The sequence below is a fragment of the Micromonospora lacuserhaii genome (genome assembly GCF_036902735.1).
Classification (GTDB): Bacteria; Actinomycetota; Actinomycetes; order Mycobacteriales; family Micromonosporaceae; genus Micromonospora.
Genome location: NZ_JBAKHO010000028.1, coordinates 1 through 56,718, shown reverse-complemented (window position 1 = coordinate 56,718; position 56,718 = coordinate 1). Strand labels below are relative to the sequence as shown.

General features: G+C 73.2%; 51 protein-coding genes and 1 tRNA gene (1 of these 52 only partly in view). 22 read left to right on the top strand and 30 right to left on the bottom strand.

Features of this window, described 5'->3' with window-relative positions:
* The 4 genes from atpB to V6U81_RS18245 form a co-directional block, all read right to left on the bottom strand.
* Positions 1-647 carry the 5' portion of a F0F1 ATP synthase subunit A gene (gene atpB / locus V6U81_RS18260; protein ID WP_334490888.1) on the bottom strand. 151 nt of this gene lie to the left of the window's left edge, so the window shows 647 of its 798 coding nt (coding positions 1-647); the start codon lies at positions 645-647; the stop codon falls past the left edge of the window.
* Positions 648-658: 11 nt separating this feature from the next.
* The gene (locus tag V6U81_RS18255; protein ID WP_302746006.1) at positions 659-895 is read right to left on the bottom strand and encodes an AtpZ/AtpI family protein; all 237 of its coding nucleotides are present in this window, start codon (positions 893-895) and stop codon (positions 659-661) included.
* Between the two features lie 173 nt (positions 896-1,068).
* Entirely contained in the window at positions 1,069-1,491 is a 423-nt protein-coding gene (locus V6U81_RS18250; RefSeq protein ID WP_334490887.1) for a hypothetical protein, read from the bottom strand.
* Complete coding sequence (locus tag V6U81_RS18245) at positions 1,484-2,773, bottom strand: serine hydroxymethyltransferase (protein ID WP_334490886.1); 1,290 nt, start codon at positions 2,771-2,773, stop codon at positions 1,484-1,486. Before V6U81_RS18245 ends, V6U81_RS18250 begins: the two co-directional genes overlap by 8 nt.
* Before the next feature lie 35 nt (positions 2,774-2,808).
* Here V6U81_RS18245 and V6U81_RS18240 point away from each other — a divergent pair, with 35 nt between their 5' ends.
* Positions 2,809-4,272 (top strand): SDR family oxidoreductase, encoded by a 1,464-nt coding sequence (locus V6U81_RS18240; RefSeq protein ID WP_334490885.1) that lies wholly within the window; start codon positions 2,809-2,811, stop codon positions 4,270-4,272.
* Positions 4,273-4,277: 5 nt separating this feature from the next.
* Here the strand turns inward: V6U81_RS18240 and V6U81_RS18235 are convergent, their stop codons facing one another.
* From V6U81_RS18235 to prmC, 4 genes are all read right to left on the bottom strand, one after another.
* On the bottom strand, positions 4,278-6,395 hold the full coding sequence (locus tag V6U81_RS18235; protein ID WP_334490884.1) for a transglycosylase domain-containing protein: 2,118 nt from the start codon (positions 6,393-6,395) through the stop codon (positions 4,278-4,280).
* Positions 6,396-6,562: 167 nt separating this feature from the next.
* On the bottom strand, positions 6,563-7,174 hold the full coding sequence (locus V6U81_RS18230) for an arsenate reductase/protein-tyrosine-phosphatase family protein (RefSeq protein WP_334490882.1): 612 nt from the start codon (positions 7,172-7,174) through the stop codon (positions 6,563-6,565).
* Positions 7,175-7,819 (bottom strand): L-threonylcarbamoyladenylate synthase, encoded by a 645-nt coding sequence (locus tag V6U81_RS18225; protein WP_334490916.1) that lies wholly within the window; start codon positions 7,817-7,819, stop codon positions 7,175-7,177.
* Positions 7,819-8,766 carry a peptide chain release factor N(5)-glutamine methyltransferase gene (gene prmC / locus V6U81_RS18220; protein ID WP_334490880.1) on the bottom strand — a complete coding sequence of 316 codons (948 nt, stop codon included), beginning with the start codon at positions 8,764-8,766 and terminating at the stop codon, positions 7,819-7,821. Before prmC ends, V6U81_RS18225 begins: the two co-directional genes overlap by 1 nt.
* A 76-nt stretch (positions 8,767-8,842) precedes the next feature.
* Between prmC and V6U81_RS18215 the strand changes: the two genes are divergently transcribed.
* Entirely contained in the window at positions 8,843-10,393 is a 1,551-nt protein-coding gene (locus V6U81_RS18215; protein WP_334490879.1) for a GGDEF domain-containing protein, read from the top strand.
* A gap of 44 nt (positions 10,394-10,437) precedes the next feature.
* Here V6U81_RS18215 and prfA read toward each other — a convergent pair whose 3' ends face one another.
* On the bottom strand, positions 10,438-11,526 hold the full coding sequence (gene prfA, locus V6U81_RS18210; protein WP_334490878.1) for a peptide chain release factor 1: 1,089 nt from the start codon (positions 11,524-11,526) through the stop codon (positions 10,438-10,440).
* Between the two features lie 99 nt (positions 11,527-11,625).
* Positions 11,626-11,850 (bottom strand): 50S ribosomal protein L31, encoded by a 225-nt coding sequence (rpmE, locus tag V6U81_RS18205; RefSeq protein WP_088642795.1) that lies wholly within the window; start codon positions 11,848-11,850, stop codon positions 11,626-11,628.
* A gap of 276 nt (positions 11,851-12,126) precedes the next feature.
* Here rpmE and V6U81_RS18200 point away from each other — a divergent pair, with 276 nt between their 5' ends.
* Positions 12,127-13,023, top strand: coding sequence for a phosphatase domain-containing protein (locus V6U81_RS18200; protein WP_334490877.1), 897 nt, complete (start codon positions 12,127-12,129; stop codon positions 13,021-13,023).
* A 79-nt stretch (positions 13,024-13,102) separates the two neighbouring features.
* On the opposite strand, the gene rho is transcribed toward V6U81_RS18200, so the two are convergent.
* Both rho and thrB read right to left on the bottom strand, forming a co-directional pair.
* The gene (rho, locus tag V6U81_RS18195; protein WP_334490876.1) at positions 13,103-15,301 is read right to left on the bottom strand and encodes a transcription termination factor Rho; all 2,199 of its coding nucleotides are present in this window, start codon (positions 15,299-15,301) and stop codon (positions 13,103-13,105) included.
* Positions 15,302-15,599: 298 nt separating this feature from the next.
* Entirely contained in the window at positions 15,600-16,544 is a 945-nt protein-coding gene (thrB, locus tag V6U81_RS18190; protein ID WP_334490875.1) for a homoserine kinase, read from the bottom strand.
* A gap of 108 nt (positions 16,545-16,652) precedes the next feature.
* On the opposite strand from thrB, the gene V6U81_RS18185 reads away from it, so the two are divergent.
* Positions 16,653-17,126 (top strand): hypothetical protein, encoded by a 474-nt coding sequence (locus tag V6U81_RS18185; protein ID WP_334490874.1) that lies wholly within the window; start codon positions 16,653-16,655, stop codon positions 17,124-17,126.
* 53 nt (positions 17,127-17,179) lie between these two features.
* Here the strand turns inward: V6U81_RS18185 and V6U81_RS18180 are convergent, their stop codons facing one another.
* From V6U81_RS18180 to argS, 7 genes are all read right to left on the bottom strand, one after another.
* On the bottom strand, positions 17,180-18,424 hold the full coding sequence (locus V6U81_RS18180; RefSeq protein WP_334490873.1) for an MFS transporter: 1,245 nt from the start codon (positions 18,422-18,424) through the stop codon (positions 17,180-17,182).
* A gap of 11 nt (positions 18,425-18,435) precedes the next feature.
* Positions 18,436-19,260 carry a polysaccharide deacetylase family protein gene (locus tag V6U81_RS18175; RefSeq protein ID WP_334490871.1) on the bottom strand — a complete coding sequence of 275 codons (825 nt, stop codon included), beginning with the start codon at positions 19,258-19,260 and terminating at the stop codon, positions 18,436-18,438.
* 123 nt (positions 19,261-19,383) lie between these two features.
* The gene (locus V6U81_RS18170) at positions 19,384-22,653 is read right to left on the bottom strand and encodes an efflux RND transporter permease subunit (RefSeq protein WP_334490870.1); all 3,270 of its coding nucleotides are present in this window, start codon (positions 22,651-22,653) and stop codon (positions 19,384-19,386) included.
* Positions 22,654-22,753: 100 nt separating this feature from the next.
* Positions 22,754-23,803, bottom strand: a complete 1,050-nt coding sequence (gene thrC, locus V6U81_RS18165) for a threonine synthase (RefSeq protein WP_334490868.1) — start codon at positions 23,801-23,803, stop codon at positions 22,754-22,756.
* A 108-nt stretch (positions 23,804-23,911) separates the two neighbouring features.
* Positions 23,912-25,225: a homoserine dehydrogenase gene (locus tag V6U81_RS18160; protein WP_334490915.1), complete on the bottom strand. Its 1,314-nt coding sequence runs from the start codon at positions 25,223-25,225 to the stop codon at positions 23,912-23,914.
* 8 nt (positions 25,226-25,233) lie between these two features.
* Positions 25,234-26,616: a diaminopimelate decarboxylase gene (gene lysA, locus V6U81_RS18155; protein ID WP_334490867.1), complete on the bottom strand. Its 1,383-nt coding sequence runs from the start codon at positions 26,614-26,616 to the stop codon at positions 25,234-25,236.
* A 3-nt stretch (positions 26,617-26,619) separates the two neighbouring features.
* The gene (gene argS, locus V6U81_RS18150; RefSeq protein ID WP_334490866.1) at positions 26,620-28,284 is read right to left on the bottom strand and encodes an arginine--tRNA ligase; all 1,665 of its coding nucleotides are present in this window, start codon (positions 28,282-28,284) and stop codon (positions 26,620-26,622) included.
* Positions 28,285-28,382: 98 nt separating this feature from the next.
* Between argS and V6U81_RS18145 the strand changes: the two genes are divergently transcribed.
* The 8 genes from V6U81_RS18145 to V6U81_RS18110 all read left to right on the top strand — a co-directional run bounded on the left by V6U81_RS18145 (position 28,383) and on the right by V6U81_RS18110 (position 36,732).
* Positions 28,383-29,198, top strand: coding sequence for a DUF3105 domain-containing protein (locus tag V6U81_RS18145; RefSeq protein WP_334490865.1), 816 nt, complete (start codon positions 28,383-28,385; stop codon positions 29,196-29,198).
* A 9-nt stretch (positions 29,199-29,207) separates the two neighbouring features.
* Entirely contained in the window at positions 29,208-29,876 is a 669-nt protein-coding gene (locus V6U81_RS18140; RefSeq protein ID WP_334490863.1) for a DUF305 domain-containing protein, read from the top strand.
* A 200-nt stretch (positions 29,877-30,076) separates the two neighbouring features.
* Entirely contained in the window at positions 30,077-30,772 is a 696-nt protein-coding gene (locus tag V6U81_RS18135) for a winged helix-turn-helix domain-containing protein (protein WP_334490914.1), read from the top strand.
* Positions 30,773-30,962: 190 nt separating this feature from the next.
* A tRNA-Arg gene (locus V6U81_RS18130) sits at positions 30,963-31,034 on the top strand.
* A 355-nt stretch (positions 31,035-31,389) separates the two neighbouring features.
* A complete protein-coding gene (gene mmsA, locus V6U81_RS18125) occupies positions 31,390-32,937 on the top strand; it encodes a multiple monosaccharide ABC transporter ATP-binding protein (protein WP_334490862.1) in 1,548 nt (515 codons plus the stop codon).
* Positions 32,934-34,235: a multiple monosaccharide ABC transporter permease gene (gene mmsB / locus V6U81_RS18120; protein ID WP_334490861.1), complete on the top strand. Its 1,302-nt coding sequence runs from the start codon at positions 32,934-32,936 to the stop codon at positions 34,233-34,235. The genes mmsA and mmsB overlap by 4 nt, the downstream gene beginning before the upstream one ends.
* 52 nt (positions 34,236-34,287) lie before the next feature.
* Positions 34,288-35,388, top strand: a complete 1,101-nt coding sequence (locus V6U81_RS18115) for a substrate-binding domain-containing protein (RefSeq protein ID WP_334490858.1) — start codon at positions 34,288-34,290, stop codon at positions 35,386-35,388.
* A gap of 111 nt (positions 35,389-35,499) precedes the next feature.
* Complete coding sequence (locus V6U81_RS18110; RefSeq protein ID WP_477463461.1) at positions 35,500-36,732, top strand: ROK family transcriptional regulator; 1,233 nt, start codon at positions 35,500-35,502, stop codon at positions 36,730-36,732.
* Positions 36,733-36,747: 15 nt separating this feature from the next.
* Here V6U81_RS18110 and V6U81_RS18105 read toward each other — a convergent pair whose 3' ends face one another.
* Both V6U81_RS18105 and V6U81_RS18100 read right to left on the bottom strand, forming a co-directional pair.
* On the bottom strand, positions 36,748-37,707 hold the full coding sequence (locus V6U81_RS18105; RefSeq protein ID WP_334490856.1) for a DNA polymerase domain-containing protein: 960 nt from the start codon (positions 37,705-37,707) through the stop codon (positions 36,748-36,750).
* A 48-nt stretch (positions 37,708-37,755) separates the two neighbouring features.
* Positions 37,756-38,514, bottom strand: coding sequence for an isocitrate lyase/PEP mutase family protein (locus tag V6U81_RS18100; RefSeq protein ID WP_334490854.1), 759 nt, complete (start codon positions 38,512-38,514; stop codon positions 37,756-37,758).
* Between the two features lie 53 nt (positions 38,515-38,567).
* Here V6U81_RS18100 and pdxR point away from each other — a divergent pair, with 53 nt between their 5' ends.
* Positions 38,568-39,971, top strand: a complete 1,404-nt coding sequence (gene pdxR, locus V6U81_RS18095) for a MocR-like pyridoxine biosynthesis transcription factor PdxR (RefSeq protein WP_334490912.1) — start codon at positions 38,568-38,570, stop codon at positions 39,969-39,971.
* On the opposite strand, the gene V6U81_RS18090 is transcribed toward pdxR, so the two are convergent.
* Positions 39,911-41,353 (bottom strand): MFS transporter, encoded by a 1,443-nt coding sequence (locus V6U81_RS18090; RefSeq protein WP_334490853.1) that lies wholly within the window; start codon positions 41,351-41,353, stop codon positions 39,911-39,913. The two genes, pdxR and V6U81_RS18090, sit on opposite strands and share 61 nt — an antisense overlap.
* Before the next feature lie 79 nt (positions 41,354-41,432).
* Between V6U81_RS18090 and V6U81_RS18085 the strand changes: the two genes are divergently transcribed.
* A complete protein-coding gene (locus V6U81_RS18085; protein WP_334490850.1) occupies positions 41,433-41,822 on the top strand; it encodes a winged helix-turn-helix transcriptional regulator in 390 nt (129 codons plus the stop codon).
* A 3-nt stretch (positions 41,823-41,825) separates the two neighbouring features.
* Here the strand turns inward: V6U81_RS18085 and V6U81_RS18080 are convergent, their stop codons facing one another.
* Positions 41,826-43,025 carry an FAD-dependent oxidoreductase gene (locus tag V6U81_RS18080; protein WP_334490848.1) on the bottom strand — a complete coding sequence of 400 codons (1,200 nt, stop codon included), beginning with the start codon at positions 43,023-43,025 and terminating at the stop codon, positions 41,826-41,828.
* 57 nt (positions 43,026-43,082) lie between these two features.
* Between V6U81_RS18080 and V6U81_RS18075 the strand changes: the two genes are divergently transcribed.
* From V6U81_RS18075 to V6U81_RS18065, 3 genes are all read left to right on the top strand, one after another.
* On the top strand, positions 43,083-43,694 hold the full coding sequence (locus tag V6U81_RS18075; protein WP_334490846.1) for a PadR family transcriptional regulator: 612 nt from the start codon (positions 43,083-43,085) through the stop codon (positions 43,692-43,694).
* Positions 43,695-43,774: 80 nt separating this feature from the next.
* Positions 43,775-44,335, top strand: a complete 561-nt coding sequence (locus tag V6U81_RS18070) for a TetR/AcrR family transcriptional regulator (protein WP_334490844.1) — start codon at positions 43,775-43,777, stop codon at positions 44,333-44,335.
* A gap of 13 nt (positions 44,336-44,348) precedes the next feature.
* Entirely contained in the window at positions 44,349-46,526 is a 2,178-nt protein-coding gene (locus tag V6U81_RS18065) for an MMPL family transporter (RefSeq protein WP_334490841.1), read from the top strand.
* A 21-nt stretch (positions 46,527-46,547) separates the two neighbouring features.
* Here V6U81_RS18065 and V6U81_RS18060 read toward each other — a convergent pair whose 3' ends face one another.
* Positions 46,548-47,804 carry an erythromycin esterase family protein gene (locus V6U81_RS18060; protein ID WP_334490839.1) on the bottom strand — a complete coding sequence of 419 codons (1,257 nt, stop codon included), beginning with the start codon at positions 47,802-47,804 and terminating at the stop codon, positions 46,548-46,550.
* A gap of 80 nt (positions 47,805-47,884) precedes the next feature.
* On the opposite strand from V6U81_RS18060, the gene V6U81_RS18055 reads away from it, so the two are divergent.
* Positions 47,885-48,076 carry a DUF2795 domain-containing protein gene (locus tag V6U81_RS18055; RefSeq protein WP_334490837.1) on the top strand — a complete coding sequence of 64 codons (192 nt, stop codon included), beginning with the start codon at positions 47,885-47,887 and terminating at the stop codon, positions 48,074-48,076.
* 67 nt (positions 48,077-48,143) lie between these two features.
* Here V6U81_RS18055 and V6U81_RS18050 read toward each other — a convergent pair whose 3' ends face one another.
* Complete coding sequence (locus tag V6U81_RS18050; protein WP_334490834.1) at positions 48,144-49,043, bottom strand: Gfo/Idh/MocA family protein; 900 nt, start codon at positions 49,041-49,043, stop codon at positions 48,144-48,146.
* A gap of 214 nt (positions 49,044-49,257) precedes the next feature.
* On the opposite strand from V6U81_RS18050, the gene V6U81_RS18045 reads away from it, so the two are divergent.
* On the top strand, positions 49,258-49,653 hold the full coding sequence (locus V6U81_RS18045) for a hypothetical protein (protein ID WP_334490832.1): 396 nt from the start codon (positions 49,258-49,260) through the stop codon (positions 49,651-49,653).
* Positions 49,646-50,062, top strand: coding sequence for a hypothetical protein (locus V6U81_RS18040; protein ID WP_334490831.1), 417 nt, complete (start codon positions 49,646-49,648; stop codon positions 50,060-50,062). The genes V6U81_RS18045 and V6U81_RS18040 overlap by 8 nt, the downstream gene beginning before the upstream one ends.
* Positions 50,063-50,164: 102 nt before the next feature.
* Here the strand turns inward: V6U81_RS18040 and fabG are convergent, their stop codons facing one another.
* Positions 50,165-50,923 (bottom strand): 3-oxoacyl-ACP reductase FabG, encoded by a 759-nt coding sequence (fabG, locus tag V6U81_RS18035; protein WP_334490829.1) that lies wholly within the window; start codon positions 50,921-50,923, stop codon positions 50,165-50,167.
* A 103-nt stretch (positions 50,924-51,026) separates the two neighbouring features.
* Positions 51,027-52,679 (bottom strand): alpha-amylase family protein, encoded by a 1,653-nt coding sequence (locus V6U81_RS18030; RefSeq protein WP_334490827.1) that lies wholly within the window; start codon positions 52,677-52,679, stop codon positions 51,027-51,029.
* A 90-nt stretch (positions 52,680-52,769) separates the two neighbouring features.
* Here V6U81_RS18030 and V6U81_RS18025 point away from each other — a divergent pair, with 90 nt between their 5' ends.
* Together V6U81_RS18025 and V6U81_RS18020 are read left to right on the top strand one after the other, a co-directional pair.
* Positions 52,770-53,378, top strand: a complete 609-nt coding sequence (locus V6U81_RS18025) for a DUF1349 domain-containing protein (protein ID WP_334490825.1) — start codon at positions 52,770-52,772, stop codon at positions 53,376-53,378.
* Between the two features lie 148 nt (positions 53,379-53,526).
* Complete coding sequence (locus V6U81_RS18020; protein ID WP_334490824.1) at positions 53,527-54,198, top strand: DedA family protein; 672 nt, start codon at positions 53,527-53,529, stop codon at positions 54,196-54,198.
* Between the two features lie 80 nt (positions 54,199-54,278).
* Here the strand turns inward: V6U81_RS18020 and V6U81_RS18015 are convergent, their stop codons facing one another.
* The 3 genes from V6U81_RS18015 to V6U81_RS18005 form a co-directional block, all read right to left on the bottom strand.
* On the bottom strand, positions 54,279-55,703 hold the full coding sequence (locus tag V6U81_RS18015; RefSeq protein WP_334490823.1) for a carbohydrate-binding protein: 1,425 nt from the start codon (positions 55,701-55,703) through the stop codon (positions 54,279-54,281).
* A 73-nt stretch (positions 55,704-55,776) separates the two neighbouring features.
* A complete protein-coding gene (locus V6U81_RS18010; RefSeq protein ID WP_334490822.1) occupies positions 55,777-56,520 on the bottom strand; it encodes a YidC/Oxa1 family membrane protein insertase in 744 nt (247 codons plus the stop codon).
* Between the two features lie 79 nt (positions 56,521-56,599).
* Positions 56,600-56,718, bottom strand: a 119-nt coding sequence (locus V6U81_RS18005; protein WP_334490911.1) for a DUF6412 domain-containing protein, incomplete at its 5' end; no start/stop codon positions are given.

The following is a 56,718-nucleotide window of genomic DNA, read 5'->3' as shown; positions in this document are numbered from 1 at the left end:
GAGCTGAGCATTGCGAAGCCGCCGAGCGTGAAGACCAGCAGGAGCATGTGGCCGGCGAACATGTTCGCGAAGAGACGGACGGCCAGCGAGAACGGCCGGACGAGGAAGGTCGAGAAGAACTCGATCGGGATCAGCAGCGGCAGGATGTACCAGGGTGCCGGCGGGATCAGGGAGTTCTTGACGAACTTGCCGAAGCCGTGGTGCTTGATGCCGGCGTAGATGAACAGCACGTAGCTGATCACCGCGAGGAACGCCGGGAAGGCGATGTGCGAGTTCGGCGAGATCTGGAACAGCGGCAGGATCGCGAAGAAGTTGGTCAGCAGGATGAAGCAGAACAGCGTGGTGAAGTACGGCGCGAACCGCACCCCCGCGTGCCCGATCATGTCGACCGCGATGTTGTTCCGCACGAAGCCGTAGATCGACTCGGCGAACCACTGCTTCTTCGTCGGAACCAGCTGCGGCTTCCGGTAGCTGGCCAGGAAGAAGATGATCAGAACGCCGACGGCGATCCAGACCATCGCGGTGATCTTCGTGAACCAGTAGGAGTCATGCGCACCCCAGGGCAGGATGCTGGGCAGGTAGAAGTCCTCCACACTGGGTGGGAATGCCGCCTGGCCCGCTGCCAGGACGTTCGCCTGTCCGAACACCGCGTCCCTTCCTAAGTAGGCGTGCCGAGTCGGCGGACGACCAGGATGATTCCCCCGGCCATGCCGAGCACGACGCCGATCCCGGTGGCGATGCCGCCGGAGTCGAGCCACTGGTCGACCAGCCAGCCGATGAAACCCCAGACGAGCATGCCCCCGATGAGGTACGAGAGCGCGGTCCAACCCTGACCGGCGCCGGTCGGAACATCGTCCGGGCCGCCGGTGGGTCGGGGGGTTTGGTCACCAGCCATGACGGGGCGAACGATATCAGCCGGGAAGACGAGGCTGTGCCTCACCCCCCGCACAACCGTCGTTGTGTGGGCGTCTGGCGGGTGCAGTCGTCTGGGGGCACGCTACTCCCCTTCCGCCAGTCAGAGAATGACCGATCGAGGACAGTCGGGGGTGTCGTCCAACCCCTGGGACGTCAGCGCCGGGCGTGCACCCTGGTCAGCCACACGATGTGCACCCCGGTCCAGACCGCCACCCCCGCCGCGATGCCGATACACAAGGGAACCAGACCGTCCCAGCCCGTCGAGGCAACTCCGACCATGACGACACCCAGAAGGGTGAACTTCGCGGCGTAGAGACCCAGCCCGAACGGCAGCACCAGCTGCGGGTTCACCGCGTCGGCCCAGGCCAGCACCACCGTCGTCAGCGTGTAGCTGGCCGCCGTCACGGCAACCCCGGCCGCCGCGCCCAGCGCGGCGTCGCCGCCGCCGGTCACCCCGCCGAGCACCGCAGCCACCGCGCCGAGCGCCGCGGACGCGGCCAGCAGCACGGGCAGGTGGCGCAGTCGCCAGCGCCGGTCCGCGGCGGCCTCCGGCGCGCGCACCCCGGGCTCAGCCACGGGGGTACGCCGGGAAGGCGGCGACCAGCTCGGCGACCTCGCCGGCGAGCCCGGCGAGGGTGTCGGCGCCCCCGGGGGCGGCCGGGTCGGTGCGCACCGCGCGGGCGATCAGCGCGGCGACCTGCCGCATCTCCCCCTCCCGCATGCCCTGGGTGGTGACGCTCGGGGTGCCGACCCGGATGCCGGAGGCGACCATCGGCTTCTGCGGGTCGTACGGGATGGCGTTCTTGTTCAGCGTGATCGCCGCGGTGTCGCAGCGCGCCTCCGCGTCGGCGCCGGTCACCTCGACCTCGCGCAGGTCGACCAGGGCCAGGTGGGTGTCGGTGCCGCCGGAGACCGGCCGCATCCCCTCGTCGGCCAGCCCGGCGGCGAGCGCCCGCGCGTTGGCGATCACCTGCGCGGCGTACGCCCGGAACTCGGGCTGCGCGGCCTCGCGCAGCGCGACCGCCTTGGCCGCCACGGCGTGCATCAGCGGGCCGCCCTGGGTGAACGGGAAGACCGCCTTGTCGATCCGGGCGGCCAGCGACTCCCGGCAGAGGAGCATCCCGCCGCGCGGGCCGCGCAGCACCTTGTGGGTGGTGCAGGAGACGACGTCGGCGTAGGGCACCGGCGACGGGATCGCCCCGCCGGCGACCAGCCCGATGAAGTGCGCGGCGTCCACCATCAGGTACGCCCCGACCTCGTCGGCGATCTCCCGGAACCGGGCGAAGTCGATCAGCCGGGGGTACGCCGTCGCGCCACAGATGATCATCTTGGGCCGGTGGGCCAGGGCCAGGTCGCGGACCTCGTCGTAGTCGATCAGCTCGGTGTCCCGCCGGACGGTGTAGCCGACCGGGTGGAACCACTTGCCGGAGAAGTTCACCCGGCTGCCGTGGGTGAGGTGGCCCCCGTGCGGCAGGTCCATCGCCAGCACGGTGTCCCCCGGCTGCACCAGGGCGGCGTACGCGGCCAGGTTGGCGCTCGCCCCGGAGTGCGGCTGGAGGTTGGCGTGCTCGGCGCCGAAGAGCTCCTTCGCCCGGGCGATGCCGATCTCCTCCGCCCGGTCCACCTCGGCGCAGCCGCCGTAGTAGCGGCGGCCCGGGTAGCCCTCGGCGTACTTGTTGGTCAGGGTCGAGCCGAGCGCCGCGAGCACCGCCGGGGAGGTCAGGTTCTCGCTGGCGATCAGCTGCAGGCCGCCGCGCAGCCGGTCCAACTCGCCCAGCACCACCTCGGCGATCTCCGGGTCGACGGCGCTGAGCTGCTGGAAGTCCGGTCCCCAGAAGGTGTCCCTCGCGTTCTCCACAGCGAAGGAGTCTACGGAGCCGCAGACTGAAGCTCGTGAGATGCCTCGTCACCGGAGCCACGGGTTACATCGGCGGGCGGCTCGCGCCCCGACTGCTCGAGGAGGGGCACGAGGTCCGCTGCCTGGCCCGCACGGCCGGGCGGCTGCGCGACGTGCCCTGGGCGACCCGCGCCGAGGTGGTCGAGGGCGACCTGCGCAGACCGGAGACGCTGTCGGCCGCGTTCGCCGGGGTCGACGTCGCGTACTACCTGGTGCACTCGCTCGGGCAGGCCGGTTTCGAGGCCGCCGACCGGGAGGCCGCGACGAACTTCGCGCAGGCCGCCGCCGCGGCCGGCGTACGCCGGATCGTCTACCTGGGCGGCCCGGAGCCGCAGGAGGACGGCGGGATCCCCTCGCCGCACCTGCGGTCCCGGGCGGAGGTGGCGCGGATCCTGCTGGCCAGCGGGGTGCCGACGGTGGTGCTGCGGGCCGCGGTGATCATCGGGTCGGGATCGGCCTCGTTCGAGATGCTGCGCTACCTGACCGAGCGGCTGCCCGCGATGATCACCCCGCGCTGGGTGCGCAACCGGATCCAGCCGATCGCCGTCCGGGACGTGCTGCGCTACCTGGTCGGCGCGGCGGCGCTGCCCCCGGAGGTGGACCGGGCCTTCGACATCGGCGGCCCGGACGTGCTCACCTTCCTGGAGATGATGCAGCGGTACGCGAAGGTCGCCGGCCTGCGCCGCCGGGTCATCCTGCCGGTGCGCCCGTTGACCCCGTCGCTCTCCTCGCACTGGGTCGGGCTGATCACCCCGGTGCCGAACGCGATCGCCCGGCCGCTGGTGGAGAGCCTGATCCACGAGGCGGTGGCGCACGAGCACGACATCGCCCGCTGGATCCCCGACCCGCCCGGCGGGCTCACCGGCTTCGACCAGGCGGTCGGGCTGGCCCTGGCGAAGGTCCGCGACGCGCAGGTGGAGACCCGCTGGTCCACCGCGAGCGGGCCGGACGCGCCCGCCGAACCGCTGCCCAGCGACCCGAAGTGGTCCGGCGGCACGGTCTACACCGACGTCCGGGAGCGGACGGTGGACGCGCCGACCAACGCGCTCTGGCGGGTCATCGAGGGGGTCGGCGGCGAGCACGGCTGGTACTCCTTCCCGCTCGCCTGGTCGGTCCGGGGCTGGCTGGACCGGCTGGTCGGCGGGGTGGGGCTGCGGCGGGGGCGGCGCGACCCGCACCGCCTCCAGGTCGGCGAGGCGCTGGACTTCTGGCGGGTCGAGGAGATCGTGCCGGGCGAGCTGCTCCGGCTCCGCGCGGAGATGCGGCTGCCCGGCCGGGCCTGGCTCGAGATGCGCGCCGAGCCCACCGACGGCGGCGGCAGCCGCTACGTGCAGCGCGCTGTCTTCCTCCCCCGCGGCCTGCCCGGCCACCTCTACTGGGGCTCGGTCGCCCCGTTCCACGCCGTCGTCTTCGGCGGCATGGCCCGCAACATCGCCCGTGGCGCCGAACAGGCCGGCTGAGGCGGTCAGTTGCCGTCGCGGGGGCCGGTGCGGCGGTAGGTGACGTTCTCCGACGGGGGGACGAAGTCGCGGACGGGTTGATCGGCCAGGGCGGTGGCGAGGATGCGGCCCACCGCGTCGACCATCCGGGCCTGCACCGCCGCGCCGACCGCGTCCCGGGGATCGTCCGGGTTGGCGGCGATCTGGGCGACCGCGAGCTGCGGGGTGAACGCCACCACCGACTCGGTCTCGTTCCGCTCCGAGCTGCCCGTCTTGCCGGCCACCGGCCGGCCCAGCCGGGGCCGGAGCTTCTCGGCCGTGCCGCCGTCGCAGCCGCGGTACATGGACTGGTCGCCGACCGGGCAACGGGCCGCGTCCGCAGCCGCCCGGGCCACGTCGGTGTCGACCACCTGCCGGCAGTCCGGACGGCCGGCGGCGACCTCCCGGCCGGAGCTGTCGGTGATCGACATGACCGGGAGCGGGGCGCACCAGGTCCCCTCGGCGGCGACCGTGGCGTACGCGTTGGCCAGGTCCAGCGGGGTGGTCGAGGAGACGCCCAGGGTGAACGCCCCCCAGTCGCGGGCGCCGTAGCGGGCGAGCTGCGCGTCGTCCTCGGCGCGGAACTGCACGCCCAGCCGCTCGGCCATCTCGACCACCCGGTCCGCCCCGACCCGCTCGGTCAGCCAGGCGAAGTAGGTGTTCACCGAGCGGCCGAAGGCGTTCCACATGGTCCGGTAGCCGTCCATCCACTCCGGGGTGGCGTTCGCCGGACACCAGCGCCCACCGCAGCTGGCCGCGCCGTCGTCGACCGGGAACCGGGTCAGGATCCGGCTCGGGGTGACGAAGCCCGTCTCCAGCGGCAGGCCGGACTCCAGCGCGGCGAGCAGGGTGAAGAGTTTGAAGGTGGAGCCGGCCTGGTAGCCCTCGATGCCGTTGCCGCCCGCGACGAGCTGGTTGACGGTGTTCGGGTAGTTCTTCTGCCCGCGCGGGTTGTCGGCGACGCTGTAGTTCCGGTTCACCGCGAGCGCCAGCACCCGCCCGGTCCCCGGCTGGACCACCGCCGTGGGCACGGCCCGGGCGTCGCCGGTGTCGTAGATGTCGCGCACCTGCTGGATGGCGGCCCGCTGCACCGCCGGGTCGAGCGAGGAGACGATCCGGAACCCGCCGCGGCGCAGGTTGTCCTGCCGCTCGTCGGCGGTGGCCCCGAAGGCCTGCTGGGTGCTCCACCACTGGGTGAACCAATCGCAGAAGAAGCCCCAGTCGTTCTGCTGCTCGGGCACGGCGGTGCAGTCGTTCGGGGTCTCGCTGGGGAGCAGGGCCAGCGTCGTCTTCTTCGCCCGCGCCGCCTCGGCGGCCGGCGCCTGCCCGAGTTCGACCAGCCGGTCCAGCACGTACGCCCGGCGGGCCAGCGCCGCGTCGGCGTCCCCGTTGATCGGGTCGTCGGTGTCCGGCGAGCGGACCAGCCCGGCCAGCAGGGCCGCCTGGGCCAGGGTCAGCTTCGCCGGCGAGGTGGAGAAGTAGCGCTTGCTGGCGGCGGCGATCCCGTACGCCCCGGCGCCGAAGTACGCGATGTTGAGGTAGCGGGTGAGGATCTCGTCCTTGCTCAGCTCGCGCTCCACCGCCAGGGCGTACCGCATCTCCTGGACCTTGCGGGCGGTGCTGATCTCGGTGGCCTTCTTCCGCTGCTCCTTGGTCAGCCGCGGGTCGTTGCTGAGCACGTTGCGCACGTACTGCATGGTCAGCGTGGAGGCGCCCTGCCGGGTCCGGCCGTCCCGCCGGTTGACCGTGAAGGCGCGCACCACGCCCCGCAGGTCGACGCCCCGGTGCTGGTAGAAGCGGGCGTCCTCGGCGGCGACGATGGCCTGCCGCATCACCGGCGCCACCTTGGCCAGCGGCACCTCCACCCGGTCCTCCGTGTAGAAGGAGGTGATCAGGGTGACGCCGTCGTTGGCGTACAGGTTGGAGCGCTGGGCGGTCGGCGGCGTGCGCAGGCTGTTGGGCAGCTCCGAGTGGGGAGCGACGAGCGCGCCGAAGCCGCCCCCGAACACGAGGGCGACGGGCAGCGCGGCGGCGGCCAGGACCAGCCCGGCGAGCACGCCGGCGAGCAACACGGTCAGCAGCTTGTCGAGATGGGCCCGGATCATCAGCTCTCCCCGCAGGAGCCGGCAGGACCCGTCCAGCATGACCGGCAAAACTGCGCGATCCCTCACTTTTGCCCGAATCCGGAGGAATCTCGCGCTTCGGACACGCGGGGTGGCACGGGACAGGCCGCCCGGTTCACCCGGGAGAGGTCAGCCGGTGGCGGAGGAGGTCAGGGCAGCAGCGCCGAGGCGAGCGGGTGCACCGTCTCCTCGATCTCGTCGGCGACCCGGCTGAAGCACTGGTCGCCGCGGCCCCACGGGTCGTCCAGGTCGTCCGAGTGCAGCGCGGTGGTCCCCTGCCGGGCGTCGTCGACCGCCGTCACCAGGGCCACCCCGCGGGCGTACACGGCGTCCGGGGTCGCCTCCACCGGGGGCAGCGCGGCCAGGTCCACCGTGCCGAGCAGCCGGCCGAACTCACCGAGCACGAACGTCCGGGACGCGGCGTCGGGACGCAGCGCCACCACGTACTCCTGCTGGTCGGCGGTGGCGGTGAGGACCAGGTCCGCGGCGTCGATCAGATCCGAGCGGAGCTTCCGCGCGGCGAACCCGTCGACGTCGCCGCCCCGGGAGAGCACCTGCCGGGCGGCCGGCGGGTTCATCTCCTCGCCGGCGTGCCAACCGCCGGTGCCGGCGCTGTGGCTGTGCAGCAGCTCGTCCGAGCCGGCCGGCTCGACGCCGAGCCGGCCCAGCCGCTGCCGGACCGCGAACACCAGCAGCCGCTCCGCCATCGGCGACCGACAGATGTTGCCCATGCAGACGTGCAGGACGGTGAAGGGCGGCACTCAGGCCCCCTGCTCGTCGAGGATGTCCGGCGCCACCTCGCGGAGCTGGTCCAGGCGGATCGCGCCGAGCCGCAGCACCCGGGGCACCTCCCCGGTCAGGTCGACGATGGTGCTCGGCACCGGGTCCGGGCACGGCCCGGCCTCCAGGTAGGCGCGGACCGAGTAGCCGAGCTGGTCGCGCGCCTCCTCGGCGGTCAGCGCCGCCGGCTGGCCCGTCCGGTTGGCCGAGGCGACCGCCATCGGGCCGGTCTCCCGCAGCACCTCCAGCGCCACCGGATGCAACGGCATCCGCACCGCGACCGTGCCGCTGGAGTCGCCCAGGTCCCACTGGAGGCTCGGCGAGTGCTCCACCACGATGGTCAGCGCTCCCGGCCAGAACGCCTCGACCAGCTCCCGGGCCGCGCGCGGCAGGGAGAAGACCAGGCCGTCGAGGGTGTGCCGGGAGCCGATCAGCACCGGCGGCGCCTGCCGGCTGCCGCCCTTGGCGTCGCCGAGCGCCTTGACCGCGTACGGCGTGAAGGCGTCCGCGCCGATCCCGTAGACCGTGTCGGTCGGCAGGACGACCAGCTCGCCGTTCTTGACCGCCTCGATCGCAGCGGCGATGCCGCGGTCGCGGTCGGCCGGGGACCGACAGTCGTAGAGCATCACGAGGAGCCAGTCTGCCACGCCGCGGCCCCGTCGGCGTGCGGGCCGTCCCCGCGGCGGGACGCGGTGGCGAAGCGGGGCCGCCCGGCCAGGTCCCGGTGCTCCTCGATCCCCCCGTACCGGCCGTCGGCGGCGAGCAGCGCGGGCACCGCCGCCGCGTGGGTGTCGTCGTGCTCCACGCCGAGCACCCCGCCGGGGCGCAGCAGCCGCGCGGCGCGGGCCACGACCGGCCGGATCACGGTCAGCCCGTCCGCCCCACCGAAGACCGCCTCGTCCGGGTCGTGGCCGGCCACCTCCGGCGGTACGACCACCGCGCGGGGCACGTACGGCGGGTTGCAGAGCAGCACGTCCACCGCGCCCACCAGCTCGGCCAGCAGCTCCGGGTCGGTGACGTCGGCGGCCACCACCCGCACCGGCCGGTCCCCGGCGGCGGCCCGGTCGGCGGCGTTGCGCCGCAGCCACGCCAGCGCGGCCGGCGACCGCTCCACCGCGACCACCCGGGCGGTCGGCAGCTCCTGGGCGACGGCGAGCGCGATCGCGCCGGACCCGCTGCACAGGTCGACCACCACCGGCGCGGTGAGGGCCCGGGCCCGCGCGATGCCCCAGCCGGCGAGCAGCTCGGTCTCCGGGCGGGGCACGAAGACCCCCGGACCGACCGCCAGCTCCAGGTGTCGGAACGCGGCGAGGCCGGTGAGATGTTGCAGCGGCTCCCGGCCGGCCCGGCGGGCGACCAGCGCGTCGTACCGCTCGCGCTGGTCCGGGGTGAACCCGTCGGCCAGTGCCAGCCGCCCCCGGGGCACGTCGAGCACGTACGCGGCGAGCAGCTCGGCCTCGGCCCGGGCCGACTCCACCCCGGCCGCGCCGAGCGTGCGGGCCGCCCGCGCCACGGCGTGCGACGGCCGTTCGCGTTCTGACCCTTCGGAGGGGTGGCGCGGCAGGGAGGTCACGTCATAATCATGAGGCGTCGCGGCGGTCACCTCACGAGCGGGTGCGTCCGGTCGCACACCGACAGGAGGATGCCAGGTGGGGTGGCTCGACCGGGTCGACGACCAGGTTGACGCCCTCACGCACGCCCGTGACCTGCAGGAGGCGAGCCGCTCCGCGGAGGCGGTCAGCGTCCTGGACCGGGTGCTGCGCACCACCGCCGACCCCTACACCCGGGCCGACGCGCTGGTGCAGCGGCTCTGCGCGCTGATCAATCTCGGTCGGACGGCCGAGTTCACCCGGGCCATCGAGGACGCCTCCACCGCCGTCCGCGACATGCCCGAGCCGTACCTGCACGGGCACCTCAACGCGCTGGCCGGGCTCGCCGCCCACCACCAGGGCGCGCTGGACCGCTGCGTCACCCACCTGGTCCGGGCCGCCCGGGCGCTCGGCGCGGCCGAGGACCGCGACCGGGACACCGCCTGGGGCTGGCACGACCTGGCGATGGCCTACTCGTACCTCAGCTTCCACGGCTACGCGCTCGGCGCGATCGAGCGGGCCCGCCAGCTCGGCCTGGCCGCCGGGATCCCGGAGGAGGTCTTCGCCGCGCCGGGCATCCGGCTACGCAACGCGGTCGCGCTGGACCACAACGGCGACAGCGACGGGTGCCTGCGGGTGCTCCGGGACATCGCCGCCGACCTGGAGCGGTTCGTCCGGGACGGGCGGGCCGACCGGATCCGCCCGAGCAGCCTGGCCGCCTACGGCTACGCGGCGGCCCGGCGGGCCGCGCTCGGCGACCGGGTGGAGACCGACGCCGACACCGACCCGGTCCGACTGCTCGGGCACGGCGGCGACAGCGCCCGGGCCCGGGACATGCGCCAGCTCGGGCAGGTGTGCCTGGCGGTCGCCGACGGCCGGCCGATCGAGGCGATCACCCGGCTGGACACCAGCCGGGTCTCCAACGAGACGCTGGGCGCGGCCGAGCCGGCCCGGCTCCGCAGCATCGCCCTCGCCCGGGCCGGCGACCACGCGGCGGCGCACCGGGCCGACCGGGTGGCGTTCCGGCTCGCCGCGCAACGCAACGACCGGCTGCGCGACGTCTACATCGACGGCATCGCCGCCCGGATCGACCACGAGGAGATGCGCCGCGAGGCCGCCCGGTACGAGGGCGAGGCGCTCACCGACCCGCTGACCGGCCTGCCCAACCGACGGCGGCTGGAGCGCTACATCGGCGCGGTGGTGTCCCGCGGCGATCGGGTGGTGATCGGCGTCTGCGACCTGGACGGCTTCAAGGCGGTCAACACCCGGCACGGCCACCACTCCGGCGACCTGGTGCTGCAACGCATCGCCGGGGTGATCAACCGGGTGATGCGGCGCGGCGACTTCGTGGCCCGGTACGGCGGCGACGAGTTCGTGGTGGTGCTCGCCGGCGCGGGGATGACCGAGGCGGCCGAGGTGGCCCGCCGGATCGACGCCGCCGTCCGCACCGAGGACTGGGAGTCGCTGGTGCCGGGCACCCCGGTCGGGGTGAGCATCGGCTTCGCCGAGGTGGACGGCGGGAGCACGTCGCTGCGGGACGCGCTCGGCACCGCGTTCGAGATCGCCGACCGGGAGATGCTGCGCGCCAAGGCCCACCCCCGCGCCTCCTGACCGGGCGGGCGCGGGCCGCGGCCCCGGCGCGGCCGGGCTGCGGCTCAGCGGCGGGTCAGCTCCGTGTCACCGGCGAGGCGGGCGGCCCGGTCGGCCTCGGCGAGGGCGTCGAGCACGCCGTCCAGCTCACCGGCGAGCGACAGATCCAGGTTGTACGCGGTGTAGCCGATCCGGTGGTCGGTGATCCGGTTCTGCGGGTAGTTGTAGGTGCGGATCCGCTCCGAGCGGTCCACCGTGCGGACCTGCGCCTTGCGGGCGTCCGAGGCGGCCGCGTCGGCCTGCTCCTGGGCCGCCGCGAGCAGCCGGGCGCGCAGGATGCGCATCGCCTGCTCGCGGTTCTGCAGCTGCGACTTCTCGTTCTGGCAGGAGACCACCAGGCCGGTGGGCAGGTGGGTGATCCGTACCGCCGAGTCGGTGGTGTTCACCGACTGGCCGCCGGGCCCGGACGAGCGGAACACGTCGATCCGTAGGTCGTTCGGGTCGACGGTGACGTCGACGTCCTCGGCCTCGGGCAGCACCAGCACGCCGGCGGCGCTGGTGTGGATGCGGCCCTGCGACTCGGTGACCGGGACGCGCTGCACCCGGTGCACGCCGCCCTCCCACTTCAGCCGGGACCAGACCCCGTTGCCGCCCTCCGGGACGCCCTTGGTCTTGATCGCCAGCGAGACGTCCTTGACCCCGCCGAGGTCCGAGTCCTGCGCGTCGATGACCTCGGTGAGCCAGCCGTGCCGCTCGGCGTACCGGGTGTACATCCGCAGCAGGTCGCCGGCGAAGAGCGCCGACTCCTCGCCGCCCTCGCCGGCCTTGATCTCGATGATCACGTCCTTGGCGTCGTGCGGGTCCCGCGGGATCAGCAGCTCCGCCAGCCGCTCCTCGAGCGCGGGCACGCTGGCCGCGATCGCGTCCGCCTCGGCGGCGAAGGCCGGGTCCTCGGCGGCGAGCTCCCGGGCGGCGATCAGGTCGGCGCGGGCCTGCTCCAGCTCACCGGCCGCCTTGTGCAGCGGCACCAGTTCGGCGTACCGGCGGCCCACCCGGCGGGCGGTGCCCTGGTCGGCGTGGATGGCCGGGTCAGCCAGCCGCTTCTCCAGCTCGGCGTACTCGTCGAGGAGGGCGGCCAGACGCTCGCTGCTCATGCGGGGATGCTCCTTCGACGACGTCCGGGTACGAAAGGGGGCGGAACGGACGGACGCCCGCGTCCGGCACAGGGCCGGACGCGGGCGTCGTCGGTGAAGCTACTTGGCCTTCTTCGCCTGAACCTTGGCGTACTTCTGCTGGAACTTCGCGACCCGGCCGGCGGTGTCGAGGACGCGCTGCTTGCCGGTGTAGAACGGGTGGCAGGCGCTGCAGGTCTCGACGCTGATCGAGCCGCCCTTGGCGGTGCTGCGGGTCGTGAAGGAGTTGCCGCAGGAGCACTTGACCTCGGTGGTCGTGTACTCCGGGTGGATGTTGGGCTTCATGTCGCCTAGGTCCTTTCGTCAGGTGGTCGCCGGGTCGCCGCTGATCTCCCCGTCGTCTGGTGCGCGACGGACTCGGGCGTGAACCGGAACCGGTGGCCGATTGACCAGTGTGCCATGGGCGTGAGCCGACCCGACGAGCGGGCCGCACGATCGGTCCGGCTGTGGTAACGCCCGCCTCCCCGGTCGCATTCCCGCCGACCCCGACCGGCATTCCCCCACTCCCGGCTACGGTGGGAACGTGCCCGATTCGTCCCCGACCCGCGCCGGGTGGGCGGGATGCCCCGCCTGATCGCCACCCGCGGGTTGCCCGCCTCCGGCAAGACCACCTTCGCCCGTACCCTGCAACCGGCCGTCGCCCGGGTCAACCGGGACGACCTGCGCCGGATGCTGCACGGCGAGCGGCTCTTCACCCAGCGGGCCGAGTACCAGGTCAGCCTCGCCCAGCGGGCGCAGGTGGAGGCGCTGCTGGCCGCCCGGGTGAGCGTCTGCGTGGACGACACCAACCTGCGCTCCCGCACCCTGCGGGAGTGGGCCGACCTGGCCGCCCGGCACGACGCGGACTTCGAGGTGCACGACTTCACCGACGTGCCGCTGGACGAGTGCCTGCGCCGGGACGCCGACCGGCCGGAGGCCGACCGGGTCGGCGAGGAGTACATCCGCCGGCTGCACGATCGCTACCTGGCGCACCGCCCGCTACCGCTGCCGGTGCCGACGGCCCGGGTCGGGCGGGTCGCCCGGGTCGACGAGGCGCCGGCCGGCCCGCCCGAGATCGTGCTGGTGGACATCGACGGCACCGTCGCGCTGAACGTCTCGCGCAGCCCGTACGACATGACCCGGGTCGGCGAGGACCTGCCCAACGAGGCGGTGATCGCGGCGGTCCGGGCGATGCACGCCGCCGGGTACGGCGTGGTCTTCTGCTCCGGGCGGGACGCCTCGACCCGGGACACCACAGCGGCCTGGCTGGCCCGGCACGTCCAGGTGCCGTACCTGGCGTTGCACCTGCGGGCGCGGGGCGACTCCCGCAAGGACTCCGTGGTGAAGCAGGAGATCTACGAGCGGGAGGTCCGTGACCGCTACCGGGTGGTCGGCGTCTTCGACGACCGCCAGCAGGTGGTCCGGATGTGGCGCGCCCTCGGCCTCACCGTCTTCCAGGTCGCCGAGGGCGACTTCTGAGGCGTCCGTCCACTTCCCACGGAAAAGGGCACGGCCGGCGGCCGTGCCCTTTCTCCGTACGGGTCTCACCCGGGCGAGGTCACTCCCCCGGGGTCGACTTCGCGATCTGCATCAGGAACTCGATGTTCGTGCGGGACTGCTTGAGGCGGTCCAGCAGCAGGTCGAGCGCCGCCTGCGAGTCCAGCGAGTGCAGCACCTTGCGGAGCTTGTGGATGATCGCCAGCTCCTCCGGCGCGAGCAGGACCTCTTCCTTACGCGTACCGGAGGGGTTGATGTCGATCGCCGGGAAGACCCGCTTGTCGGCGATCTTCCGGTCCAGCTTCAGCTCCGCGTTACCGGTGCCCTTGAACTCCTCGAAGATGACCGTGTCCGCCATGGACCCGGTCTCCACCAGCGCGGTGGCGAGGATGGTCAGCGAGCCGCCGTTCTCGATGTTGCGGGCCGCGCCGAGGAACCGCTTCGGCGGGTAGAGCGCGGTGGAGTCGATACCACCCGACATGATCCGGCCGCTGGCCGGCGCCGCCAGGTTGTACGACCGACCGAGCCGGGTCACCGAGTCGAGCAGCACGACCACGTCGTGCCCCAGCTCGACCAGGCGCTTCGCCCGCTCGATCGCCAGCTCCGCCACCGTGGTGTGGTCCTGCGGCGGACGGTCGAACGTGGCCGCGATGACCTCGCCCTTCACCGACCGCTGCATGTCGGTGACCTCTTCGGGCCGCTCGTCGACCAGCACCACCATCAGGTGGCACTCCGGGTTGTTCCGGGTGATCGCGTTGGCGATCGCCTGGAGCACCATCGTCTTACCGGCCTTCGGCGGGGAGACGATCAGTGCCCGCTGGCCCTTGCCGATCGGCATGACCAGGTCGATGACGCGGGTGGTGAGGATGTGCGGCTCGGTCTCGAGCCGCAGCCGCTCCTGCGGGTACAGCGGGGTCAACTTGTAGAACTCGGGACGACGCTTCGCCTCGTCCGGCTCCATGCCGTTGATGGTGTCCAGCCGGACCAGCGGGTTGTACTTGTCCCGCCGCTGGTCACCGGTGCCCTCGCGGGCGGCGGTGCGGACCGCGCCGGTGATCGCGTCACCGCGGCGCAGGCCGTACTTCTTGATCTGGGACATCGAGACGTACACGTCGTTCGGGCCGGCCAGGTAGCCGGTGGTCCGGACGAATGCGTAGTTGTCGAGGACGTCGATGATGCCGGCCACCGGGACGAGAACCTCGTCCTCGCTGACCTGCGGCTCGCGGCCGCCGCCCTCGTTGCCACCCTCGACCCGCTCGCCGCGGCCACGCCGACGGTCGCGGAACCGGCTGCGCCGGCCGCGCCGACCGCCGCCCTCGCCGTCGTCGTCGGAGTCGTCGTTCCCGTTGCGCTGCGGGCCCCGGTCGTTGCGGTCACCGCGCTCGCCCCGGTCGTTGCGCTCACCGCGCTCGCCCCGGTCGTTGCGCTCACCGCGCTCGCCCCGGTCGTTGCGGTCCCCGCGGTCGTTACGGTCACCGCGCTCGGCCCGCTCGCCCCGGTCGGTGCGCTCGCCGCGCTCCCCCCGGTCGTTACGGTCACCGCGCTCGGCCCGGTCACCACGCTCGGCCCGGTCACCACGCTCGGCCCGGTCACCACGCTCGTTGCGGTCACCCCGGTCGCCGCGCTCGGCGCGGTCGCCCCGGTCGGCCCGCTCGCCGGTCTCGGCGGGAGCCTGCTCGGTCCGCGCCTCGGTGGCCCGAGCCTCGACGGCCCGACCCTCGATGGCACGAGCCTCGGTGGCACGCCCTTCGGTGGCACGAGCCTCGGTGGCACGCCCCTCGGTGGCACGAGCCTCAGTGGCACGCCCCTCAGTGGCACGCCCCTCAGTAGTGGCACGGCCCTCAGTAGTGGCACGGCCCTCAGTAGTGGCGGCCCGGCCGCGCCGGGTCCGGGTCCGGCCCTCGGTCTCGCCGGTGGCGGTCGCGGCGGTCGGCGCCGCCTCGGCGGCCCGCTCCTCGCGTACCTCGGCGTGGACCTCTTCACGGGCGGCGGGGGCGGCCGCGGCAGCCACCTCGGCCCGCGGTCGAGGGGTGCCAGCGGCGGAGCCGCCCTGCTGCCGCTCCGAGATCGCGCTGATCAGCTCGCCCTTGCGCATGCGAGCCGTACCGGAGATGCCGAGCGACGCGGCCAGGCTCTGCAGCTCCGGCAGCAGCATCGCCGACAGGCCGGTACCGCTACGCCGACGGCGGGCGGGGGCGGCGGTGGTGGCATCGCCAGCGACGTTGGAAACATCCGACGTCACGTCGGTGGTGTCGCTCAATGGATTCCTTCCCTCGATTAAGGCCGGGACTGCCCGGGGTCGACAAGCAAGGTGGCCGGGCGGCCTCGGTGCACCCGCCTCGCATTGACGCGTCGCGGGAGTCTGTGGCACAGCAGCCGGTCGGTTTCCCGACTCACCAACATCGGTGAGCAGGTCTCGCCGTCTGCGGCGACCTGTGGAAACTGCGGTGCGGCGTGGGCCTTGGCAGGGGTGACGGGCTGACCGCCGAGAGCTTCGGGGGTGCGCCGACCCGCAGAGAGATCGCATGCTTCGCGGCTGTGCTAAGGCTAGAGCGTAATCAACTCTTACGACCTGCGGCAACAGGGTCCCGCTCGGCGTGTCCAAGTCTACCCCGTACGGCGGTGGCCCCGTGCACCTCTATGGGTAACCGGACGGCCCGCCAGTCTGTTCCCGGCTCGAAACCCGCAGGCGGCTCGGTCAGCGCCAGCACGGTCGGACCCGCCCCACTGACCACGGCCGCCACACCTGCCGCACGCAACCCGCTGACCAGGGCCGCCGTCGCCGGCATGCCGGGAGCGCGGTAGTCCTGGTGCAGACGGTCGACGGTGGCCGGCAGCAGCAACGCCGGCTCGGTGGTCAGCGCGTGCACCAGCAGCGCCGCGCGGCCGGCGTTCAGCGCGGCGTCGCCGTGCGGCACGGTGGCCGGCAGCGCGGCCCGGGCGACCGCCGTGAGACCCCGCTCGCCGGGCACGAAGACCGTGGGGCGGACCCCCTCGGCGACCGGCAGCGTGACCGCCCGCGCGCCCTCGGGCTCCGTCCAGGCCACGGTGAAGCCGCCGAGCAGGCAGGGCGCCACGTTGTCCGGATGGCCCTCGATCCCGGCGGCCAGCCGCAGCACGGCGTCGTCGTCGAGCCGCTGCGCGCCGTCGTCGACCAGCGCGCGGGCCAGCACCACGCCGGCCACGATCGCGGCCGACGAGGACCCCAGCCCGCGGGCCTGCGGGATCCGGTTGACGCACTCCAGCGCGAGCCCGGCCGGCTGACCGCCGAGCACGTCGAAGGCGGCCCGCATCGCGGTGACCACCAGGTGCCGGTCGTCGCCCGGCAGCTCGCCGGCGCCCTCGCCGGTCACCGTCACCCGGACGCCGCCGGCGGTCACCTCGGCCGCCACGTCGTCGTACAGACCGAGGGCGAGCCCGAGGGCGTCGAACCCCGGGCCGAGGTTGGCGCTGGTCGCGGGCACCCGTACCCGCACCGGCCCGGAAACGAAAGTGATCGGCACCGGCTCATGCTAGGGCTCCTGGCCGACATCGCGGCGGTTCGACCGGACCGTGGGAACTGATCATTTCCGCTAGCCTGGCCCGGCGACCACGGCCAGACGGAGGCGGGCATGGACCTGATGGGCTACCGGATCCTGCAGCTGGCCGGGCAGCTACCCACCCTGCTGGTGCTCCTCACCGGGCTGGTGCTGGCCCTGACGCGGCGCGACCGGCTGCCCCGGCGGGCCCGGACGCTGCTGCTCTCCGGCGTCGTCGTGCTGCTCCTCGTCGAGCTGGTCGGCATGTTCTGGACCCTCGCCGTGCCCCAGTTGATCAGCATGGGCCGGCCGGACGAGAGCATCAACGCGTTTGCGCTGTTCACCAAGGTGAGCACAGCAATCGCCTGGATCGGCTATCCGGTCGGCATCGGTCTGGTCCTCGCTGCGGCGTTCGCGGGGCGACAGCCGGCCGCCGACTGGGCCGGCTGGACGCCGCCGGCTGCCGACGAGAGCCACGCCGACCCCGCGCCCACCGCCGCCGGTCCGGCCCCGACCGCCCAGTGGGGCGCAACGGATGTGCCGCCGCACTCCCCCGGCCAGGCCTGACCTGGCCCGGCCCCCGGACCAATTCCTGACCCGGCCCGGCGCGACGGTCCGCGTCAGGGGGCGGTCGACGGCTCCGGCGCCACGGCCGGGTCCGACAGCGAGAGCCGACGGGTGGCCGCCCGCCAGCCCACCGCGTACACCAGGGTCACCAGGCCGCAGCCGGCCAGCACCACCCGCTCGTCCACCACGTCCACCACCGAGGCGACGACCAGCTGGCTCACCGAGATGGCCAGCGTCGCCAGCATCATGTCGGTGGCGAAGACCCGGCCCCGCAACCGGTCCGGCACCTCGCCCTGAAGGGCGAAGTTCGACAGCACCCAGTTGCTGCCCCCACCGAAGTGCGCGACGAAGACCAGGACCAGCACCAGCGGGAACCAGTGCGCCACCGAGGCGCCCAGGTAGGCCAGGCCGTACAGCGACATCGACAGGGCCAGCCCGGGCAGCAGCCAGGCCCGGTTGGTCAGCACCCGGCGCATCAGGATCGGCCCGACCAGCGCGCCCGCGCCGCGCGCGGCGAAGAGCAGCCCGGCACCGACGGGCCCGGCGCCGTACACCCCGGCGAGCAGCGGGAAGACGGTCAGCACCCCGTTGCCGAGGCCGACCGCGGACTTCACGGTGACCAGCGCCAGCACCCGGGGCCGGTGCCCGATGTAGCCCAGCGCCTCGCGGATCGCCGGCCAGGTGCGCGGCGTCGACCGGTCGGCCTCCCGGGGCGCCTGGAGGGGGCGGCGGATCAGCGCGGCCAGGCCCGCGGCCAGCGCCAGGCCGACGGCGGCCACCCAGAAGCAGGCGTACGGCCCGGCGGCCGCGCTCAGCACGCCGCCGAGCGAGGCGCCGACCACCGTCATCGTGCCCCAGGCCGAGCCGGCGACCGCGTTGCCGGCGGCCAGCTCGTCCGGATCGAGCACATTGGGCAGGGCGGCCTGGGCGGCCGGCGAGTAGAACGCCTTACCCACCGCCACGGCGGCGATCGCCACCATCGCCAGCCAGGCCGTGCCGGCCCCGCGCACGCCGAGCAGGAGCAGCACCCCGAGCAGCGCCACGCCGTTCGCCACCATCATGATCTTCTTGCGGTCGAACCGGTCGGCGATGGTCCCGGTGTACGGCAGCAGCAGCGCCACCACCCCGGTGTCCAGGGCGAGCACCAGCGCGCCCCAGACGCCGCTGCCGGTCAGCTTCGGCAGCAGCACGAGCAGCGGCACCATGACGAACCAGTCGGCCCCGAAGACCACCAGCTCGGCCAGGAAAAGGTTGCGGAAGTTCCGGTTGCGGCGCAGGACCGAGAGGGTGGACGACACGTGCCCGAACCCTACCCGCCGCCGCGCGCCCCGGCGGCGTGCCGCAGCAGCGCGGAGACGGTGACGAAGGTGTAGCCGCGGTCCCGCAGCCCGGTGACGATCGGGCCGAGCCGGTCCAGTGTCACCCGCCGGTTGTCGGACCCGGCGTCGTGCGCGAGCAGGATGGTGCCCGGCGCGACGTCCGCCACGATCCGTCGGGCGTGGCCGGCCGGGTCGGCCCGGTACTCGCCCTCCACCATCTGGAGCGACCAGAGCACCAGCCGGTAGTCGAGGCGGGCGGCGGCGTGCAGCACGGCGCCGCCCAGGTGGCCGTAGGGCGGGCGGGCCAGCCGGGGCGGCGCGCCGACGACCTCGGTGATGGCGTCGTGCGACCGACGCAGGTCGTCGTGGACGGCGGCGGCGTCCAGCCGGGCCAGGTCCCGGTGCCGCCAACTGTGGTTGCCCACCTCGTGCCGGGCCAGCCGGCCGCGCAGCAGCGCGGCGTGGCGGCGGACCCGCTCGCCGACCAGGAAGAAGGTGGCGGGCACCGCGTACCGGTCCAGGGTGTCCAGCACCGTCGGCGTCCACCGGGGCAGCGGACCGTCGTCGAAGGTGAGCGCGACGAGCCGGTCGGCGGTCGGGACGTGCCAGACCACCTCCAGCGCGCCGCCGCCGACCTGCTGCCGGTGGGTGCCCACGGTGGCGCTGGCCGGGCCGCCGGCGATCGGCAGGTGCCGGTCGGCGAGCCTGGTCCCCTCGACGGTTCCGGCCACGCCGAGCGCGGCACCCCCGGCCAGCAGGGCGCCCCGGCGCAGCACGATCCGCCGCCCCCACCGCCCGCCGTCGGGGTCCACCATCGCCGCCTCACCCTGAGTCCGTGATCGACCGCTCACGGTAGTGAACCATGGCACCGACCGGAGCAGGCACGACAACGCCCCCGGCCGGTGGGTCACCGGGGCGGGGGCGGGTCGCCGGACGGACTACTCGGTCGGCGGTAGCGGCGAACGGCGGCTCTTCGGCAGCCGCAACACCTCGAACTGGTCGGTGCCGTCCAGCAGGGCCGCCGAGGGCGCCGGGCGGCCCGGTGACGCCGCGACGGAGGTGTCGCCGGTCGTCGTACCCCCGGCTCCGGCGCGGGCCGGAACCGGGGCGGCGGCCGGGGTGCCGGCGGACGCGGGAACCTCGTCACCGGGGGTCGACCCGCCGGAGCGCCGCGCCCGCAGCGACTCCTTGGTGCGTTCCACCATCGTGTACAGCGTCGGCACCAGGACCAGGGTGAGCAGCGTCGAGCTGAGCAGGCCACCGATCACCACCACCGCCAGCGGCTGGGAGATGAAGCCGCCCTCGCCGGTGAGGCCGAACGCCATCGGCAGCAGCGCGAAGATGGTGGCGACGGCGGTCATCAGGATCGGCCGCAGCCGGCGCCGGCCGCCCTCGACCACCGCCTCGGCCACGCCCATCCCCCGGGTTCGGTACTGATTGATCAGGTCCAGCAGCACGATCGCGTTGGTCACCACGATGCCGACCAGCATCAGCACGCCGATCAGCGCGGGCACGCCCAGCGGGGTGCCGGTGGCCAGCAGCAGCGCGATCGCGCCGGTCGCGGCGAACGGGATCGAGATCAGCAGGATCAGCGCCTGGGTGATGCTGCGGAACGTCGCCACCATGATCAGGAAGACGATGGCGATGGCCGCCAGCACCGCCAGCCTGAGGTCGCCGAAGGCGTCCTCCTGCTGCGCACTGGCCCCGCCCACGGCCACGGTCGCGCCGGGCACGTCGATGTCGGCGAGCCGCTCGCGCAGCTCCTTCGTGGTCGCGCCGAGGTTGGAGCCGGTGGCCGTGCCGGTCACCGAGACGCTGCGCTCGCCGTCGATCCGGGTGATCTGCTGCGGGCCCTCGCCCTGGGTGACGTCGGCGATGTCGTCCAGCCTGACCGGGCCGACCGGCAGGGCCCGCAGTTGCTCCACGGTGAGCGGCGGGGCCGCCGTCGTCCGCAGCACCACGTCCTGCTGGGCGCCGTCCAGGTTCACCTGGCCCAGCGGCGCGCCCCGGTACGCCTGGGCCACCAACTGCCCGACGGCCGCCTCGTTCAGCCCCACCCGGGCCGCGGCGAGCCGGTCGACGTGGACGTCCACCCGCGGCACCCGCTCCGCCAGGCTGGTGGAGACGTCCTCGACACCTGAGATCCCGGCCAGCGCCGACTTCGCCTCGTCCGCCGCCCGGGTCAGCGCCTCCGGGTCGGCGGCCTGGACGACCACCTCCAACTGGTCGCCCTGCCCCTGGCCGAAGGTCAGCTCGCCGACCTCGGAACCGAGGGCGCCGAACTCCCTGCGGAGGGCCTCCTTCATCTCCTTGGCTTCGGTGTCGTCGCCGAGCGCCACCGACCAGGTGGCGGTGTTGTTGCCGCCACCGCCCTCCCACGGCCGGTCGGTGCCACCGGCCGTCACCTGGTACGTCTCGACGCCGTCGGTGCGCCCCAGCACCTCCTCGACCCGCTTCGCCGCCGCGTCGGTGCCGGCCAGGCCGGTGCCGGCGGGCAGCTCCTGCCGGATGGTGAGGGTGTCCTGCCCGGAGTCGTCCAGGAAGTTGGTTTTCAGCTGGCTGGCGAGGCCGAGGGTGCCGAGCAGCAGCAGCAGGCCCACCGCCACGGTGATCCACCGGGTGCCCCGGGAGCGGGTGGCGAAGCCGATCGTCGGCAGGTACGCCCGCTGCAACGGGCTGCGCAGCTCCTTCTCCTCGGCGGCCCGGCGCAGCGCGGCGTCGTCCGCGCCGGCCGCGGGCGGCTTCAGGAACCAGTACGCCAACACCGGGATCACGGTCAGCGACACCAGCAGCGAGGCGAGCAGGGCCACCGTCACGGTGATCGCGAACGGCGCGAAGAGCTGCCCGACGAAGCCGCCGACCAGCGCGATCGGCGCGAAGACCGCGACCGTGGTGAGGGTGGACGCGGTCACCGCGCCGGCCACCTCGCGGACCGCCGCGACGATCGCCTCGCGCTTCGGCTCGCCGTACTCCAGGTGCCGTTTGATGTTCTCCAGCACCACGATCGAGTCGTCGACCACCCGGCCGACCGCGATGGTGAGCGCGCCGAGGGTGAGCAGGTTGAGCGAGTAGTCGCCGATCCAGAGGGCGAGCAGCGCCACCACCACCGACAGCGGGATGGAGACCGCGGTGACCAGGGTGGAGCGCACCGACAGCAGGAAGACCAGGATCACCACGACCGCCATCAGCAGGCCGAGCAGGCCTTCGGTGGTCAGGCTCTCGATGGAGCGCTCGACGAACGGCGCCTGGTCGAAGACCACCGTCAGCTCGGCCCCGGAGGCGGAACGCAGGTCGGCCAGCCGGTCCCGGATGTCGTGCGAGATGCGGACCGCGTTGCCGTCCGGGGCGGCGGTGACCTCGACGCCGATGCTCTCCGTGCCGTTGGTGCGGGTGATCGCGGTGGCCGGGGCGAGCTGCTGCTCGACGGTGGCCACGTCGCCGAGGCGGACCGGGGCGGCCCGCGGCACGGCCGGGGTGAGCACGATGCCGCGCAGCTCGTCCAGGGTGGCGATCGGGGCGCCGACCTGCACCGGCAGGGCACGCGTCCCGTCGGTGACCGTACCGGCCGGGACGGCGATGCCGTTGGTCTTCAGGGCGGCGCCGATGGCGGTCGGCGCCAGCTTCGCCGCGGCGAACCGCGCCGGGATCGGGGTGATCGTCACGACCTGGTCGCGGGTGCCGGTCACCGCGACGGTGCGGACGCCGTCGATCCCCTCCAGCTCCGGTACGACGGTGGCGCGCAGCTTCTCGACCAGCGCGCGCTGGTCGTCGCCGCCGGTGGCGGCCAGCACCACGGCCGGGAAGTCGTCGGTGCTGCCGGTGATCACCTGCGGGTCCACCGCGGCCGGCAGCTGCGCGTCGATACGGCCGAGCGCGGTCTGCATCTTGTTGGCGGCGGCGTCGATGTCGGTGCCGAACGCGAACTGCACCGAGACGGTGGCCGAGCCCTCCCGGGAGACGGAGGTGACCTTCTCCAGCCCCCGGATGCCCTGGAGGCTGTTCTCGATCGGCTCGGTGACCTGGGCCTCGACGACCTCGGGGCCGGCGCCGGGATAGACCGCGACGACGAACGCGCCGGGGAACTCCAGCGACGGCAGCAGCTGCTGCTTCAGGGAGGGCACGGCGAACGCCCCGAACACCGCGGTCACCACCGCGATGAGGGCGACCAACCCCCGGTTGGCGAGACTGGATCTGGCGAGCAGCGACATCGGCTTGGCTCACTCCTGGGGAGACGGGCATGCGGGGTACGCAAAGTGTGCCCGACCGGATCTTCCCCAGCCCCGCCGGGTCGTGGCGGCCCGCCAGCGGTCAGACGAGGTCGAGCGAGCGCGCGGCGGCCAGGGCGTCGTTGGCGATGGTGACCGGCGCGGGGGCGGTGGAAATGGCCCACTCCGGGTCCTTGAGGCCGTGCCCGGTGACCGTGCAGACCACTGTGGAGCCGGCCGGGACACGACCCGCCGCGGCCTGCTGAAGCAGGCCGGCCACGCTGGCCGCGCTGCCCAGCTCGACGAAGACCCCCACCTCGCGGGCGAGCAGCCGGTACGCCGCCAGGATCTCCCGGTCGGTGACGGCGGCGATCAGCCCCTGCGAGGCGTCCCGGGCGTCGACCGCCTTGGTCCAGCTCGCCGGGTTGCCGATCCGGATGGCGGTGGCGATGGTGGACGGCTCGTGCACCACCCGGCCGGTGACGATCGGCGCGGCCCCGGCGGCCTGGAAGCCGTACATCTTCGGGGCCCTGGTGGCGTTGCCGACGCGCAGGTCGTCGGAGTAGCCCATCCAGTACGCGGAGACGTTGCCGGCGTTGCCGACCGGCAGGCAGTGGATGTCCGGGGCGTCACCGAGCGCCTCGACGATCTCGAAGGCGGCGGTCTTCTGCCCGTGCAGCCGGTCCGGGTTGACGGAGTTGACCAGGGCCACCGGGTAGTCCTGGGCGAGCTTCGAGGCCAGCGCGAGGCAGTCGTCGAAGTTGCCCTGCACCTGGAGCAGCTTCGCGCCGTGCACCAGCGCCTGAGCCAGCTTGCCGAGCGCGATCTTGCCCTGCGGCACCAGCACCGCGCAGGTGATCCCGGCCCGGGCCGCGTACGCCGCGGCGGAGGCGCTGGTGTTGCCGGTGGAGGCGCAGATGATGGCCTTGTCGCCGGCCTCGACCGCCTTGGAGACCGCGACGGTCATGCCGCGGTCCTTGAACGAGCCGGTCGGGTTGGCCCCCTCGACCTTGAGGTGCACGTCGCAGCCGAGCCGGGCGGAGAGCACCGGCGCCGGCAGCAGCGGGGTGTTCCCCTCGTGCAGGGTGACGACCGGGGTGGCGTCGGTGACCGGCAGCCGGTCCCGGTACGTCTCGATCAGACCCCGCCACATGTCGCTCTCCTCGCCTCGCCCCGTCACACCGGGGGCACGTCAAGCCTGGACCAGCCGCACCGGCCGACGCCCGCCGCACCCACCTCTGACCACCAGACGGGATGCGGTCTAGACCCCGCCCTCGACCCGCAGCACGCTGGCCACCGAACGGACGATCTCCAGCCCGCGCAGCTCGCGGACGGTCGCGGCGAGCGCGGCGTCCGGGGCGACGTGGGTGACGATCACCAGGTCGGCGTCCTCGCCCCGACCGGCCGGCCCGCCGCCCGCCGGGCCCTGCCGGACGGTGGCGATGGAGACGTCGTGCCGGGCGAAGACCCCGGCGACCGCCTCCAGCACACCCGGCCGGTCGGCCACGTCGAGGCTGATGTGGTAGCGGGTGAGCGCCTCCCCCATCGGGCGCACCGCCAGGTCGGCGTACGCGGACTCGCTGGCCGCGCGCGCCCCGGCGAGCCGGTTGCGGGCCACCGCCACCACGTCGCCGAGCACCGCGCTGGCGGTCGGCGCGCCGCCCGCGCCCCGGCCGTAGAACATCAACTGCCCGGCCGCCTCGGCCTCGACGAAGACCGCGTTGAACGCGTCACCGACGCTGGCCAGCGGGTGGGTCAGCGGGATCATCGCCGGGTGCACCCGGACGCTGACCGTCTCCCGCCCGGCCGTGTCGGCGCCCCGGGCCGCGATGCAGAGCAGCTTGATGGTGCAGCCCATCGCCTTGGCGCTGGCCACGTCCGCGGCGGTCACCTCGGTGATCCCCTCGCGGTGCACGTCGGCGGCGCCGACCCGGGTGTGGAAGGCCAGCGAGGCGAGGATGGCGGCCTTGGCGGCGGCGTCGAAGCCCTCCACGTCGGCGGTCGGGTCCGCCTCGGCGTACCCCAGTTCGGTGGCCTCCTCCAGGGCCTCGGCGAAGCCGGCGCCGGTGGCGTCCATCGCGGAGAGGATGAAGTTGGTGGTGCCGTTGACGATGCCGGTGACCCGGTTGATCCGGTCGCCGTGCAGCGACTCGCGCAGCGGGCGCAGCAGCGGGATCGCCCCGGCCACGCTGGCCTCGTAGTAGAGGTCGGCGCCGCCCTCGGCGGCGGCGTCGTGCAGCGCCGCGCCGTCCTCGGCGAGCAGCGCCTTGTTGGCGGTGACCACGCTCTTGCCGGCCCGCAGCGCCTCCACCAGCCAGCTCCGCGCCGGCTCGATGCCGCCGACCACCTCCACCACGACGTCGACGTCGTCGCGCTTGATCAGCCCGAGCGGGTCGGTGGTGAACAGCGCCGGGTCGACCGGCAGGTCGCCGCGGTCCCGGCCGACCCGGCGTACGGCGATGCCGGCGATCTCCAGCGGAGCGCCGATCCGGGCGGCGAGGTCGGCCGACTGCTCGTGCAGCAGCCGGACCACCTCGCTACCGACCGTTCCGCAGCCGAGCAGCGCCAAACGCACAGGTGATGTCATCCCACATCCAGGGTGAGCAGGTCCTCTTCGGTTTCCCGCCGGACGATCAGCCGAGCCCGGCCCTCGCGCACCGCGACCACCGGGGGTCGGGGCACGTGGTTGTAGTTGCTGGCCATGCTCCGGCAGTACGCCCCGGTGCCGGGCACCGCGACAAGATCTCCGGGCTGCACGTCGGCGGGCAGGAATTCATCCTTCACCACGATGTCCCCGGACTCACAGTGCTTTCCCACCACGCGGGCGAGCATCGGCTCGGCCGTCGAGGCGCGGTTAGCCACCGTGGCCGAGTACGACGCGTCGTAGAGGGCGGTGCGGATGTTGTCGCTCATCCCGCCGTCGACGCTGACGTACGTGCGGATCCCGTCGACGTCCTTGACCGTGCCGACCTCGTAGAGGGTGAACACCGCCGGGCCGACGATGGCCCGCCCCGGCTCGATCGACAGGTGCGGTACGGCCAGCCGCTCCGCCGCGCACTCGCCGTCCACGATCTTGCGGAGCCGCTTGGCCAGCTCCTGGGGCGAGGCCGGGTCGTCCTGGGTGGTGTACGCGATGCCGAAGCCGCCGCCGAGGTCCAGCTCGGGCAGCTCCACCCCGCGCGCGTCGCGGATCTGCGCCTGGAGGGCGAGCACCCGGCGGGCGGAGACCTCGAAGCCGTTGGCGTCGAAGATCTGCGAGCCGATGTGCGAGTGTAGGCCCCGCAGGTCGAGCACGCCCTCGTCGAGGACCTTGAGGGCGGCCGCGGCGGCTGCCCCGCCGGCCAGCGAGAAGCCGAACTTCTGATCCTCGTGGGCGGTGGCGATGAACTCGTGGGTGTGCGCCTCCACGCCGACGGTGACCCGGATCATGACGCCGGGGCGTACCCCCCGCTCGCGGGCGAGCGCGGTGAGCCGGTCGATCTCGGTGAACGAGTCGAGGATGATCCGCCCCACCCCGGCGTCCAGCGCCCGGGTCAGCTCGGAGACCGACTTGTTGTTGCCGTGGAAGCCGATCCGCTCCGCCGGCATCCCGGCCGCCAGCGCGGTGGCCAGCTCGCCGCCGGTGCAGACGTCCAGGTGCAGGCCCTCCTCGGCGATCATCCGGACCACCGCGCGGCAGAGGAACGCCTTGCCCGCGTAGTAGACGTCCTCGGTCGGGAAGGCGGCCCGGAAGTCGCGGCAGCGCGAACGCAGGTCGTCCTCGTCGAGGACGTACACCGGGGTGCCGAACTCGGCCGCGAGGTCGCGCACGCTGAGGCCCGCGACGGCGAGCGCGCCGTCCGCGCCGCGGGTCACGGTCCGCGGCCAGAGCTGCGGCACCAGGGCGTTGACGTCGTCCGGGGTACGCAGCCAGGCGGGCCGGCTGCCGATGTCGCCGTGCAGGGCGCCGGCTTCGTGCGCGCGCATGGGTTACATCCTCTCCGGGGCGGAGACGCCGAGCAGCCGAAGACCGTTGGCGATCACCGTCCGGGTGGCGTCGTTGAGCCAGAGCCGGGCCCGGTGCAGGTCGGTGACCTCCTCGTCACCCCGGGGCAGGATCCGGCAGTTGTCGTAGAACCGGTGGTACGCCCCGGAGAGGTCCTCCAGGTAGCGGGCCACCCGGTGGGGTTCGCGCAGCTCGGCGGCGGAGGCGACCACGGCGGGGAACTCGGCGAGCGCCTTGAGCAGCTCGTTCTCCTTCTCGTGGTCGAGCAGCTCGGGGTGGAACGCGTCCCCGTCGCCCCGGCTCAGGCCGCTCTCGGCGGCGTTGCGGCCGACGCTGGCCGTCCGGGCGGCCACGTACTGCACGTAGTAGACCGGGTTGTCGCGGGTGGCCCGGGTCCACAGCTCCACGTCGATGTCGATCGGGGAGTCGCTGGAGTAGCGGGCCAGCGCGTAGCGGGACGCGTCCACGCCGATCGCGTCGACCAGGTCCTCCAGGGTGACCACGGTGCCGGCCCGCTTGCTCATCCGCACCGGGGCGCCGTCGCGGACCAGGTTGACCAGCTGGCCGATCAGGATCTCCAGGTTGCGCTCCGGGTCGTCGCCGAAGCAGGCGGCCATCGCCTTCATCCGGCCGATGTAGCCGTGGTGGTCGGCGCCCAGCATGATCACGACCCGCTCGAAGCCGCGCTCACGCTTGTCCAGGTAGTAGGCGCAGTCGGCGGCGAAGTACGTCCATTCGCCGTTGGACTTGCGCAGCACCCGGTCCTTGTCGTCGCCGAAGTCGGTGGTGCGCAGCCAGGTCGCGCCCTCGGACTCGTAGAGGTGACCCTGCTCGCGCAGCCGGTTGAGGGCCAGCTCCAGCTCGCCCCGGTCGTGCAGGTCCTTCTCGTTGAAGTAGGTGTCGAACTCCACCCCGAAGGCGCGCAGCGACGCCTTGATCTCGGCGAACATCAGCGCGACGCCCTCGACCCGGAAGGTCTCCTGGGCGGCGGCGTCGTCCTGCTCCAGCACGTCCGGGCGGACGGCGCGGACCTGCTCGGCGATCTCGGCGATGTACGCCCCGCCGTACCCGTCCTCGGGGGCCGGCTCACCCTTGGCGGCGGCGAGCAGCGACCGGGCGAACCGGTCGATCTGGGAGCCGGCGTCGTTGAAGTAGTACTCCGTGCCGACCTCGGCGCCGGTGGCCCGGAGCAGGCGGCTCAGCGCGTCGCCGACGGCCGCCCAGCGGACCCCGCCGATGTGCACCGGGCCGGTCGGGTTCGCCGAGACGAACTCCAGGTTGATCTTCTGGCCGGCGAGCCGGTCGCTGCGGCCGTACTCCGCGCCGGCCTCGACGATCGACCGGGCGAGCTGGCCGGCGGCGGCCGCGTCGAGCCGGATGTTGAGGAAGCCGGGCCCGGCGATCTCCACCGACTTGACCCCGGCGGCCCGGCCGAGCTGCTCGGCCAGCGCGGCGGCCAGCTCCCGCGGCGGGACCCCGACCTTCTTGCTGAGCTGCAGGGCCAGCGTCGAGGCGTAGTCGCCGTGCTCGGGGTTGCGGGGTCGCTCCACCGCCGTGCGCGCCGGGAGCGCGGCGGGATCCAGGCCCCGGTCGGCGAAGACGGCGTGGGCTGCGGAGAGGACGACCTCGGCGAGTTCTGCGGGAGTCACCGAACCATGTTATCGGGGGTAGACTCGGGCACTCGGCGGCGACCCTTCGCGTCACCCTGCCCGCCAGATCCCCTGACCGACCGACCTGACGAGGGACGATGAGCATCAGCACCCCGGGCGGCCCAGAGCGCCGTCCGACCGTGGTCAGCACCGGCAAGAAGCCGGCGGCTGGCCGGCCCGCGTCCGGCGCCAAGCCCGAGGCCGGCACGTCTGCGGGCACTTCCCGGCAGACCGCGGGCGGCAAGGGCCCCCGCAAGCCGGTCACGCCGGTGAAGGTGAGCCAGGGCCGGTCCTGGGGCCCGATCGCGCTCTTCGTCGCCGTGGGCGTGCTCGCCGCGGCGATCATCGGCTACGGCGCGTACGCCGCCTTCCAGGGCTCCAAGCCGTGGGAGAAGCGGGCGGACGGCATCGACGGCATCGTCAACTACCGCGACAAGGACAAGGATCTCGTCAAGGGCGGAAACCACCAGCAGGGCCCGATCAAGTACTCGGTCCTCCCGCCGGTGGCCGGCCCGCACAACGGCAGCTGGCAGAACTGCATGGGTGACGTCTACGACGCCCCGATCGCCAACGAGCACGCGGTGCACAGCCTGGAGCACGGCGCGGTCTGGATCACCTACCGCCCGGACCTGCCGGCCGACCAGGTGGCGAAGCTCAAGGAGAAGGTGCAGGGCAAGGAGAAGCTGATGCTCAGCCCGTTCGACGGGCTGGACAAGCCGATCTCCCTCCAGGCCTGGGGCTACCAGCTCAAGGTCGACAACGCCGACGACGGCCGGATCGACGACTTCATCAAGACGCTGCGGGTGAACGCGTCCATCGAGGGGCCGACGGCGCTCTGCAACACGGGCATCACCGCCACCGGCACCACCCCGCGGGACAACGCCCCGAACATGCCCGAGCAGCCCACCCAGTAAGGAAGCGTGATGACCGCTCCCGCCACCACGGACAGCGCGCCCGAGGAGATCGCGGTCCCCGACGAGGGTGACCGGGGGTCCGCGCGCCGCTACGGCGTCCTGGCCCTGGCCGCCGCCGTCGTGGTCGGCCTCCTCCTCGGGTACGCCGGCGGCCTGTTGACCCCGGGACTCACCCGACCGGGGGACACCTCGGCCGAGGCGGGCTTCGCCCGGGACATGACGACGCACCACTCCCAGGCGGTGGAGATGGGGCTGCTCGCCTTCCAGCGGGGCACCGACGGCGAGGTGCGTCAGATCGGTGGCGACATCGCCAGCGGCCAGCAGGGCGAGGTCGGCACCATGCAGACCTGGCTGCGGTTGTGGGGGCTGGACCCGACGGGCTCGGAGCCGGCGATGGCCTGGATGCCGGACGGCGCGGGCCTGGTGCGCAACGGGCTGATGCCGGGCATGGCCACCCCGGAGGAGATGGCGAAGCTGCGCGCCGCGCAGGGCCGGGAGCTGGACGTCCTCTTCCTGCAGATGATGATCAGGCACCATCTCGGCGGGATCCACATGCTCGACGGCATCCTCGACGAGGGGCACGACGAGGATGTGTTGCGCGTGGCGCAGACCATGCGGAACACCCAGCAGACGGATCTGACCAATCTGCAGGCCGCGCTCAAGCGGCTGGGCGGCTGACCGCTCCCGCGCATCCCGGCCGGAGGCCCGCGTACCGCTGAGGCGGACGCGGGCCTTCCTCGTTTCCCGGCCCGACTTCGCCCTATTAGACCTTTTAGGCTACTTCGTGCCTGATCGGTTGGTCCAACCCATTGCGCTGCTTAGAGACTTTTCTCCCCACATATCGTGACCAGTTGCGATTCGGGCTCGTTGCGCAGGACGTGGGGGTTGCACTGAGAGACGCGCGGCGTTCGGTCACCAGCTGGTGCCGGCGCCACACCATCGGCGGTGACGGAGCGGTGGCAGCCATCCGTCGCGGACACCGGCAGGGCGAGCCCGGAACGCTCAGCCGCGAACAGGAACTCGAACTGATCGACCTGCTGCGGGGCGTCCACCCCGACGAGTTCGGGCTGGACGAGGAGCTCTGGACGCGCCAGAGCCTCACCACGCTGATCCAGCACCGGTTCGACGTGGCGATGGACGCCGGCACGGCCGGGGCGTACCTGCGGGCCTGGGGGTTGGGTCCGCGGGAGCCGCGGGAGCGCGCCTGCGGGCTCTGCGTCGGCGCGGTCGAGCGCTGGGTACGTCTGGAGTACCCGGCGATCACCCGGGCCGCCCAGGAGCACGACGCCGAGGTCTACTGGATCGGCCGGGTCCGGCTGCGCGGCACCATGCCGGCCGCGGACGTGATCTCGGCGGTGTCGTCCCGGGGGCGGGTCCGGTTCATGGTGACCACGCCCGGCGTCGACGCGCCGCTCCCCCGCGACTTCGTGCTGCGACTCAGCGGCGCCGAGGAGCGGACGGTGCACCTGATCGTGGACGGCTCCTGGCCCAAGAACGAGTGGCCCCGCCGGCTGCCCCGGCGCATCGTCCTGCACCCGCTCCCCAGCTGCGGCCGCGCCCTGGCCGCCGCCTGACCCACCCGCCCCGCCCGGCCCGCCCCACCCCTCTCGTTGATCATGAGGTTGACGGCACCCAGGGAGATCCACTTCGCCGTTAACCCCATGATCAACACGGGCTGCGGGTGAGGCAGGGCGACACGGAGGGGTGAGTGGATACCGATTCGGCGATCGGTGGGGGCGTTTGCTAGTCTTCTCGAGTCGCTGAGCCCCCGTAGCTCAGGGGATAGAGCACCGCCCTCCGGAGGCGGGGGCGCAGGTTCGAATCCTGCCGGGGGCACAGACAACTGAACGAGGAAGGTCCTGGCGCGTGCGCCCGGGCCTTTTTCGCTGTTCGGCACCGGTTCGACCGCCGGTCACCCCCGCGCCCGAAGGCTGCCCGCCGTCCGTCCGCGCCGCCAGGCGTGAGCCTGAGCACCGCGGCCCGGCCCGGGCGAGGCCGGCGATGTCCGCTGGGACCGGGGTGACTCCTGTGATGACTCAGCACACCGAGATTGCCGGATTGTTACATGCTGGCTCCGCCCCAGCACTTGCGATCGCCTCGAACCCGCAATACGTTGCCGTCGACAACAAAAACAAGTGAAGGTCTTACCCCTTCCGGAGGCACCCATGACGTTGGCGAGGTGGTGCGAACCATGAGCGACGCTCCCATCCTCCTGGAGATGCGCTCCATCACCAAGGAGTTCCCAGGAGTCAAGGCCCTCTCCGACGTCAACCTCGTGGTGCGCGCCGGCGAGATTCACGCCATCTGCGGTGAGAACGGCGCGGGCAAGTCGACGCTGATGAAGGTCCTCAGCGGCGTCTACCCGTACGGCACCTACGACGGCCAGATCACCTATCAGGGCGCGGAGACCCGCTTCTCCGACATCCGGGCGAGCGAGCACGCGGGCATCGTGATCATCCACCAGGAGCTCGCGCTCATCCCGGACATGTCGATCGCCGAGAACATCTTCCTCGGCAACGAGCCGCGCAAGCGGGGGGCGATCGACTGGAAGGCCGCGAACCGGATGGCGCTGGACCTGATGGCCCGGGTCGGTCTGGAAGAGGACCCGGACACCCTGATCAAGGACATCGGTGTCGGCAAGCAGCAGTTGGTGGAGATCGCCAAGGCGTTCGCCAAGGACGTCAAGCTGCTCATCCTGGACGAACCGACCGCGGCGCTGAACGAGGCCGACTCCCGACACCTGCTGGACCTGCTCCGCGGCTTCCGCTCGCGCGGCATCACCTCGATCATGATCTCGCACAAGCTCAACGAGATCGAGGCGATCGCCGACCAGATCACCATCCTCCGGGACGGGCGGACGGTCGAGACGCTGGACATCAAGGCGGACGGCGTCGACGAGGACCGGATCGTGCGGGGCATGGTCGGCCGCGAGCTGAGCAGCCGGTTCCCGGACCACACCCCGAAGATCGGTGAGGTCTTCTTCGAGGTGCGGGACTGGAACGTGCGGCACCCGATCTCGGCCGAGCGCCAGGTCTGCAAGAACGAGAGCTTCGTCGTCCGGCGCGGCGAGATCGTGGGCTTCGCCGGGCTGATGGGCGCGGGCCGTACCGAGCTGGCGATGAGCGTCTTCGGGCGCTCGTACGGCGTGTTCGAGTCCGGCACGATCATCAAGGACGGCAAGGAGATCGTGCTCAAGTCGGTGGCGGACGCGATCGCCCACGGGCTCGCGTACGTCAGCGAGGACCGCAAGGCGATCGGCCTCAACCTCCTCGACGACATCAAGGCGTCGACGGTGGCCGCCAAGCTGTCCAAGATCACGCGCCACGGCGTCCTCGACGAGGTCCAGGAGTACAAGGCGGCCGAGGCGTACCGCAGGGAACTGCGGACCAAGGCCCCGACGGTCGACGAGAGCGTCTCCAAGCTCTCGGGCGGCAACCAGCAGAAGGTCGTCCTGGCGAAGTGGATGTTCACCGACCCGGACCTGCTGATCCTCGACGAACCGACCCGCGGCATCGACGTGGGCGCCAAGTACGAGATCTACGGCATCATCCAGCGGCTCGCCGACGAGGGGAAGGGCGTCATCGTCATCTCCTCGGAACTGCCTGAACTGATCGGGCTCTGCGACCGCATCTACACCGTGTTCGAAGGCGCCATCACCGGCGAGATCGCCCGGGAGGACGCGGACCCGGAGACCCTCATGAAGCAGATGACCTCGACGAAGAAGATGCAGACACGATGAGCCGATTCAAGGACCTGCAGAAGAACCTCTTCGGAGGCACCACGTCCAACGCCCGCCAGTTCGGGATGATCTTCACCCTGGTGGCGATCGTCGTCCTGTTCCAAGTCCTGACGGACGGCCTGACGCTGCGATCGGACAACCTGATCGCGCTGTTCCAGCAGAACTCGTACATCCTCATCCTGGCCATCGGCATGCTGATGGTGATCGTCGCCGGGCACATCGACCTGTCGGTTGGCTCGGTCGCCGCCTTCGCCGGCATCCTGGTGGCCAAGTCGATGGCGGAGTGGTCGCTGCCCTGGCCCGTCGCCATCCTCTTCGGCCTCGCGATCGGCGTGGCGATCGGCGCCTGGCAGGGCTTCTGGGTGGCGTACATCGGGGTACCGGCGTTCATCGTCACCCTGGCCGGCATGCTGCTCTTCCGCGGCGGCAACCAGTTCATCGGGAACGCGAACACCATCCCGGTGCCCGAGGGCTTCCGGGTGATCGGCTCGGGCTTCCTGCCCGAGGTGGGTCCCAGCACCGGCTACAACAACCTGACCCTGCTGCTCGGCCTGGCGGCCTGCCTGGCCGTGGTGTGGCGGGAGTTCCAGGCCCGCAAGACCCGCCGGGAGATGGACGCCGACCCCGCGCCGATGTGGATCTCGTTGCTCCGGATGGCCGTCATGGTCGGCGTGATCGTCTTCGCCTCGCTGCGCTTCGCCAGCGGCCGGGTCGGCACCAGCTTCCCGGTCTCCGGCATCATCCTGGTGGCGCTGGTCATCGCGTACTCCTTCTACACCCGCAACACCGCGGGCGGCCGGCACATCTACGCGGTGGGCGGCAACTCGCGGGCCGCGGAGCTCTCCGGCGTGAAGCTCAAGCGGGTCAACTTCTTCGTCATGATGAACATGTCGACCCTGGCCGCGCTGGCCGGCATGATCTTCGTGGCCCGTTCGGCGGCCTCCGGGCCGCAGGACGGCAACGGCTGGGAACTGGACGCCATCGCCGCGGTCTTCATCGGTGGCGCGGCGGTCTCCGGCGGTATCGGGACCATCAGCGGTTCGATCGTCGGTGGTCTGGTCATGGCCGTGCTCAACAACGGCCTGCAACTCCTGGGTGTCGGCACCGACCGCGTCCAGATCATCAAGGGCCTGGTCCTGCTGTTGGCGGTCGCGCTCGACGTCTACAACAAGAGCCAGGGGCGCTTCTCGGTCATCGGCAGCATCACCCGCACGTTCCGCCGGGACACACCCAGCAGCGCACCCCCGTCCTCGTCCGACGCGAGCCGTGAGCCCGCCAAGACGACGGTGTCCGGCTGACGGCCACCGACCTCTCACCCGTATCACCTCTGCAGAAGGGCACTACCTCCTCATGCGCAATTTGCTTGCCAAGACGGTGGCCATCGGCGCCATCGCGACGCTGGCTCTGACCGGCTGCGGCTCCGGCCGTGACGGCGAGTCGAGCGGCTCCGGCGCCCCCGCCAAGGGCTTCGCGGCGGACTCCCTGATCGGTGTCGCGCTGCCGTCGAAGACCTCGGAGAACTGGGTCCTCGCTGGTGACCTGTTCACCAACGGCCTGAAGGAAGCCGGCTTCAAGAGCGACGTGCAGTACGCCGGCGCGTCGACCACCGTGGCCGACCAGCAGGCGCAGATCACCGCCATGGTGACCAAGGGCGCCAAGGTCATCGTCATCGGCGCGACCGACGCCGCGCAGCTCTCCACCCAGGTCGCCGCGGCGCACCAGGCGGGCGTGAAGGTCATCGCGTACGACCGGCTGATCACCAACACCCCGGACCTCGACTACTACGTCGCGTTCGACAACTTCAAGGTCGGCCAGCTCCAGGGCCAGGCCCTGCTGGACGGCATGAAGGCCAAGAAGCCGAACGGCCCGTACAACGTCGAGCTCTTCTCCGGCTCGCCGGACGACAACAACGCCGGTGTCTTCTTCAACGGCGCGATGAGCGTGCTCAAGCCGGAGATCGACAAGGGCAACGTGGTCGTCGCCTCGAAGCAGACCGACGTCAAGCAGACCGCCATCCAGGGCTGGAAGGCCGAGGGTGCGCAGGCCCGCATGGACCAGCTGCTGACCTCGACCTACGGCAGCAAGCAGCTGGACGGCGTGCTCTCCCCGAACGACACCCTGGCCCGCGCGATCCTGACCTCGGTCAAGGGTGCCGGCAAGCCGACCCCGGTCGTCACCGGTCAGGACTCCGAGGTCGAGTCGGTCAAGTCGATCATGGCTGGCGAGCAGTACATGACGATCAACAAGGACACCCGGAACCTGGTCAAGCAGACCATCGCGATGGTGAAGTCCCTGCAGGCCGGTAACGCGCCCGAGGTGAACGACACCAAGTCGTACAACAACGGCAGCAAGGTCGTCGACACGTACCTGCTCCCGCCGGTCGCCGTCACCAAGGCGAACGCGGCCGAGGCGTACGCCAACGACCCGAAGCTCTCGCCGCTCACCAAGTAATCACCGCAAGACAGTGCTGACGAAGGGTCCCGGAAGCCTCCTTCCGGGACCCTTCGTCGTGCGGGGCCTCGGCCCGTGAGGCGGAACCGGGAAGGAGGGGACGAGACCGTGGTGGCACCCGTACGGTCCGGAATCCCCCGCCCTGGCCGCGGCCCGGACTTCCCGACCCCCTCGACGCCCGGCGCCGGCCAGGAGGAGATCCGGCGGCAGAACCTCGGCGCGGTGCTGCGCTACGTGCACATCCACGGCCCGACCTCCCGGGCCGAGCTGACCAGCCGGCTCGGCCTCAACCGGAGCACCATCGGCGCGCTCGCCGCCGACCTCGCGGCCGTCGGCCTCGTCACCGAGGAGGCCCCGACCACCGCCCGGCGCGCCGGCCGCCCCTCGCTGGTGGTCAGCCCCTGTTCCGAGCGGGTCTACGCGCACGCGCTGAGCATCGAGGCGGACCTGCTGCGCGCCGCCCGGATCGGCCTCGGCGGCCGCATCCTCGACCGGCGCGAGACCGACCGCCCGCACGGCATGCCGACCCTCGACGCGGTCGCCCCGCTGGCCGCGATGGTCCGCGACCTGGAACGCGCCGTCGAGGAGGACGCCCTCTTCGTGGGCGGCGCGGTCGCCGTCACCGACACCGTCCGGGACAGCGACGGGCGGATCCGGATCGGCGGCGCCGACGCGCTCGGCACCGCCCTCGACGCCGAGCTGGCCGCCCGCCCGGGCTTCGTCGCCGGCGACATGGCCGACATCAGCGGCCTCGCCGAACACGTCCGCGGGGTGGCCGCCGGCATCGACGATCTCGTCTACCTGCACGGCGACGTCGGCGTCAGCGCCGGCATCATCATCGGCGGCCGACTGGTCGTCGGCCACCGCGGTCACAGCGGCAAGGTCGGCCACATGGTGGTCAACCCGCACGGCCTGCCCTGCGGGTGCGGCTCGCGTGGCTGCTGGGAGACCGAGATCGGCGAGGCGGCGCTGCTGCGCCACGCCGGCCGGGACCCGGCCGAGCGCGGCGCCGTCGCCGAGGTCCTCCGCGCCGCGGCCGACGGCGAACCCACGGCCCGGGAGGCCGTGGAGCGGGTCGCCGACTGGCTCGGCTTCGGGGTCGCCAACCTCGTCAACGTGGTCAACCCGGACATGGTCGTCTTCGGTGGTTCGCTGCGCGAGATCTACCTGGCCGGGGCGGACATCGTCCGCCACCGCCTGGACGCGATGGCGCTGCCGGCCTCCCGGGAACACGTGCGGCTGCGGGCGGCGGCGCTCGGCCGCGACGCCGCCCTCGTCGGCGCCGCCGAGCTGGCCTTCGACCAGCTGCTGGCGGACCCGCTCAACGCCGGACTGCCCGGCTGAGGCGCCAGCCCACGGTCAGCCGGCCTCCCGGCGGGCCCGGGCGCGGCGTCTGCCCTCGTGCATCGCCTGCACCCGAGCCACCGGGATGGTCCGCCCCTCGGCCACCAGGTCGGCGGGGAGCCGCTGCGGTGCGGGCAGCGCCGCCGCCCACGGATCCCGCTCGGCGACCAGCGCCGGGACGGTCCGCACGGTGAAGTCCCCCGGCGTCACCCCGGGCAGGTCGTCCCAGGCCACCGGGAAGGAGACCGGCAGGCCGGGCCGGATCCGGGGGCTGTACGCGGCGACCACCGTCGCTCCGCCGGCCCGCGTCGGGTCGACGAAGACCCGGCCGCCCCGGTCCTCGCGGATGAAGGCGGTAGTGGCCAGCGCCGGGTCGAGCCGTTCGGTGTGCACCGCGAGGGCCCGGGTGGCGGCGGCCGCCTCCTCCGCGGTGGTCTCCTCGACCACCGGCACGAAGACGTGCACGCCCTTCGCGCCGCTGGTCTTCACCGCCCCGGTCAACCCCGCGTCGGCGAGCGCCCGCCGGACCAGTGCGGCCGTCCGGACGACCGCGCCGAACGCGTCCCCCTCCGGCGGGTCGAGGTCGAGCACGAGGTCGGTGGGGTGCTCCGGGCGCGCGGCGGTGCCCAGCGTCGGGTGGTACTCGACGGCCCGCTGGTTGGCGAACCAGAGCAGGGTGCGCCGGTCGTCGCAGAGCGCGTAGGACACCTGCCGGTGCGACGCCTCGGCCCAGACCGAGGTGCGGCGCACCCAGTCCGGGGTGTACTTCGGCAGGTTCTTCTGCATGAACGGGTCCTGCCCGCGGAGCAGCCGGATGACCGAGAGCGGCCGGTCCCGCAGGCCGGGCAGGATCCGCTCGCGCACCGCGTCCAGGTAGTCGACCAGGTCCCGCTTGGTGACGTCCCCGCCGGCGAGCAGCGGTTGGTCCAGGTTGGTCAGTGCGACCCCGTCCCGGGTCTCGTCGGCCCCGCTCATCCGCTCACCTTGCCGGCCGCGCCGGTCGGGGGCAACCCGACGCGGCGGTCAGCCCGCGAACGGGTCGGTGCCGGCGGCCAGGGCGGCGAGCATCGTGTCGGCCCGGGTGCGCGCGGCGGCGTACACGCCGGAGCCCAGGCTGACCCGGGCCACTCCGAGCCGGGCCAGCTCGGCCACCGTCGGCACGCCGGCCCGCAGGTAGACGTTCACCGGCCCGCCGACCGCCGCCACGAAGCGGTCGATCAGCTCCGGGTCGGCCAGCACGATCGGGTAGACGCAGTCGGCGCCGGCCTCCCGGTAGCGGCGGGCCCGCCGGACCGCCTCGTCGAATCCGGCGGCGGGATCCCCGGTGGCGCGCAGGAAGACGTCCACCCGGGCGTTGACCACCAGCTCCGGCCCGGCCGCCGCCCGGACCCCAGCGAGCAGCTCGGCCTGCGTGTCGACGTCGCAGAGTTCGCCGGTACGCGGATCGGAGTCCTCCAGGTTGAGCCCGGCCGCCCCGGTGGCCAGCACCCGGTCGACCAGTTCGGCCGGGCGCAGCCCGTACCCCCGCTCGAGGTCGGCGGTGACCGGGACCGGGACCGACCGGACCACCCGGCCCACCGCGGCGAGCATCTCGGCGACCGGGGTGGCCTCGCCGTCGGCGTGGCCGAGCGACTCGGCGACGGCGCCGCTGCTGGTGGCGACCGCCGGGAAGCCGGCGGCGACGACGGCCCGGGCGGAGCCGGCGTCCCAGGCGTTCGGCAGGAGCAGCGGGTCACCGGGGCGGTGCAGGGCACGGAGCACGGCGGCAGGGGCATCGGTCATGGACCGATTGTCGGCCGACCGGTGGCCCGCCCCTAAGCTCCAATCCCGTGCTGATGGACTGGGCCGATTTCGGCGTCGACCTGCATCTGGAGCTGGACGCCACGGGCGGGCGGCGGGCCGGCCTGGAGCGGGCGTTGCGCGCCGCGATCCGGGACGGCCGGCTGCCGCCGTCGGCCCGGCTCCCGGCCACCCGCGCGCTCGCCGCCGAGCTGGGCGTCGCCCGGGGTACGGTCAGCGCCGCCTACGACCAGCTGGTCGCCGAGGGTTGGCTGGTGGCCCGGGTCGGCGCGGGCACCGAGGTGAGCCCGCTGCGGCGGGCCGCCCCGGCCGCTCCCGCCCCACCGCCGGCCACCGCCGCGCCCCGGTACGACCTGCGCCCGGGCAGCCCCGACGTGGGCGCCTTCCCGGTCGCCGCCTGGTCGCGGGCCACCCGCCGGGCGCTGGCCACCGCCCCGGCCGGCGCGTACGGCTACGGCGACCCGCGCGGCCGGCCCGAGCTGCGGGCCGCGCTCGCCGGCTACCTGGGCCGGGCCCGCGGCGTACTGGCCGATCCGGAACGGATCGTGGTCACCAGCGGTTACGTGCAGGCGCTGGTGCTGCTCACCACGGTGCTCAGCGACGCCGGCCGGCCGGTGCTGGCGATGGAGGATCCGGGGCTGCCGTTCCACCGGGAGGTGGTGCGCCGCCAGGGCGGCCGGGTGCTGCCGCTGCCGGTGGACGAGCGGGGCGCCCGGACCGGGCTGCTCGGTGCGGGCGACCTGGCCGAGGTGGCGGCGGCGGTGGTGACCCCGGCCCACCAGTACCCGTCCGGGGTGACCCTGCACCCGGCCCGCCGGCACGCGCTGACCGGCTGGGCCCGGGACGCCGACGCCCTGGTGGTCGAGGACGACTACGACGGCGAGTTCCGCTACGACCGGCAGCCGGTGGGGGCGGTGCAGGGCACCGCGCCGGAGCAGGTCGCCTACGTGGGCACCGCCGCCAAGACGCTCGGGCCGGCGCTGCGGCTGGCCTGGCTCGTGCTGCCCGCCCGGCTGGTCGAGCCGGTGGTGGAGGCCAAGCGCCACCTGGACGTGCAGACCGAGGTGGTCGGGCAGCTCGCGCTCGCCGACCTGATCGACACCCACGGGTACGACCGGCAGGTGCGCACCGTCCGGCGGCGCTACCGGCAGCGGCGGGACCTGCTGCTGGACCGGTTGGGTGGGCGGGTGGCGGGTGGGGTCTCCGCCGGCCTGCACGCCGTGGTCCCGCTGCCGCCGGGCGGCCCGTCCGAGGCGGAGGTGCTGGCCCGGGCGGCCGCGCGGGGGCTGGCGCTGACCGGGCTGGACGGGCACCGACATTGTCCCGGTTCGGGCCCGCCCGGCCTGGTCGTCGGGTACGCCACCCCGCCCGCGCACGCCTATCCGGCCGCGTTGGAGGCGCTGGCCGAGGTGTTGCGAACCGTCGCCGGGCGGGCCTGACCCCGGCGCAGGGTCGCCACGGCGAGCAGCAGGGCGGCCGTGACCAGCGCGGCGGCCGCCCCGAACGCGAGCCGGTAGCCGCCGGCCAGGGCCTCGACCTCGGGCCAGCCGGCGCCGCGCAGCCCGGTGGCCCGGTGGGCGGCGAGGGTGGCCAGCGCGGCCAGGCCGAGCGCGCCGCCGACCTGCTGGGTGGTGTTGGCCAGCCCGGAGGCGAGCCCGGCGTCGGCGGGATCGGCGCCGGCCATGGCGAGCGTGGTGACCGCCGGCAGGGTCAGTCCCCCGGCCAGCCCGAAGACCAGCGTCGCGGGGAGCACGTCGGTCGGGTAGTGCCCGTCGGCGGGCAGCCGGGCCAGCAGCAGGAAGCCGACGGCGGCGAGTCCCAGGCCGGCGAGGAGCACCGCCCGGCCGCCGAACCGGGCGATCAGCCGCCCGGCGAGGCCGAGCGAGACCGCCGCGATCAGCACCGGGGTGGGCAGGAAGGCCAGTCCGGTGGCGGCCGGGGCGAGCCCGAGCACCTGTTGCAGGGCCACGGCGAGCAGGAACTGGAAGCCGAAGAACGCGGCGATGGTGAGGAGCTGCACCAGGTTGGCGGCGACCAGGTCGGGCGTGCGCAGGATCCGGGGTGGCAGCAGCGGGGTGGCGGCGACCGCCTGCCGGAGCGCGAACGCCCCGAGCAGGGCGGCGGCCGGGCCGGCTGCGGCGAGGGTCCGGGGCGAGGTCCAGCCGTGTTCCCCGGTGCCGACGATGGCGAGCACCGTCGCCATCAGCCCGGCGGTGACCAGCACCGTGCCAAGCAGGTCCAGTCCGGCCCGCGCGCCGAGCCCCCGGTCGGCGGGGACCCGCAGCACGGCGCCGCCGCCGATCAGCAGCCCGATCGGCAGGTTGATCAGGAAGATCGACCGCCAGCCGGCCAGTTCGGTCAGGTAGCCCCCGGCCACCAGACCGAGCGAGGCGCCGGCCGCCCCGGTGAAGCTGAACACCGCGATGGCCCGGGCCCGTTCGGCCGGGGCGGGGAAGAGCGCGACGACCATGCCGAGCCCGACCGCGGTGGCGAGGGCCCCGCCGGCGCCCTGGAGGAAGCGGGCGACGACGAGCGTCGCCGGGCCGGTCGCCAGCGCGCAGGCCAGCGAGGCGAGCGTGAAGAGCGCGATCCCGCCGAGGAAGACCCGGCGCCGGCCGGCCAGGTCGCCGAGGCGCCCGCCGAACAGCAGCAGGCCGCCGAAGGCGACCAGGTAGGCGTTCACCACCCAGGCCAGGCCGGCGGTGGAGAAGCCGAGGTCGCGCTGGATCGCCGGCAGCGCCACCGCCACGACGCTGCCGTCCAGGATGATCATGAGGCTGCCCGCGCAGAGCACGAGCAGCGCCGCCCAACGGTCCTTCATCGCACGTCCCCCTCGGTGCACGGTTTGTTACCGAGACCATCGTCTGTGACCATCAGGACGAGCGGAAGGAGGCACTTTCGTGTCCCAGGGGAACAACTGTGTGTCCATCGGCCGGGCCCAGGCCCGCGCCTGCACGGTCCGCGAGGCCCTCGACCGGGTGGGCGGCAAATGGAGCATCGGCATCCTGGTGGCCGCCTCCCCCGGGCCGGTCCGCTTCACCGAACTGGAACGCCAGGTCGAGGGGATCAGTCGCCGGATGCTCACCCTGACCCTGCGCAACCTGGAACGGGACGGTCTGCTCACCCGGCAGGTCCACCCGACCGTGCCGCCGAAGGTCGAGTACCGCGCCACCCCGATGGCGATGGAGCTCTACGAGTCGCTGGTCGCCCTCACCCACTGGGCCGAGCGGCACCGCGCGGCGATCAGCGAGGCGCGGGCGGCGTACGACCAGGAGCACGGCCCGGCCTGACCGTCAGGCGGTGACCTTCGCGTCCCAGTCGACGTGGTGGTCGTAGAGCCAGGCGAGCGAGGCGCCGCCGTCCCGGGCGAACCGGCGCGCGAAGATCGGCAGAGCGAGGTCCCGCAGCACCCGCCCCACCGGACCGGCAACCTTGGTGCCGCTGGTCCGCCTGCCCTGGGCGACCACCTTCTCCACCCGCGCCCGGCGCAGCCGCTCGTACGCCGCGAAGGCCGCCGGCACCTCCGGCAGGTCGCGCAGGCAGCGGGCCAGTTGGACGGCGTCCTCGAAGGCCATCGCCGCACCCTGCCCGGACGACGGGGCAGCGGTGTGGGCGGCGTCTCCGATGATCACCATCCCGTCCCGGTGCCAGGTGGGCACCGAGGGCAGGTCGTACGTGGGCCAGCCGTACTCGATCCGGTCGGTGGCGTCGATGATCCGCAGCGCCGGGCCGGCGTCGTCGGTGAAGAGCGCGCGCAGCCGCGCCCGCCACTCGCCGGGACCGATGGCGGCGAGCTGGGCGGGGGTCAGCTCGGCTGGCTGCGGCGGATTGGCGAACCACCAGACCTCGTCGTCGCCGACGTTCATCCAGCAGAAGAAGCACCGCCTGCCAAAGATCATGTGCATCAGACCCCGCTCGCCGGGCAGTCCGAGCCCGGCGGTGTAGCCGCCGGCGTTCAGCAGCGGCACGTAGCGGGGCGCGGGCGCCGCCGGGTCGATGATCTGCCGGGTCCGGGACCGCAGGCCGTCCGCGCCGATCAGCAGGTCACCCTCGGCGGCCCGGCCGTCGGCGAAGCGGGCGCGGACGCCGGACCCGGTCGGCTCTGCGTCGACCAGCCGGGCGCCGTGCACGATCGGCACGCCCCGCCGGGCTGCCTCCTCACGCAGCGCCCGGTAGAGGTCGGACCGCTTCACGGTGATGCTGCCGCTGCCCCGGGTGCGGGTGCCGCTGGTGCCGAACCGGCCCAGCTCGCGGCCCCGGTGATTGACCAGCGCCATCCGTGGCGTGGGGTGGCCGAGCCCCGCGACCAGCCCGTCCAGCCCGACGGCGCGCAGCGCGTCCACCCCGTTGACCGACAGGGTCAGGAACGCGCCCACCCCGACGGCGTCCCGCTCGTACGCCTCGTGGACCACGGCGTCGATGCCGGCGCGGCGCAGCGCCATCGCCGCCACCGGGCCGGCGATGCCACCCCCGATGATCACTGTCTTAGTCATGCGATGACTATACATAAAATGACTAGAGATCGACAGCCCGTCACCTAAGGTGATCGCATGGCCGCCCGCGTACACCGCCACTCCCCGTTGGCGATGATGGTGCTTGCGCTCCTGGTGGAGGAGCCGATGCACGCGTACCGGATGCAGCAGCTGATCCGGGAGCGCGACAAGCAGGACGTGGTCAACGTCGCGCAGCGCAACAGCATCTACCAGGCAATCGACCGGCTGCGCCGGGACGAGCTGGTCCGGGTCAGCCACACCGCCCGCGACGAGCGCCGACCGGAACGCACCGTCTACGAACTCACCCACACCGGCCGCCGCACCCTCGACGACTGGCTCGCCGCAGCCCTCGCGACCCCGGCCCGGGAGTTTCCCGAGTTTCCCGTCGCGCTCTCCTTCCTGCCGCTGCTCCCGCCGGCGGAGGCGGCCCGGCAGCTGGACCGCCGCGCCGCCGCCCTGGAGGCCCAACTGCGCGAACGCGAGGCCGTCCTGGCGGCCGTCGACCTGCCCCGGCTCTTCCTGATCGAGGACGAGTACCGGCTGGCGGTGCTGCGCACGGAGCTGGACTGGGTACGGATGGTCGCCGGCGACCTGCGCGCCGGCCGGCTGACCTGGGAGGGCGACTGGCTCGCCGGATGGACCGGCGGCACCGGCCCGGACGGCGACTGACGGCCGCTGTGGCGAACGCCACCCGACGAGTCTGACCGATCGGTCAAGGTCTGACCGATCGGTCAGGCATGCTGGACGGCATGGCCCGCCCCATGCCCGAGACCCACGGCGACATCCTGGCCGCCGCGACGCGGCGCTTCGCGGCCACCGGCTACCGGGGCACCTCGCTGCAGGACATCGCCCGCGAGGTGGGCTGTTCCAAGGCGACGGTGCTCTACCACTTCGCCAACAAGGAAGCCCTGCTGGTCGAGCTGATGGCCCGGCCCCTCGAGGTGCTCGCCGAGCTGGACGCCCGGCTCGCAGTCCTCGACGGCGCCGCCGCCCAGTGGGCCGCCGCCGAGGGCTTCGTCGACCTCGCGGTGCGCTTCCGCCGGGAGATCGCGGTACTGCGCGGCGAGTTCCCCGAGCTGCTCACCCAGCCCGCCTTCGCCCACGTCCAGCGGATCTCCGAGCGGCTGCTCGACGCGCTCGCCGGCGACTGCGCCGGCCCCGCCGGCCGGATCGCCGCGTTGGTCGTGCTCGCCGGGGTACCGGAGGCGTGCGCCGAGTTCGTCGACCTACCCGACGAGGAGCTGCGCCCCGCCCTGCTCTCCATCGCCCGTCGGGCGCTCGTCCCGACCGACCCATCCACCCACGAATGAGGACAAGGATCTGATGGCCACCCTGCTGTACCGGCTCGGCCGGGCCTCACTGCGCCGCCGGCGACTCGTCGTCGCCGTCTGGCTCGTCGTACTCGTCGGCCTCGGCTTCGCCGCGGCCACCCTGCGCGGCCCGACGGCCAGCAACTTCACCATGCCCGGCACCGAGTCGCAGAAGGCGCTCGACCTCCTCGCCGACCGGTTCCCGGCGGCCAGCGGCGCCACCGGCACCATCGCGGTGAAGGCCCCGGCCGACGGCCAGCTCGCCACCCCGCAGGGACAGGCCGTGGTCAAGCAGGTCGTGCAGGAGGCCGGCACGCTGCCCGGGGTGGTCGGCGCCCTCGACCCGTTCCAGGTCCAGGCGGTCTCCCCGAACGGCCGGTACGCCCTGGTCCAGGTGCAGTTCGCCAAGGGCGCCGACGAGGTCACCGACGAGCAGCGCGAGGCGTACGAGAAGATCGCCGCGCCGGCCGGCGCGCAGGGCTGGCAGGTCGCGCCCGGCGGTGAGGTGCTCAACTCCGAGCCGGAGGTCGGCTCGACCGAGGCGCTGGGCGTGGCGGTCGCCGCGATCGTCCTGATCGTCACCTTCGGTTCGCTGGTCGCCGCCGGCATGACCATGCTCAACGCGCTGATCGGTGTGGGCGTCGGCATGGCCGGCCTCTTCGCGCTCAGCGGGGCGGTCGAGCTGACCAGCACCGCGCCCATCCTGGCGCTGATGCTCGGCCTGGCGGTCGGTATCGACTACTCGCTCTTCATCACCTCCCGGCACCGGCAGAACCTGCTCGACGGGCTGACCCCGGAGGAGGCGGTCGGCCGCGCCGTCGGCACCGCCGGCTCCGCCGTGGTCTTCGCCGGCGCCACCGTGGTCATCGCGTTGGCCGGCCTCGCCGTGGTGGGCATCCCCTTCCTCACCGTGATGGGTCTGGCCGCCGCCGGCACGGTCACCGTGGCCGTGCTCGTCGCGATCACCCTCGCCCCGGCGCTGCTCGGCTTCGCCGGCCGCAAGGTGCTCCCCCGTAAGCTGCGCGGCCGCGAGGCGGTCGAATCCGACGCCACCGGCTCGGAGGACCGCTCCGGGTTCGGCTTCCGCTGGGCGCACTGGGTGACCCGGCTGCGCATCCCGGTGATCCTGGTCGGCCTGCTCGGCCTCGGGCTGCTCGCGCTCCCCGCCCAGGACATGCGGCTGGCCCTGCCCGACGCCGGCACCGCGCCGGAGGGCACCCCGGCCCGGGTGAGCAACGACCTGATCCGGGAGGGCTTCGGCCCGGGCTTCACCGGCCGGCTCGCGGTGGTGGTCACCGCCGACTCGCCGCAGGCCACCTCGGCCGCCGTGCCGCAGGTCGCCGCCCTGATCCAGCGCACCGAGGGAGTGCTGGCCGTGGCCCCGCCGCAGCTCGACCCCAGCGGCCGGACCGCGCTGCTCGGCGTCATCCCGAAGACCGGGCCGACCGACGCCGCCACCGAGACGCTGGTGCACGACATCCGGGACCACGTCGGCTCGATCGGCAACGCCGAGGTGCTGCTGACCGGCGTCACCGCGATCGGCATCGACGTCTCCGAGAAGCTGTCCGACGCGCTCCCGGTCTACCTGCTGCTGGTGGTCGGGCTGTCGATCCTGCTGCTGATGCTGGTGTTCCGCTCGATCCTGGTGCCGGTCAAGGCGGCGCTGGGCTTCCTGCTCACCGTGGCGGCCACCTTCGGCATCACGGTCGCGGTGTTCCAGCAGGGACACCTTTCCGACCTGGTCGGACTGGACACTCCGGGGCCGCTGATCAGCTTCCTGCCGATCCTGCTCATCGGCATCCTGTTCGGGCTGGCGATGGACTACGAGGTCTTCCTGGTCTCCCGGATGCGGGAGGACTTCGTGCACGGTGACACCGCCCGGCAGGCCACCATCAACGGGATGGGGCATGGCGCCCGGGTGGTCACCGCCGCCGCGCTCATCATGATCTCGGTGTTCGGCGGCTTCGTCTTCCTCGACGACCCGGTGATCAAGTCGATGGGCTTCGCGCTCGCCGTCGGCGTCGCGGTCGACGCCTTCATCGTCCGGATGACCATCGTCCCGGCGGTGATGTCCCTGCTCAACACGAAGGCCTGGTGGCTGCCCCGCTGGCTGGACAAGGTCCTGCCCAACGTGGACATCGAGGGCGAGGGCCTGCGCGCCCACCTCGAGAAGCAGCCGGTCGGCGTCTGATCCGGCGACCGGCCTGGCCGGTCACACGCCGGCCGGGTAGGTCTCCATCTCGCCGAAGGACGTCAGCGTGGGCAGCGGGTGCAGGGCGGTGGTCTCCGCGCACCAGACGAAGGCGTCGTAGCGGTCGGCCAGCCGGGTCGGCACGTAGTTGCCCCAGGACTCGAACGTCGGGTCGTAGACCACCCCGATCGCCCGGTGGTCGACGGTGCGGGTGACCCAGTCAGGCTGGTCGGGGCCGCCGAAGACCAGCACCGCCCGGTCCGGCAGCAGCTCGTGCATCCGCCGCTCCACCGAACCCTCGCGGGCCGGCGGCACCACCATCGCCTCGGCCGGCGAACCCCAGCGCGGGGCGGCGATGACCGTCCCCCGGTAGCTGCCCATCCCGATCAGCGCGACCGCGTCCCGGCCGAGCCGCTCCCGGGCCAGCTGGCCGATGTTGATCATCCCGTCGCCCGCCATGTCGGTGTAGCGGGCGTCGCCCACGTGGGTGTTGTGCGCCCAGACGATCCCCCGCGAGCCCGGGCCGTACCGCTCCAGCAGGCGATCCAGGGTGTCGGTCATGTGGATGTCGCGGACGTTCCACGACTCCGGGCCGCCCTGCACCATCGCCCGGTAGTAGCGTTCCGCGCCGGCCACCACCTCCGCGTTCTGCCAGGCCGAGAAGGCCGCCGGGCCGTCCGAGACGGCGTGCGCCCGGGTACGCGCCAGCAGCCGTACCACCTCCTCCTCACAGCGGGCGGAGACGAACCGGCTGGCCGCGCCGTACTCCTCGACCCGCTTGTCGTACGGCTCGAAGCACCGGTACGCCTCCTGCGCCGCCTCCAGCGACCGCGGGTCCTCCTCGCCGAGGTAGTCGAAGATGGCCTGCATCGACTCCCACAGGCTGTAGACGTCCAGCCCGTGGAAGCCGGCCCGCTCGGACTCGGGGCGGTCGAGGTTCCACGCCTTGAGCCAGCGGCAGAAGCGGTCCACCTCGGCGTTCGCCCACATCCAGGTGGGCCAGCGTTCGAACCGTTCCAGGGCGGTACGCGGATCGGCGGCGCCGCCGGGGGCGCCCACCACCGACCGGTGCACCCGGTCGCAGTCCGGCCAGTCCCCCTCCACCGCCACGAAATCGAAGCCCTGCTCGGCGATGAGCCGCCGGGTGAGCTGCTCGCGCAGCCGGTAGTAGTCGTAGCTGCCGTGGGTGGCCTCACCGATCATCACCACCCGGGCGTCCCGGACGCGCTCCAGAACCGGATCGAAGTCGCTCGGCGCGCCGAGCCGCTGAACCAGCATGTCCGCGGCTACCCGGCGCTCGGACGGGCAAACCGGCCGGGTGTCGGTGTGCCGGCGCGCTGGGCGGGTAGCCGGCCCCCATGACCGTCACCGGGGTGCAGTTCCAGGAGTACCTGGCCGGGCTCGACTACCCGGTCTCCCGCGAGGACCTGGTCCGCTGGGGCCAGGAGAACGGCGCCAGCACCGAGATGCTCCAGATGTTGCGGGCGTTGCCGGCGGAGCAGTTCGACTCCCCCGCCGACCTCAACGAGGCCCTGAGCACGCTGGCCTGAGCCGGGCCCCCACGCAGGGTAGGGACATCGTCCCGCCGGGGGCCGACCCGCCCGGGGCCGTGACCGGTCAGACGTCGACGGTGCGACCCTCGGTGCGGGCGGTCTCGGCGGCCGTCAGGACGGCCACCACGTCCCGGCCGAAGCGCACGTCGCAGCGGTGGTCGCGGGTGCCCGCGTCGACCTCCTCCAGCAGCTGGTCGATGGCGGTGCCGTAGGCGCTGAGCGCGTTCCCGTCCCCCGGCGGCACGGTCTCGGTGCCGTTCTCGCCGAAGAAGACGAAGTCCCGGGTCACCGCCTCGGGCGGCGCGTCCAGGGTGAGCGAGAGCGAGCTGGTGGCGCCGCCGTCGTGGGTGAGCAGCAGGTGGACCAGGCCGCTCGGGCCGTCCATCGCGGCCACCCGGGTGACCGGGCCCAGCACCGGCAGGATCAGCGACAGCGCGTGCGGGCCGATGTCCCAGAGAGCGCCGTGCTTCTTCCGCCACTGCGACTCGCCGTACGGGTTGCCCGGCTGGTAGATCGAGGCGAACATCGTCGCCCGGGCGTGCTGCCAGCCGCCGGCCGCGGCGGTGGCGGCGAGGAATCCGGTGATGTTGGGGTGGTAGCGCTGGGTGAAGAAGACCACCGAGGCCACCCCGGCCCCCTGCGCGGCGGCGACCACCCGGTCGGCGTCGGCGAGCTCGAGCGCCAGCGGCTTGTCCAGCAGCAGGTGCCGGCCGGCGGTGGCGGCCCGGACGGCGATGCCGGCCTGCACGTCCGGCGGGAGCGCGACGGCCACCGCGTCACACGCGTCCAGCAGCGCGTCGACGTCGTCGAAGACGGGCACGCCGTGCCGCTCGGCCAGCGCCGCCGCCCGCTCCGGGTTACGCCCCCAGACGCCGGCCAGCGTGGCGCGCGGGTGCGCGTCGATCGCGGCGGCGTGCGTCTCCGCCGCCCAGTGACCAGTGCCGAACAAGCCGAACCGCAGCACGGATACCCCCGGTGTCGTCGTCGGTCACGGCAACGCCGCGACCGTGATCCACGCTAGCCCGCCGGCCGTCCGTACGCAGGCAACGGGTCCGATGCGCCGCGACGAAGCGCGGCGGGACCGGCCGGGCACCGCGACGCGCGGACCGGGGCGACCGCGAGTACTACGACGGTTAGTAGGCTGTGCCGGTGACCGACACTCCGCTCGGATGCCCCCGATGACCAGCGCGGCCGCGGCCGGCTCGCCGGTGGACGGCCTCCTCCCGGCGGCGGCGATCGTGCTGTCGCTCGTACTCGCGCTCTGGGCCCTGGTGGCCGCGGTGCGCCACCGGCCGCCGGACCGGGCCCAGTTCCTCGGCCTGGCCGTGTTGGAGGTCGCGCTGCTCGCGCTGGCCGTGGTGGCGCTGGTCGCCATCGGCGGCGGGGACCAGCCGGGCGAGCCCGGCGCCTTCTTCGGCTACCTGGTGACCCTGGTCTGCCTGCCGCCGCTGGCGTGGGTGCTGGCGAGGATGGAGCCCACCCGCTGGGGATCGGCGATCGTCTGCGCGATCTGCCTGGTCACCCCGGTGGTCGTGGTGCGGTTGCAGCAGACCTGGGAGGCCCTCGGTGGCTGAGACCCGGGCGCCGGAGCGCGCCACGAACAAGGGGCCGGGGCGGCTGCTGATCGCGGTCTACATCCTGTTCGCGATCGCCGCCACCTCCCGCGCCGGGCTGCAGATCGCCACGAAGTTCGACGAGGCGCCGGTGGCGTACCTGCTCTCCGCGCTGGCCGCGGTGATCTACATCGTGGCCGCGGTCGGGCTGGCCCGGGCCGGGCACACCGGCCGCCGGGTGGCGCTGGTCTGCTGTTCCGTCGAGCTGGTCGGGGTCGTCGGGGTCGGCATCCTCAGCCTGGCCGACCGGGAGCTGTTCCCCGACGAGACGGTCTGGTCCGGCTTCGGCAGCGGCTACGGCTACATCCCGCTGGTCCTCCCGGTGCTCGGCCTCCTCTGGCTCTGGCGCACCCGCCACACCACCACCTGACCCTCCCCGCTCCGGGGGCCACTCCTTCACGGAAAGCGCGGCCATGGAGCGCGGAATGGCCGCTCCTTCCGTGAAAGAGCGGCCATTCCTGGTGCGGGGCGGTCAGTCCTTGGGGCCGCCGGCCACGTAGATGACCTGGCCGGAGACGAACGAGGCGCCCTCGCTGGCCAGGAACGAGATGGTGTGCGCGACGTCCTCCGGGCGGCCGGGGCGGCGGACCGGAATCTCGGCCGCGGCGTGCTTCTGCAGGTCGTCGAAGTCGACCTTCATCCGGGCGGCGGTCGCGGCGGTCATGTCGGTGACGATGAAGCCCGGCGCGACCGCGTTGACGGTCACGCCGAACGGGCCCAGCTCGATGGCGAGGGTCTTGGTGAAGCCCTGCATGCCGGCCTTGGCGGCCGAGTAGTTCGCCTGGCCCCGGTTGCCCAGCGCCGAGGTGCTGGAGAGGTTGACGATCCGGCCCCACTTCCGCTCGACCATGTGCTTCTGGGCGGCCTGGCTGAACAGGAACGCGCCCCGCAGGTGCACGCCCATGACCATGTCCCAGTCGGCGTCGGTCATCTTGAACAGCAGGTTGTCGCGGAGCACGCCGGCGTTGTTGACCAGCACCGTCGGCCCGCCCAACTCGGTGGCGACCCGCTCGACGGCGGCCTCCACCTGGGCCCGGTCGGACACGTCGGCGCCGACACCGAGGGCCCGCCCGCCCGCGGCGGCGATCGCGTCCACGGTCTCCTTGGTCGCCGACTCCTCGATGTCGACCACGGCGACGGCCATGCCGTCGGCGGCCAGCCGCCGTGCGGTGGCCGCCCCGATGCCGCGCGCGGCACCGGTCACGATGGCGACCCGCTGCTCCTCCGACATGATTACCTCCCGGTAACTTGTGGCTCGATCGAAGGAGCTTAACCCAGGGGTACGCGGACCGGCCCGCCGCCGACGAGCGGCGACGGGCCGGTGCGGCGGGTGGTCAGGACGACCAGCTGCGGCAGAGCCGGATCCAGCGGTAGCCGTGCCCGGCGAGCTTCAGCCGGTCCAGCTTGCCGACCTCGTCGTAGCCCCGGTCGGAGAGGACGTCTATCGGCAGGTCGGCCTCCGGCTGCAGGGTGCTCAGGTCGACCTCGACGTCCTCGGTGCCGAGGTTGTGCAGGAAGACCATCGTCCCGGTGGGACCGTCGGCCCGGTGCGCGAGCACGCCGGCCGGCATCGGCACGTCGATGTGGGTGGTGGCCCCGGAACCGACCTCCGGCGCCTCCCGCAGCGTCCGGATCATCCGCTCGAACCAGCCGAGCAGGGACCGGGGGTCCTTGCGCTGGGCGGTCACGTTGACCGTCTCGTACCCGTACTCGCCGGTGTCGATCACCGGTCGTACCAGCTTCTCCGGTTCCGCCGTGGAGAAGCCGCCGTTGGTCTGGAACGACCACTGCATCGGGGTACGGATCGCGTCGCGCCCCTTCAGCGCCAGGTTCTCGCCCATGCCGATCTCCTCGCCGTAGCGCAGCACCGGCGTGCCGCGCAGCGAGAACTGGAGGGCGTACGCCAGCTCGACGTGCCGCCGGTCGTTGCCGAGCATCGGGGCGAGCCGGCGCCGGATGCCCCGGCCGTAGAGCTGCATCTCCTCGTCCGGGCCGAACTTCGCCAGCACGTCGTTGCGCTGGTCGGCGGTGAGCCGGGACAGGTCGATCTCGTCGTGGTTGCGCAGGAAGGTCGCCCACTGGCCGCCGGTGGGCAGCTTCGGGGTGTCGCGCAGCGCGTCGATGATGGCCTCCGGGTCCTCCCGGGCGAGGGCGAGCATCAGTCGGCCGTTGAGCATGAAGTCGAAGAGCATGTGGATCCGGTTGCCCGACCCGCTCCCGTCGCCGAAGTAGACCGGGAGCTGGTCCGGTTCGACGTTCGCCTCGGCCAGCAGGACGGCGTCGCCGCGGCGCCACTGCACGTGCTGGCGCAGCTCGGTGATGAAGTCGAAGTCCTTGGGCGAGTTGGGGTTGCCCGGCTCGGTCTGCTCGATGATGAACGGCACCGCGTCCATCCGGAAGCCGGAGACCCCGAGCTGGAGCCAGAACGAGGTGATCTTCTTGATCTCCTCGCGCACCTTCGGGTTGCTGATGTTCAGGTCCGGCTGGAACTTGTAGAAGCGGTGGTAGTACCAGGCCTTGGCGGTCCGGTCGTAGCTCCACGTCTCGTGCTGCTCGCCGGGGAAGACCATGCCCTGGTACCGGTCGTCCGGCTCCTGGTCGGCCCAGACGTACCAGTCCCGGTACGGCGAGTCGGGAGAGGAACGGGCGGACTGGAACCACGGGTGCTGGTCGGAGGTGTGGTTGACCACCAGGTCGATGATCACCCGGATGCCCCGGTTCTGCGCCTGGTGCAGCAGTTCGGCGAAGTCACCGAGGGTCCCGAGTCGCGGGTCGACGTTGTAGAAGTCGGTCGCGTCGTACCCGTCGTCCTGGTTCGGCGACGGGTGGATCGGGTTGAGCCACAGGCAGGTCACCCCCAGCCGGGCCAGATAGTCCAGCCGGCCGATCAGGCCACGGAGGTCACCGACCCCGTCGCCGTCGGAGTCCGCGTACGTGTCGACGTCGAGGCAGTAGACGACCGCCTCGGAATACCACCTGTCACCCATGCCGGGTTTATGTCTCCGATCGGCTCCCTCGGCAAACGCCCGGGCGGCAGGCACCCCGGAATGGTCGGGGACCGGCGGTACGGTGCGGGCATGAGCGGGGACGGCACGATGCGCGACGTGGGCTGGGACGCCGGCGACTGGCTGAACGAACCGGTCCGGGTGGCGCGGAGCGCCGACGGCGGGCTGCTGGTGGAGCCGGGAGCGGAGAGCGACTTCTGGCGGCACACCAGCTACGGCTTCGTGCACGACGACGGGCCGGCCCTGCTCGCCCCGCTGCCCGACGGCAGCGCCGTCGAGGTGTCCTTCCGGCTGGACTACACCGAGCGGTTCGACCAGGCCGGGGTGCTGGTCCGGGTGGACGAGCGGAACTGGGTCAAGGCCGGGGTGGAGGTCAGCGACGGCCAACCGCAGCTCGGTGCGGTGGTGACCCGGGAGGTCTCCGACTGGTCGGTGGCCCCGGTGCCGGAGTGGGCCGGGCGGGAGGTGACCATCCGGGCCAGCCGGGACGGCGACGCGCTGACCGTCCGGGCCCGGGTGGACGGCGAGCCGTGGCGGTTGGTCCGGCTGGCGCCGCTCGCGCCGGGGGCCGACGCGCTCGCCGGGCCGTTCTGCTGCTCGCCGACCCGGGGCGGGCTGACCGTCCGGTTCACCGGCTGGCGGCGGGGCCCGGCCGACGAGGCGCTGCACCCGGAGGACTGACCGCCGGGCCGGGCCGGTCGCCCGGTCCCGGGGGTGTGCCTGCGCGGCCAGGCTGAGCGGCAGGTCAGTGGGGCGGGTCACGGCAGGTGTGAGGGCCAGTGTCGCGGGTACCACCGTCTGATCCCCGGCAGCTCTCGGAAGGACGCCCATGGCTCTCGCCCAGAACGTCGACCCGAACCAGTTCAGCGGGCTGACCGGGTGGGTGGCGAGCATCATCGACTCGCTCGGCGCGGTCGGCGTGGCCTTCCTGGTGGCGCTGGAGAGCGTCATCCCGCCGATCCCCAGCGAGATCGTGCTGGCGCTGGCCGGCTACCTGTCGTCGCAGGGTCGGTTCAACGTCGCGCTGATCGTGCTCGCCGCGACGATCGGGTCGCTGGTCGGCGCGCTGCTGCTCTACTGGCTCGGCGCGGCGCTGGGCGAGGAGCGGCTCAAGCGCTGGCTGGACCACGTCCCGCTGGTCGACCGGAGTGACCTGGAGAAGGCGGACCGCTGGTTCGAGCGGCACGGCCGGTGGGCGGTGCTGATCGGGCGGGTGGTCCCGGTGGTGCGGAGCCTGGTCTCGGTGCCGGCCGGCGCGAACCGGATGCCGCTGGGCGAGTTCCTGCTCCTCACCACGCTGGGCAGCGGGGTGTGGAACACCCTGATCGTCGGTGCCGGCTACGCGCTGGGCTCCCGCTGGCAGCAGGTGGAGCAGTACAGCAGCTGGTTCAACTACGCGATCTTCGCGATCTTCGGCATCATGATCGCCACCTGGGTGGTCAAGAAGGTCCGCAGGCGGCGGGCGCGGCGCGACCGCCAGTCGGTGACCGCCGGGCGCTGACCGCCCAGGAGCAGTTCGACCACTGCCCCGAAACGCCGAAGAGGCCCGCGTCGGCGACGCGGGCCTCTCCTCGTCGGGCGTCAGCGCCGGAAGGTGAACCAGTTGACGTTGACGAAGTCCGCCCCCTGGCCGCTGGTGAAGGTCAGGTAGACGGTGTGCCGCCCGGTCACCGCGGCGGTGTTGCCCGGCACCGAGCGCCAGCTCTGCCAGCCGCCGGTGTTGGCGATCGCGAAGCTGCCGATCGGGGCGCTGGTCGGGCTGTCCAGCCGGACCTCGACCAGCCCGCTCACCCCGCCCGGCGCGCCGGAGGCGACCCGGGCCACGAAGTCCCGCGGCCCGGTGGTGCCGAAGTCCACGTTGTCGTACCGGGCCCAGTCACCGTTGCGCAGCGCGCCGAGGTTCTGCCCGCCCTCGGTGCACGCCTCGACGATCACCCCGTTCTGCGCGCTGAACGCCTCAGCCTGGATGGTCCCGTACGCGTCGACCCCGCCGGACGGCGGCGGGGTGGTCGTGGTCGGGCTCGGCGACGGGCTGGAGGTCGACCCCTTGCGGTAGACGGCCACGTAGTCGACCAGCATCGGCCGGCCGGAGACGGTCGAACCGGTCGGCGTGGTGTAGCCGGCCACCCCGTTCGGGAACGACCCGCCCATCGCCACGTTGAGCAGCAGGAAGTAGCCGCCGTGGTTGGTCATCTGCCCCCAGTACGGGTCACCGACCTGGGTCTGGCTGACGGTGTGGAAGAGCTGCCCGTCGACGTACCAGCGCAGCTGCTGGGGGGTGACCGAGGCGTCCCACTCGGTGCGGTAGGTGTGGAACGCGGACTGGCAGCTGCTGCCCGGGCAGGCCCGGGTGTTGCCGAGGCCGTTGAACTCGTTGCACGGCCCGCCCGGGGCGTACCCGCAGTGCAGCGTGCCCCAGACCTGGTTGAGCCCGTTGACGTTCTCCATCACGTCGATCTCGCCGATGCCCGGCCAGTTCTGGTAGTTGCCCCGGTAGGGCGAGCCGAGCGACCAGAACGCGGGCCAGTAGCCGGCCGCCTCGGCGCCGGTGACGTTGGGCATCTGGATCCGGCCCTCGATCGCCAGGACTCCCCCGGCGGGCGGCTTGAAGTCGGCGCGGACCGTCTCGATCCGGGCCGAGGTCCACCGGCCGGCGGGGTCCTTCAGCGGGGTGATCCGCAGGTTGCCGGCACCGTCCTGGCTGAGGTTGGCGGTGCTGGAGGTGTACGTCTGGATCTCGCCGGTGCCCCAGTTGGCCGGGCCGCCGGGGTAGCTGGTGCCGGTGTCGATGATCCAGTTGGTCGAGGACGGCAGGGTGCCGGCCCCGCCGGTGAAGTCGTCGCTCCACATCAGGTTCCAGCCCGACGGCGGTGGCGGGACGGCGGCCTGGGCGGTCAGCTGGACGCCGGCCAGGATGGTGGTGGTGGCGAGGCCGAGGGCGAGCAGGAGCCGGCGGCGCCGGCGCGGGGTGGCGGGGGCGGCCGGGGCCGCCGGGACAGCGTTCATCGGGGTGCCTCTCTGGGGGGACGGGGAGAGAGCGCTCTCTGAGAGCGCTTTCTACGCCGCCGCGATCCCCTTGTCAACGGGCGTCGATGTCTGCCGGCTGCGGCCGGCGCAACACCACCTGCTCGCCGGCGGTCCACGCCGTGGTGGTCACCAGGTAGAGCACGGCGGCCAGCGGCACCACCAGCGCCACCAGCACCGTCGTGTACGGCAGCAGCGGGATCAGCCGGCCCAGCACCGCCGCCCCGGGCCCCTCGGTCGGGGCGCCGGCCACCGTGCCGGTCGCCGCCGCCGCCCGCTTCGCCCGCCGGGAGGAGAACCAGGCCAGCACGAGCAGCAGCCCGAGCAGCAGCCCGAAGACGGCCACCACCGACGGCGACAGCCCGTCGCCCAGGTGCCAGCCGAGCGGCACCCCGCCAAGCTTGTCGTCCAGCAGCCCGGCGCCGCCGTCGTCGGTGGCGAAGAGGCGGTACATGACCAGGAAGAACGGCGCCTGGAGCAGAGCCGGCAGGCAGCCGGCGACCGGCGACGCCCCGGCCCGTCGGTAGAGCGCGAAGAGCTCCGACTGGAGCTTCGCCGGATCGTCCGCGTGCCGCTGCTGGAGCTGACGGACCTCCGGGGTGAGCGCCGCGCGGCGCCGCTCCCCGCGGACCTGCGCGAGGGTCAACGGGGAGATCAGCAGGCGGACGGCGATGGTGAACAGCACGATGGCGGCGGCGGTGGCCGCCCCGCCGGTGAGCGGCGCGAGCACGCCGGAGAGCCAACTGACGGCGGCGCCGGCCGCGGCCGCCGCGTCGTGCACGGGTGAGAAGGCGAGCATGGGTGAACCCCTCGGTCCGATTCCGGATGTCCCGTCGGGACGGATGACGGCGGAACCGGCCGGACGGCGGCGCGCGGGGTCAGCCCGCGACCGGACGCCACCCGACCGGCGGGCGGCCACCCGGTGCCCGCGGGCGGGGCCGGCCCGCCGCGCCCGGATCGACCTGCCGGGGCACCCGGCGGCCCCGGGCCCGGGCCC

Coding starts and splice junctions, on each gene's coding strand:
- V6U81_RS18255 (WP_302746006.1), bottom strand. CDS start 895: ATGGCTGGTGACCAAACCCCCCGACCCACCGGCGGCCCGGACGATGTT.
- V6U81_RS18235 (WP_334490884.1), bottom strand. CDS start 6,395: ATGATCCGGGCCCATCTCGACAAGCTGCTGACCGTGTTGCTCGCCGGC.
- V6U81_RS18225 (WP_334490916.1), bottom strand. CDS start 7,819: ATGCTCTACGACTGTCGGTCCCCGGCCGACCGCGACCGCGGCATCGCC.
- prfA (WP_334490878.1), bottom strand. CDS start 11,526: ATGAGCAGCGAGCGTCTGGCCGCCCTCCTCGACGAGTACGCCGAGCTG.
- rpmE (WP_088642795.1), bottom strand. CDS start 11,850: ATGAAGCCCAACATCCACCCGGAGTACACGACCACCGAGGTCAAGTGC.
- V6U81_RS18200 (WP_334490877.1), top strand. CDS start 12,127: ATGCCCCGCCTGATCGCCACCCGCGGGTTGCCCGCCTCCGGCAAGACC.
- V6U81_RS18185 (WP_334490874.1), top strand. CDS start 16,653: ATGGACCTGATGGGCTACCGGATCCTGCAGCTGGCCGGGCAGCTACCC.
- V6U81_RS18175 (WP_334490871.1), bottom strand. CDS start 19,260: ATGGTGGACCCCGACGGCGGGCGGTGGGGGCGGCGGATCGTGCTGCGC.
- V6U81_RS18170 (WP_334490870.1), bottom strand. CDS start 22,653: ATGTCGCTGCTCGCCAGATCCAGTCTCGCCAACCGGGGGTTGGTCGCC.
- thrC (WP_334490868.1), bottom strand. CDS start 23,803: ATGTGGCGGGGTCTGATCGAGACGTACCGGGACCGGCTGCCGGTCACC.
- lysA (WP_334490867.1), bottom strand. CDS start 26,616: ATGCGCGCGCACGAAGCCGGCGCCCTGCACGGCGACATCGGCAGCCGG.
- V6U81_RS18145 (WP_334490865.1), top strand. CDS start 28,383: ATGAGCATCAGCACCCCGGGCGGCCCAGAGCGCCGTCCGACCGTGGTC.
- V6U81_RS18140 (WP_334490863.1), top strand. CDS start 29,208: ATGACCGCTCCCGCCACCACGGACAGCGCGCCCGAGGAGATCGCGGTC.
- mmsA (WP_334490862.1), top strand. CDS start 31,390: ATGAGCGACGCTCCCATCCTCCTGGAGATGCGCTCCATCACCAAGGAG.
- mmsB (WP_334490861.1), top strand. CDS start 32,934: ATGAGCCGATTCAAGGACCTGCAGAAGAACCTCTTCGGAGGCACCACG.
- V6U81_RS18115 (WP_334490858.1), top strand. CDS start 34,288: ATGCGCAATTTGCTTGCCAAGACGGTGGCCATCGGCGCCATCGCGACG.
- V6U81_RS18105 (WP_334490856.1), bottom strand. CDS start 37,707: ATGAGCGGGGCCGACGAGACCCGGGACGGGGTCGCACTGACCAACCTG.
- V6U81_RS18100 (WP_334490854.1), bottom strand. CDS start 38,514: ATGACCGATGCCCCTGCCGCCGTGCTCCGTGCCCTGCACCGCCCCGGT.
- pdxR (WP_334490912.1), top strand. CDS start 38,568: ATGGACTGGGCCGATTTCGGCGTCGACCTGCATCTGGAGCTGGACGCC.
- V6U81_RS18090 (WP_334490853.1), bottom strand. CDS start 41,353: ATGAAGGACCGTTGGGCGGCGCTGCTCGTGCTCTGCGCGGGCAGCCTC.
- V6U81_RS18080 (WP_334490848.1), bottom strand. CDS start 43,025: ATGACTAAGACAGTGATCATCGGGGGTGGCATCGCCGGCCCGGTGGCG.
- V6U81_RS18075 (WP_334490846.1), top strand. CDS start 43,083: ATGGCCGCCCGCGTACACCGCCACTCCCCGTTGGCGATGATGGTGCTT.
- V6U81_RS18070 (WP_334490844.1), top strand. CDS start 43,775: ATGGCCCGCCCCATGCCCGAGACCCACGGCGACATCCTGGCCGCCGCG.
- V6U81_RS18065 (WP_334490841.1), top strand. CDS start 44,349: ATGGCCACCCTGCTGTACCGGCTCGGCCGGGCCTCACTGCGCCGCCGG.
- V6U81_RS18060 (WP_334490839.1), bottom strand. CDS start 47,804: ATGCTGGTTCAGCGGCTCGGCGCGCCGAGCGACTTCGATCCGGTTCTG.
- V6U81_RS18055 (WP_334490837.1), top strand. CDS start 47,885: ATGACCGTCACCGGGGTGCAGTTCCAGGAGTACCTGGCCGGGCTCGAC.
- V6U81_RS18045 (WP_334490832.1), top strand. CDS start 49,258: ATGACCAGCGCGGCCGCGGCCGGCTCGCCGGTGGACGGCCTCCTCCCG.
- fabG (WP_334490829.1), bottom strand. CDS start 50,923: ATGTCGGAGGAGCAGCGGGTCGCCATCGTGACCGGTGCCGCGCGCGGC.
- V6U81_RS18030 (WP_334490827.1), bottom strand. CDS start 52,679: ATGGGTGACAGGTGGTATTCCGAGGCGGTCGTCTACTGCCTCGACGTC.
- V6U81_RS18025 (WP_334490825.1), top strand. CDS start 52,770: ATGAGCGGGGACGGCACGATGCGCGACGTGGGCTGGGACGCCGGCGAC.
- V6U81_RS18020 (WP_334490824.1), top strand. CDS start 53,527: ATGGCTCTCGCCCAGAACGTCGACCCGAACCAGTTCAGCGGGCTGACC.
- V6U81_RS18015 (WP_334490823.1), bottom strand. CDS start 55,703: ATGAACGCTGTCCCGGCGGCCCCGGCCGCCCCCGCCACCCCGCGCCGG.
- V6U81_RS18010 (WP_334490822.1), bottom strand. CDS start 56,520: ATGCTCGCCTTCTCACCCGTGCACGACGCGGCGGCCGCGGCCGGCGCC.